This is a genomic window from Thalassotalea ganghwensis (assembly GCF_053485795.1).
This window is the reverse complement of the sequence record NZ_JBQRUM010000002.1, coordinates 173,015-230,685: the sequence shown is the minus strand read 5'-3', so window position 1 is coordinate 230,685 and position 57,671 is coordinate 173,015. Positions and strand designations below refer to the sequence as shown.

Sequence of the window (57,671 nt, the reverse complement as noted above, 5' to 3'; positions counted from 1 at the left end):
ACGTGTAGCGTTTGTTGATGTCGCCCAAGTGGTTGGATGGTAATTAACACTGACATCGCCAGCATCACCAAAGGTTGAAATATATAACAGGCTATTGTCATGTTTTACATCAACGTAGAAAGACTTGCTTGTGCCAGAAAGGCATTCTTGTTGATCGAAACGTAGACGAGAATAATTTGCTATTGTGTTGTCATTATTATCACAATCTTGTGCAAGGTATAATGGCACACCTGTTTCTGTTTTTGCATGCAGAGTTAAGTTGTCAGGTGAAGCTTCATAACGAGAAGGTAACCACGGCGATAGGCACTCTGCGTCTTTAACACAAGGATCGGTAAGTGCTTTAAGGAAAGCCACCATGTCATCAATTTGCTGGTCATCTAGGCCAATAGGCAATAAGATCGGTGCTCCGTTTGCTTGCTCTTCCAGCACTAAATCCATCGCCGCTTGTGAATCTGCTCTTGCGTTAGGAAACAATGATACACAATCAGCTCGATCTTTAAATTGTGGTTGCTCGCACCATTGTTGGTTATCTAAATAGTTATTAACCGTCAGGTGAAAATTATTGTAATGTCGCATGACTTGTTCAAGCGTTTGATAGCTGCCACTATGACCATAAGGAGCAGTTACTTCGATATTCAATAAGCTTGGTGATCTAAACTTAAAGTCATCAATAGCACTGAGCGTTCTCTGGCTGCGACCAAGGTCATTAGTGCCAGTTGCACCAGCGCCTGTACCTGGGCCAATTTGTGGAAAGGCAACTCTGTGTTCATTTGCACCCACTAAATGATCAAAGGTATCACCACTATGACAGGCAACACATTGGGTAATGACTAAGCCAGGAGGTGGCCCTTGAGGATCGGGATCGTTAGGATCGGGTCTCGGTGGTAATGTAAGAAATAAAATAGCACCGCGTTTTTGCGCATCACTCAGCGCATTAACGTCGCCTTTAATGTAGTCAAACCAAGGGTTTTGCGTAAAGTTAAGTGATTGTTCATATTTTGCGATCGCTTTCATGATGTTGGCAAAGGTAACAACTTCTTCACCAGATTGGACTTGTTGTTGATAAACCTGCTCAAATCGTTCTCGCCACTCGTTTTTAAAAAGAGCGCCTTGCCCCATCCCGATATCAGCGATGCGATCGGTTAAATGAGCTCGAATCGCTTCATTATCGAGACCGGCAGCAAAGCTATCGCCGAGCATTTCTACGGTTGAGGTTACGGGAAAGCGTGCTTGCGCCGCAAGCAGTGAATCCCCAGCATTGGGATCGGCTTCGTTAAATGCGACATCAGGTGTCGAAATACCTTTGCTTGGATCTGTTAAGTCGACAAACTCTACTCGAGAGTCGCGAAACATGCTACGCATTGCTGTCCAGCTGTTAAATACAGTCGGAGAGTTACGAGGAACCGTGTATTGACCATCGATTGGTTTGCGTTGTTCGCCTAAAACATCAGGATCTTGCGCGTTCACCCCAATGGTTAATGCTAAATCATCACCTCCTCCAAGGTAAGGATGATGACAGGTTGCACAGGCAACATTTTTATCTCCAGAAAGTGATTTGGAGAAAAACAATTGTTTCCCTAATTCTACTTCTGGATCAGTTGGCGACGGTATATTAACGCCTTTGTCTGGTTCACCAGTTAATTGGTGTTGCTCTATTAGTGCTGCCAGTTGTTGATCTAAAGTCAATTCAACCTCTTGGTATGCAGAAGCTGATAGACTAAAACCTAAGCTTAACCACGCTATCGATTTGAGCCTTTTAAGTCGAATACCTACGTTTTGATTTGTAGACATACATTCCTCCTTAATTATTGTTGTTTTTTTTCCTTTCGCTTGATGACGTCTCTAAAGTTATAGTCATCTGCGGATGGTGATTTTTTAGGCATTTTTAATAGTGCCAAGAGTTTTCATTTAACTACAGGTTAAATGATACGAATGGCAAAATTTGGGGTGTTAATCGTATACATTATGCCACCAATGTGAACAATACATGATATTAATGTTTCTATAAAGTTAATTTAGTGTAAAAAATAAGCGTTATATTCGCAGATAACCAAGGCAGCTTTTAATCGTTTACCTCAGGTTTGTATAAGAAATAGCACTAAACAACAAAATAAAACGCTTAAGCTTACTGTGACTTTTTACTACGCTGCATTTACTTAATCCAAGGCGTGTAGTTGTAGGAATAGCCAGTTGTTTCATGACAATATAACGAAGAAGTTAGTAAAAATAGGTGTTAGAAATGCATTTCTTATACAGAGCTGAGCTTAGTTATGTTTATGATCTTGCGATTTATTGAGCTTTGGATAGAGGGAGGTTAACGGAAGCTCCAAAACAAACAGGAAGCCTTTGTGATAATATAGTGTGGTAGAGCAGGAGAGCCACACGAGTTTGTCAGCAAACTCGTGTGGGATGAAAAATTATTCTTCTATTGAGCGGAGTAGGGCATTAACACCCACTTTTGCTCTAGTCTGCGCATCAACTTTTTTAACAATAATTGCTGCATATAAGCTATATCTGCCGCACTTTGATGGTAAGTTTCCAGGTACGACAACTGAGCCAGCAGGTACTCTGCCGTAATGTGTTTCACCCGTTTCACGGTCAAAGATACGAGTACTTTGACCAATATAAACCCCCATTGAGATAACCGCGCCTTCTTCAACCACTACGCCTTCAACAATTTCTGAACGGGCGCCGATAAAACAATTATCCTCAATAATGGTTGGGCCTGCTTGCAGTGGCTCTAATACGCCACCAATACCAACACCACCTGAAAGGTGCACGTTTTTACCAATTTGAGCACATGAGCCGACAGTTGCCCAGCCATCAACCATACAACCTTCATCGACATAAGCACCAATATTGACAAAACTTGGCATGACCACAACGTTTTTAGCAATGTAACTACCGGTTCTTACCGACGCACCGGGCACAACGCGCACGCCGTCAGCTTCAAAATCTGCTTGGCTATAGTCAGTGTACTTCATTGGCACTTTATCAAAGTATTTACTTTCTGCTCCGTCGATAACGTTGTTATCCCAAATACGGAATGACAGAAGTACTGCTTTTTTAAGCCATTGATGAACAACCCATTCACCGGCAATTTTTTCAGCTACCCTAGCACTACCGTTATTTAACGCAGCAATAGCATCTAAAACGGCTTGTTTGATTTCTGGGCTAACTGTTGAAGGCGTTATGTTCATTCGCTCTTCAAAAGCTTGTTCGATAATTTGTTGAAGTTGTGACATGGTAATATTCCTAATCATGCTAAGTGATGTTTTTAAATAGAGTCATTAAGTTTTTGAGATAAAATCGCTTGTTCATCTAGGGTTAATGCGTGATTGTCGGCAGTCGATACCGTGAACATATCTTCTGCTTTTTCACCAAAAGTGGTAATTTTTGCCGAATGAATATTGATATGACAAGCCAAAAACACCTTGGCTAATCTTGCCAGTAATCCAGGGCTATCGAGGGCGACAATTTCTAATAAGGTTCTGTTGCGACTAGAAGACTCAATAAAACTTACTTGGGTTTTGATAGTAAACTGTTTTAATCTTTTTGGTGTCGTTGGCACGGCCGAGGTAATGATTTGACTAGCCAAGGCATGAGTTAACGACTGAGCAATATCTAATGCGCGATAACTATCAGTGATCGCCTGTCCGCGTTGATCTAGGATGACAAAGGTATTGGCGGTATATTTATCTTTACTGGTAATGATTTTTGCATCATGAATTGATAACCCTTTTGCGCCTAGCAAGGTCACAATAGTGGCAAAAATTTTCGGGTTATCTTTAGTGTAAACAAATACTTCAGTGCCACCACGATAAGGCTTAGGACTGATCAGTACCATAGGTTTGGTTTTATCGTGATGTAAAATATGTTTGCTGTGCCAAACAATTTGCTCTGGCGAATAGCGTAAGAAGTAATCTGCTTTAAAACCTCGCCACAAATTATTTAAATCATCGATAGCTAGTTCGTTACCTAATAACTCACGAGCAATCGATTGGTTTTCTCTGATTTTCGCACGCAGATCAACTGGCTTTTCAAGCCCTCTACGAAAGGCTCGTTTGGTGCTGAAATAGAGCTCCTGTAATAAATTAGCTTTCCAGCTATTCCATAGACTTTCGTTTGTTGCACGCATATCGGCTACAGTAAGACAGTATAAATAATCTAAATGTGCTTCATCGCGCACGATACTGGCAAAGGTTTTAATCACTTCAGGATCGGAAATATCTCGACGTTGAGCGGTTATCGACATTAATAGATGATGCCTGACTAACCACGCGATCATGCGGCCATCATGATCATTTAGCTGATGTATTTTACTAAACTCAAGTGCGTCAACCGCGCCGAGTTTGGCATGATCACCACCCCGGCCTTTGGCAATATCATGGAAAATGCCAGCAATGTATAACACTTCAGGCTTTCTGATCCGTTGCACAATTTTACTGCACAATGGAAATTCATCATCGTATTTTGGTTGGCTAAAGCGATACAGGTTTTTGATCAATCGATAACTATGCTCATCAACCGAATAAGCGTGAAACAGATCAAATTGCATTTGACCAACAATACTGCGCCATTCTGGTAGGTAAGCCCCTAAAATTGAATGTTGGTGCATTAAGGAGAATGTCAGACCAAGTCCTCGCGGATGACGCATTATTTCAATGAATATCCGGCGACAATTGGCATAATCAAGCATGCCTGAGACTAACCTTCTGCGAGCATTTCTTAATAAGCGCAGTGTATCTGGGTGTAAATCTTTAATTTCGTCACGTTCAGCAATGATCAAAAACATTTCCATGATCTTAGTGGAGCGCATGAAGACTCGCTTATTGACCGCCTTTATTAACCCATCGACGATCACGAAATCTTGATTTACAACGATTTGCTTGTCTGTCACGTTATTTTTTAAGATGGCGAATTCAAAATGTTGTAAAAACATTTTATTGAGTTCAGCTACGCGACCAATAATGCGAAAAAAACGTTTCATCATCCGTTCAATTGCATGCTTACCTTGATCGCCAAATCCCATTAAAGTAGCAACATCAGCTTGATAGTCGAATAATAAACGATTTTCACTACGACCAGCGATAAAGTGGAGCGCACAGCGCATTCGCCAAAGGTAATCTTGACACTCTAACAGTTCAAAATACTCATCGTGTGTTAAATAGCGATGTTCTACTAATTCGGCCAATGAATCGGCAAGAAAGTGTCGCTTTGCAACCCAACCTATGGTTTGGATATCTCTCAAACCACCGGGGTTAGCTTTTAAGTTAGGCTCTAAGGTGTAGGCTGCACCATGATATTGTTCATGACGTTTTTGTTGTTCATCACGTTTGGCGATAAAAAATCGTTGAGAGGGCCAAAAGTCTTGCTCATTTAACAGCGGTTGTAGGTGTTCAGCAAGCGCTTGATTACCACAAATTAAACGCATTTCCATGAGGTTGGTTGCAATTGTGATATCGCTTTCAGCTCGCTTGATACATTCCGAAATACTACGAACACTATGACCAACATCGAGCTTTACATCCCATAAATCGGTTATAAAAGTGGCGATTTTTTCTTGTAAATCGTCTTCGAGGTGCTCTTGAGTAAGCAGTAAAATATCAATATCTGAATGAGGATGGAGCTCTCCGCGCCCATAGCCCCCTACCGCAAGCAGGGCGATTTGATATTCATCTAAGTGGTGCTGTGACCAAAGCTTGTTAAGCAAGCTATCAACAAATTGCGCCCTAGCTGCGACAATATTCGTGATGTAATCGTGACTAAATTGGCTTCGTTGCCATTGGTAAAACTCGCGATTTAGGTGAGCTATATCTTTAACGCTGATGTCTGGCTCTGTTAAAGAAAAAGGCGTTAGGAATTGCTCTGGGATAATAACAGTCATCGATAGATTATCGCTCACCTGAAATAACGATTAAATTAATTGTGTAAGATACGAGGTATCGTATCATCACTTCGCAAAGTTAAAATTTCACAGCCTGTTTTGGTGACTAAAATAGTATGTTCCCACTGTGCTGATTTTTTACCGTCGATAGTGTACACCGTCCAGTTGTCTTCTTTATCTAATACAGTATTCGCACGACCAAGGTTGATCATCGGTTCGATAGTGAAACACATGCCTTCTTGCATTTTGGTTTTTTCATTATTTTTATAATGAACAATTTGAGGCTCTTCATGGAATTCTTTACCGATGCCGTGACCGCAGTACTCTTTGACAATACTGTAACGACCGGCTTTTTTGATGAACTTTTGAATCGTTGCACCAATTTCACCAAAAGCAACGCCCGGTTTTACTTTCTTTAACGCTAAATATAAGGCTTCTTGGGTAATCCGGCAAAGGCGTTTGTCTTCTGGCGTTACATCGCCAATCAAAAACATTTTACTGGTATCACCATGGTATCCGTCTTTAATCACGGTAATATCTATATTAACGATATCACCATCTTTTAGCGGGGTATCATCAGGAATGCCATGACAAACGACATGGTTTATTGAAGTACAGATAGACTTTGGGAATCCATGATAATTCAGTGGTGCCGAAATTGCCTGCTGAACCTTTTCGGTGTACTCCGCACAGATTTTATCTAATTCATTCGTGGTAACACCCGCTTTAACGTGGGGTTCGATCATTTCTAATACGTCAGCAGCTAATTTACCTGCTACACGCATTTTTGCTATTTCGTCTTGGTTTTTAATTGGAATTGACATTCAGCCCTCAAAATAAGCGTACTTTATGTAGTGTTTTATGACGTTGCCGATATATTTGCTCGGCACAATAAACAGTGGTGATTCTACATGTTTTTGATGAATTTCCCAATATAGAATTCGTGCAAGCATAAAAAGTTTATTAAGGGTGATAAACCTTTATTTGTGCGTGGGAATACAATACATCGGGAGCGGCGATAACAGGTCTGCAACTATTGATATTTTTAATGCGTTGCTAATTATTCTATCCTTTACTAGCTTTAAACTAATAAACAGTTGGTTTAGATGTGAGATGAAAGATAAAACAATAGAGTCAATTATAGAAATCACTCAAAATACTGATACCGATGCTTTTAGCGTGAGTATTTTATTGAGTTTGACTGAGTTAATATCGGATAGCGAAGTTGTTTTATTTGATTGTCAAAGTCATCAGTTTGGCGAAATTACGCTGGTGACTAATTCTTCACGATTAGTGGGGAATACGATTAATCATATTGAGTTAACGTCACATAGCGTTGATATTGTTAAAACACATTTGTTGGATAACGCCAATTATATTGGTGATATTTTTGTCATGAAACTCGACGAAAATTATCATCTTATTATTCCGATACTCGTCAATCGCTCTTTAATGTATGCTTTTAATATTGTGAGCCAAAAGGCAATTCATTCTGAGTTACCTGAAATTAGCGCTATTATCAAAGTATGCCAAAACTTTTATTCTATCTTATCAGTGAGTGAGCAAGATTCCCTAACAGGTTTGCTTAATCGACGTACTTATGATCAAAAACTTAACGTCCTCATCACGCGCCAAGTCAGAAATCAACAGCAAGACTTATTAAACCCTTCTCGGGAGAATTTTCGCCAAACTAAACAGAATGTAAGGCCATGGTTGGCAATTGTCGATATAGACTTTTTTAAAAGAGTAAATGACACATTTGGACATGTCTACGGTGATGAAGTGTTATTAACGTTATCTCAGTTAATGAAATCAAGCTTTAGACGCAACGACTTATTGTTTCGCTTTGGTGGTGAAGAATTTGTCATCGTCTTCGAACCAATGAAGCAGCATCAGGCGTTTCAATTACTCGAAGCCTTTCGAGTAAAAGTAGAAGCTTACCAGTTTCCGATGGTAAAGCATGTCACGATTAGTTGCGGTTTGACAGAGGTTGTTGAAAGTACTCATCCATCAACAATCTTTGAACGTGCTGATAAAGCGCTATACTACGCCAAGGGGAATGGACGTAATCAAGTGCAGTGCTATGAGGAGTTGCTCGATGACGGTATTTTGGTTGTCAATGACAAGGTCGAAGGAGATATAGAACTATTTTAATACGCGCTAGATTACAACGGATTCAGCTCACTATCTCCTCTTTAAATTGTCAATTACGCGCGCTTAATTTCCATTTTTACGGCATCGACAATTGCTTTAGACTCTTTCAAATACAAGTTATGGTTAAGTAAAACAAGATCGTCCTCTACAGCCAACAGAAGCGCTGGAATTGCTGGAGTACCAATTATCTCTTGAAGCTCTTCTACCATACCTAATGCAAACTCAGCTTCTTTTGCATACTTATCTTGTTTAAAGACTTTATTAGGGGGGGATAATTTAAATTGGCTAATAATAGTAGCAAAATCATCCATCTCCGATAAGGTATTACCTTGTTGAAAATGTTGCTTTTGGATCTCTACTAACACTGCCAATGCTTGTTCAGGGTTTTTATTACCGAGCCAAGCAAGTAAGTTGGCAGCAATGGTGGAATCAGGAGCAACCTGCTTTTGTTGATAATAGGCTTCGCTGAAACGAACCAAACTATCATCACTCACTTGAGTTAAGGTTTTACTGCCAATTTGTTCATCACCTTGATATCGCCCGCAATGAAGCAGGGTTATTGTGATTTCAGGTAACGAAGCTTTAATTTCACTGACCAATGCTGTCGCGGCGTAACTCCACGGGCAATGACTGTCATAAATAAAAAATAGCTCTGTGGTCATGGTCTTGCTTATTGATAAATGATAAAAGCGAATTTTACCTTGCTAACTGCCGAACGACTAGTCTTTAAACAAGTTTTATTTAGTAAATTAGATAAATTACTGGTTAATTTAGATTGTTTGTGGTATAAAATGCGCCGCTAAAATCCCCGTTGGTAACCAACAATTGGGACTTGGTTTAACCGATACTACTCAAGAGGGTAGTATTTTTTAATAATCTCACATACATCTAGTAACAGATATACCGGGGTGCCATGCTTTATTTAAAAGCGAATTGGGTCGTGTGTATCGGATGTATGGACGCTTAACCCCAAAAGGAAAATTATTTATGCCAAACGTATCTATGCGCGATATGCTTAAGGCCGGTGTACATTTCGGTCACAAAACTCGTTACTGGAACCCAAAAATGAAATCATACATTTTTGGTGCACGTGACAAAGTTCATATCATCAACCTAGAGCAAACTGTTCCAATGTTTAACGAAGCGTTAGCTTTCTTATCAGGTGTATCATCTAAGAAAGGTAAAGTATTGTTCGTTGGTACTAAGCGTGCAGCAAGTGATGCAGTTAAAGAAGCTGCTCTTAAGTCTGACCAATTCTTTGTAAACCACCGTTGGTTAGGTGGTATGTTGACTAACTGGAAAACAGTTCGTCAATCTATCAAGCGTTTAAAAGACTTAGAAGCTCAAAGCACTGACGGTACTTTTGAAGCGTTAACTAAAAAAGAAGCGTTAATGCGTACTCGTGAAATGGAAAAGCTTGAAAAGAGCTTAGGCGGTATCAAAAACATGGGTGGTTTACCTGATGCGTTATTTGTTATCGATGCTGATCACGAGCACATTGCGATCAAAGAAGCAAACAACTTAGGTATTCCAGTTGTTGCAGTAGTTGATACTAACTCAAACCCAGATGGTGTTGATTACATCGTACCTGGTAACGATGATGCGATTCGTGCAGTTACTTTGTATTTAGACTCAGCTGCAAATGCTGTTGTTGAAGGTCGTGAAAAGAACATCGTTGTACAAGCTGAAAAAGACGGTTTTGTAGAAGCTGAGTAATTCTCGCTATACATCTGTTTAATTTTGCTATTGCCACATTTGTTTCATACTCATGTGGCATTGTTTTTATACTAAATCTGAATTTGAGGAATTAACTCATGGCAATTACTGCTGCACAAGTTAAAGAATTACGCGAACGCACTGGCGCGGGCATGATGGATTGTAAAAAAGCACTTCAGGAAACTGATGGTGATATGGAACTTGCAATTGAAAACATGCGTAAATCAGGCCAAGCAAAAGCTGCTAAGAAAGCAGGTAACATTGCTGCTGAAGGTCAAATCATCATTAATGGTGGCGCTTTAGTTGAAGTTAACTGTCAAACTGACTTCGTTGCTAAAGATGCTAACTTCTTAGCATTTGCTAACGAAGTAGCTGATGCTGCTGCAGCGTCTAAAGCTTCTATCGAAGAGCTACAAGCACAGTTCGAAGAAAAGCGTATCGCTTTAGTTGCTAAAATTGGTGAGAACATCAATGTTCGTCGTGTTGAGTACATTGAAGGTGCAAACTTAGCTTCATACAAGCACGGCGCTAAAATTGGTGTTGTTGTTGCTGGTGAAGGCGATGCAGAAACACTTAAGCAAGTTGCTATGCACGTAGCTGCTAGTAAGCCTGAATTCATCAACCCAGAAGATGTACCTGCTGATGTTGTTGAAAAAGAAAGAGCTATCCAAGTAGAAATCGCGATGAATGAAGGTAAGCCTCAAGAAATCGCTGAAAAAATGGTTGCTGGTCGTATGAAGAAATTTACCGGTGAAATTTCTTTAACTGGTCAAGCATTCATTATCGAACCAAAAAGAACGGTAGGCGAAGTATTAAAAGAGAAAGGTGTTACTATCTCTGCTTTTTCTCGCTTAGAAGTTGGTGAAGGTATCGAGAGAAAAGAAGAAGATTTTGCTGCTGAAGTTGAAGCACAAATCGCTGCTGCAAAAGGTCAATAATTAAGCACAATGCTGCTTATGCAATGACTTTTTTCAGTTTAGACTTCCGATAGTCTACTAAACGTATTAAAATAGCCGCGGTTAATTTTGACCGCGGCTTTTTTATACCTACAGGAATGTATATTTTATGAGTACCAATCCTAAACCTACATATCGTCGAATATTATTAAAATTAAGTGGTGAAGCCTTAATGGGCTCAGAGGGATTTGGCATAGATCCTAGTATTCTTGATCGCATGGCCCAAGAAATTAAAGAACTTATTGAAATGGGCGTGCAAGTAGGCCTAGTTATCGGTGGTGGTAACTTATTTCGCGGCGCAGGATTAGCTGAAGCGGGTATGAACAGAGTGGTTGGCGATCAAATGGGCATGCTTGCCACTGTGATGAATGGTTTAGCAATGCGAGATGCTTTACATAGAGCCTTTGTTAATGCCAAATTGATGTCAGCGATTGATTTAGCCGGTGTTTGTGATACTTATAACTGGGCAGATGCTATTGGCTTGTTAAAATCAGGTCGAGTGGTTATCTTTAGTGCTGGTACAGGAAATCCGTTTTTCACTACCGATTCAGCTGCATGTCTTCGTGGTATTGAGATTGAAGCTGATGCGGTATTAAAAGCCACTAAAGTTGACGGTATTTATTCTGCCGACCCAGTAGCCAACCCAGATGCAGAACTATATACTCACTTAACATACCAAGCAGTATTAGAAAAAGAATTAAAAGTTATGGACCTTGCTGCATTTACGCTGGCGCGTGACCATAACATGCCAATTAGAGTATTCAATATGAATAAACCTGGCGCATTGAAAGCGGTGATCATGGGAGAAGATGAAGGTACGACCATAGATCATGCAGAGAACTTAGAGTAAACAGCGATAGTTGTAAGGAATTTAAACTGTGATTGATGATATTAAAAAGAACGCAAAAGAACGAATGGCAAAAAGCATTGATGCGTTTAAGGTTAATTTAAATAAAGTAAGAACTGGTCGCGCCCATGTATCTCTACTGGATAACATTACGGTAGAGTATTACGGAACCGATACCCCGTTGAACCAAGTGGGTAATGTTTCGATTCCTGATGCGCGTACTATTGCCGTTACTGTCTTCGATAAAAGTATGATTTCAGCAGTAGAAAAAGCGATTTTAGCTTCAGATCTTGGTTTAAATCCTTCTTCGCAAGGTACGTTGATTCGTATTCCTTTGCCTCCGTTAACGGAAGAGCGACGCAAAGATTTAGTTAAAGTGGTAAAAGGCGAAGGCGAGGGTGCTAAAGTCGCTATTCGTAATATTCGTCGAGATGCGAATTCAGACATTAAGTCACTGAATAAAGACAAAGAAATTAGTGATGATGAAATGCATCAAGCCGAAGATGAAATTCAAAAAATTACTGATACTTTCGTTAAGCAAGTCGATTCGATTCTTGCTGATAAAGAAGCTGAACTAATGGAAATTTAATCAGTAAACTTTATTTAAACGCTGTAGTTTTATACTAACGAACTACAGCGTTTTTGTATGCTGAATCGCTTAAAACGGAGTCATTTTGGAAACAACACAAGCGCCCAATAGTGAATTAGCCAACTTACCTAAGCACGTCGCTATTATTATGGATGGCAACGGACGTTGGGCACAGTTGCGCGGTAAAAAGCGAGTGGTTGGCCATAAGAACGGTGTCGAATCGGTTCGTGCTGTCGTATCTACCGCTCGTAAACAAGGAGTGAAGGCGTTAACACTTTTTGCTTTTAGTAGTGAAAATTGGCAACGACCTGAAAGTGAAGTTAGCGTGCTAATGGATCTTTTTATGTTTGTCTTGACTCGCGAAGTAAAAAAATTACATAAGAATAACATCCGTTTTCAAGTTATTGGCGATGTCAGTCGTTTTTCAGCGAAATTACAAAAAATGATAAGAGAAGCTGAACAACTAACCGCTGACAATAATGCTATGGTGTTATCAATTGCTGCCAATTATGGTGGTCGTTGGGATATCGCTAACGCGGCAAAAACGCTTGCTAAAAAAGTCATTTCTGGTGAAATGGATGTGGATAGTATTGATGAAGAAATCATGGCTGAGCATATTTGCTTAGCGCAACTACCCGAACTCGACTTGTTAATTAGGACAGGTGGCGATTACCGCATCAGTAATTTTTTGTTGTGGCAAGCAGCATATGCTGAACTGTATTTTACTGATACACTTTGGCCAGATTTTAAAGAGAATGAAATTTTAGCAGCATTAGCATGCTATGACAGGCGTGAACGTCGTTTTGGTTTAACAGGCGAACAAATTAAAACGAGTGAATAATAACGAATAGAAAAGGGTCATCGTTTGTTAAAACAAAGAATTTTAACTGCTGTAATACTTGCGCCTTTAGCAATTTCAGCAATATTTTATTTACCACTAGCCAACTTTGCTTCACTTATTATGGCAATAATGGCAATAGGTGCTTGGGAGTGGGGCCCACTGATGGGCTTTGACAATAATCGACGTCGTATCGCATTTGTTGGTGCAACCATTGGGCTCATTAGCTTATTATGGATGCAGTTACCGCTTGAAAAACTATGGCTATCGCCTCATGAATTGCATCAAGAAGCCATTTATGTTTTATGGCTTGCGGTTGGCTGGTGGGTATTATCCGCAACATTGACCTTTTTGTATCCTCGTTGCAGTACATTTTGGTCAAGTCATCGTTCAGTAAGAGGTGTTTTCGGTTGGTTAACATTAGTGCCAACTTGGCTTGCTTTTATGGTGATCCGCACGAATGACTATCAAGCGGACCCTTATCATGGTGCTCAGTTAATCATGTTCTTATTTTTAATGGTTTGGAGTGCTGATATTGGTGCCTATTTCGTCGGTAAAGCTATTGGTAGGCGAAAATTGATGCCCAATGTCAGTCCAGGTAAAACCATTGAAGGGTATTTAGGTGGAGTACTGTTTTCTTGTTGTTTGATCTCCATCGCTGGCTATATGCTTGACTGGCAACAACATCAATTTATTTTAGTGTTATTTGTTACCGTCCTAATCACAACGATTTCGGTGTTAGGGGATTTAAACGAGAGTATGTTTAAACGTCAAGCCGGTATTAAAGACAGCGGTACAATATTGCCAGGTCATGGTGGTATTCTTGATAGGATTGATAGCTTAACGGCAACAGCACCTGTCTTTGCGCTGTGTTACGCATTAATTGGCTGGTAATTGAATGAAGCGTAATTTATGTATTTTAGGTGCAACAGGTTCCATTGGGCTTAATACCTTAGATGTCGTGCGTAGACACCCTGAGCGGTTCAATGTCGTCAGTTTGTCGGCTAACACAAGTGTCGACACTATGCTTGAGCTTTGTCTAGAGTTTCAACCTAAGCAGGTTGTGATGGTATCCCCATCACATGCTGATCAGTTAGCACAAACATTAATTGAAAAAGGTGTTGAAAACATCAACGTGTTATCAGGTGAGCAAGCGTTGATAACATTAGCCGAGGATCATAGTGTTGATACGGTTATGGCGGCGATTGTTGGTGCTTCTGGTTTGTTACCAACACTCGCTGCGGTTAAGCAAGGCAAAAGAGTATTACTAGCCAATAAAGAAGCCTTGGTGACATCAGGCGCTATCTTTATCGAAGCTGTTAAGAGCTCGGGTGCAGAGTTACTACCGATCGATAGTGAGCACAATGCAATTTTTCAATGTTTACCAAGTTCAGCACAACAACGAAGCTCTGAAGCCAATCTGGCGGGTTCGGGTATCAGTAAAATATTATTGACTGGCTCTGGTGGTCCTTTTCGAACATTGCCGCTCGACGAACTCGAGCATGTGACACCGGCACAAGCTTGCGCACACCCTAATTGGGATATGGGAAATAAAATCTCAGTAGACTCAGCAACAATGATGAATAAAGGTCTAGAGTTTATCGAAGCTCGTTGGTTGTTTAACCTTACCCCTCAAGATATTCAGGTAGTATTGCACCCACAAAGTACGATTCATTCCATGGTGCAATATAAAGATGGTTCGGTCATTGCACAAATGGGTAACCCTGATATGCGTACACCAATTGCCCATGCCCTTGCTTACCCAGATAGAATTGATGCTGGTGTTGAACCCCTTGATTTTTTTAATACGAAACCTTTTGAATTTTCAGACGTTGATTATCAACGTTACCCTAACCTTAAACTGGCGATAGAGGCGTGTGAAATAGGTCAATCAGCGTGCACAGCGCTAAATGCCAGTAACGAAGTAGCAGTTGATGCTTTTTTAAACGAATCGATAAAATTTACCGATATTGCAAAAATAAATGAAACTTCTGTGAAAAATTTTGTCTCAGAAAAGGTGAATAATATTGAAGATGTACTTCGGGTTGATAAAAATGCAAGAGAATATGCATTAAAAATAGTCAATCAAATTATTAATGAGAAGGTGGGTAGTAATTAAATGATGGAGTTTTTGTGGAATTTATCCTCATTTATTATCGCGTTGGGCATTCTCATTACCGTTCATGAATATGGACATTATTGGGTTGCCAAGAAAAACGGTGTTAAGGTTGAGCGCTTTTCTATTGGCTTTGGCCAGCCGTTATGGCGTAAAGTAGACCGTCATGGTACAGAGTTTGTCATTGCGCTTATTCCACTCGGTGGCTACGTCAAGATGCTCGATGAACGGATCGACAACGTTTCTGAACAAGATAAGCCAAATGCATTTAATAATAAATCGGTTTACCAACGTATCGCCGTCGTTGCTGCAGGACCCTTAGCGAACTTTATTTTCGCAATACTATGCTTTTATTTGATGTTTTTGTTAGGGGTTCCAAGTGTAAAACCTATTGTTGGTGATATTCTGCCTAATTCAATTGCCGCGCAAACAGCAATGACAGAACAATCAGAAATCATTGCGGTCGGGGAAGAGCCAACTCAAGATTGGAATGAAGTTAATTTGGCGCTGGTGAGATATATAGGTGACCCAGAGATAACCCTGACTTATAAGAGTATTGACAGTGCATCGCCTAGGACGGTGACGTTAGATACAAAAGAGTGGCAGTACCGACCGGATCAAATATCAGCATATGAAAGTCTAGGCTTCATTCCGTTTCAAGCGGCGAGAACGAATGAGGTAGCCCTAGTCGGCAAAGGTTCGGCTGCTGAGCGTTATGATATTCGCGTCGGAGATAAATTAATCGCGATTAATGGACAATCTATCAATAATGACTGGGATATATTTTCAAAGCAAATTAAAACATTTCCTGAACAAGAAGTTTTAGTAACGATAGAAAGAGCAGGACAAGCGTTATCGCTAGCAGTAGTGCCTAACGCGGTAGAACGTGATGGTAAAAAAATAGGCTTTATTGGTATTGCACCGAAAGTAGAACCTTATCCTGAGGAATATTTAATAGACCTTGCTTATGGTCCGATTGCTGCCATTGGAAAAAGTTTGGATAAAACATGGGATCTTATTACCTTAAGTTTTGATATGATCGGCAAATTACTCACAGGCGATGTGTCGGTTAAAAATCTTAGTGGGCCAATAGGAATAGCTCAAGGAGCAGGAGCTCATGCAGGCTTTGGTTTTGTCTATTTTTTAGGCTTTTTAGCGTTAATTAGTATTAATTTAGGCATTATTAATATTTTACCGGTCCCAGTACTTGATGGTGGCCATTTAGTTTATTACCTTATAGAGCTTTTCACCGGTAAGCCGGTACCTGAAAAAGTTCAGGAAATGGGCTTTAAGTTTGGTACAATCCTGCTACTAGGATTGATGGGACTTGCACTAATGAACGACTTTTCTCGTTTATAAAAGAAATAAGAAGTATAAAGTAACTATTATATGATGATTAAAAAATTAGCCCTTGCGGTGTTATTAGGTGCGTTAGGTACTTCGGCTCAAGCTGCCGAAGAGTTTACCGTTGAAGATATTCAAGTTAAAGGCCTACAAAGGGTAGCATTAGGAGCAGCGTTAACCCATATTCCTTTTAATATAGGCGATACGTTAAATGAATTCAGGATTTCTCAAGCGATCAAGACGTTGTATCGTTCAGGACATTTCAATGATATCGTCGTGTCACGTGACGGCAACCGTGTCATATTTCGTGTTAAAGAGCGAGAAACGATTAGTGAGATCACTTTTGAAGGCAATAGCGATTTAAAAGATGAACAATTACAAGAAAGTCTTGATGGCAGTGATATTCGCGTAGGTGAAACTCTCGATAAAACGGTTATCGCTGGACTTGAAGCGGGTCTTGAAGATTTCTACCACAGTGTTGGTAAGTACAACGCCGATGTTAAAGCTGAAATTACCTACTTGCCAAGAAATCGCGTTGATTTGAAATTGGTTTTTAGCGAAGGTGATGCCGCAGCGATTCAGCAAATTAATATTGTTGGTAACGAAGTATTTTCAGATGAAGAGCTTCTTGACAATATCGAGCTCACTTACGATTCGCCGTGGTGGGATTTCATGGCGCAAGACCGCTATCAAAAACAAACTCTTCAAGGGGATATGGAAACCATTGAAAGTTATTACCTTGATCGTGGTTATTTAAAATACAAAGTGGATTCGACACAGGTGTCTATGACGCCGGATAAAAAGTCGGTATATATCACCTTAAATGTCACTGAAGGTGAGCAATACACCATTAGCGATATTGAATTTATCGGCGATATGGCGGGTTTTGAAAAAACCATCAAAGCGATTTCTCCACTTCGAGCTGACACTTTATATAATGGTGCCGTGGTAACTTATACTGAAGAAACCATTAGTAAATTTTTAGGTCGATTTGGTTATGCTTACCCTAAGGTGACCACCATTCCTGAAATTAATGAAGAAGATAAGACTGTTAAGTTATCGGTGTCTATCGACCCGGGCAAACGAATTTATGTTAACCGCATTAACTTTAAAGGACATCATGTCACGTCAGATGAAGTCCTCAGACGTGAAATGCGTCAAATGGAAGGTGCGTGGTTATCGAATAGTCTTGTTGAGGGCTCGAAAGCTTGGTTATCAAGGTTACCTTATTTAGAAACAGTGGAGTTTGAAACCAAACCCGTGGCTGACCAAGATGATTTGGTCGATGTCGAGTTTCAGGTGAAAGAGCAACCATCGGGATCATTTACTGCCGGTATTGGATATGGCTCAACAACTAAGTTAAGTTTAAATGCAGGTATTCAACAGAATAACTTCTTGGGTACGGGTAATCGCTTAGCGTTTAATGTCAACACGATTAGTTATTCTCGTAGTGTCAGTGTTTCCTATACTGACCCTTATTTTACTAAAGATGCTGTTTCTCTTGGCGGGCAAATTTATTACAACGAGTTTGACGCCGGTAGTGCTAACTTAGTTGAGTATAATAATAAAACTTATGGATTAGGCGTTAATTTTGGTTTCCCTATTAATGAGTATTTACGACTTAATTTCGGAATAGGTTATAAGAACAACGGTATTACCCGTTTACAAACCTACGAACAGATTCAACGTTTTTATGAGTTATATTCTGACCCTGATAACCCTGATGGTGGTCTAGAATTTGAAACGTTTGATATCTCTGCGGCGATTTCGAGAACAACGTTGAACCGAGGTACATTCCCGACAGCAGGTTCACAGCAAACTTTCACGTATAAGATGACAACGCCTAATTCTGACGTTAATTACTTTAAAGTGAATTTGGATACCAAATGGTATTTCCCGTTAACCCGAGATATGAAGTGGAGCGTGTTAACGCGCTTACAACTTGGCTATGGTAATGGTTACGGTACTTACAATGATAATGACCAGATTTTACCGTTCTGGGAAAATTTTAGAGCAGGTGGTTCAGATACTTTACGTGGCTTTGAAAACAACACCGTTGGCCCTCGTGCTATTTTTAGAACCCCAACGCTAGTCGGTGAAACCTGTTGTTTAGGACCTGATCATGATGTGATTACGCCGTCACCTCGCTCGGTTGGTGGTAATGCAATCGCATTAGCGGGTATTGAATTAATAGTACCAACACCATTCCTTGACGAAGGATTTGCCAATAGTGTTAGAACCAGCTTATTTGTCGATGCGGGCAATGTTTGGGATACAGAGTTTCAGTTAAGTGACTATCAAGACTTAGCGATTAATCAATTAGATAAAATCGCCGATTATTCTGCTATTGATAGGTATAGAGCTTCAGCTGGCTTATCTGTACAATGGTTATCGCCGATGGGGCCGATGATATTTAGTTTTGCTAAGTCGTTAAAAGAAGAAGAAGGGGATGATACTAAATTCTTTAGTTTTAATATTGGCCAAACCTTTTAATTTAACAACTGATCCCAATATCAACAACAATGATCAGAATGAATACATGTAGGAGAAAACTTTGAAAAAATTAGTTAAATCAATTGCTATAGCAACAATCGCTTCAGGTGCGTTATTATCGAGTGCTGCTATGGCTGCGGACCAAAAGATTGGCGTGGTAAACTTTCAAGAAGTTATGGGTAAAATCCCTCAAACTGCTGCGATTATGCAGGAGTTAGAAGCAGAATTTAAAGACGACAGAGCCGTTGTTGCTCAGTTAGAAAAAGATATTCAGTATTATCAAGAAAAGAAAAAGCGTGATGGCGCGTTAATGAGTGAAAAAGAAAAGCAAGATCTTGATAAGAAAATGGCGGAATTGTTTCAAGAATATCAAGAGAAAGGTAAAGCATTGCAGCAAAAAGCAGGTGCTCGTCAAAACGAAGAGCAAAACAAACTGGTTGCTTTAGTACGTCAAGCGATTGATGGTGTTGCAGCCAAAGGTAAATTTGACCTTATTCTTCAACAACAAGCGGTAGCGTTTTCAAAACCAGATGCCAATATCACTGACCAAGTGATTGAGCAAGTTAGCAAACTTAAGTAATAATTTTCGTTAAGCTACGATTTATTCATTGTAACCTACTTAAGTAGCAGGTGTTGTCTATACTATTAGGCAACACCTGCTTTAAGCATTGTTGAGACAAAGTTGCTAAGAATAATGTGGCTTTGTAAAACAACTTTATATTAATAGGTTATTATGACTCATACTCTTGACGCGATAGCTGATCATATTGGCGCCAAAGTTCATGGTGATGGCTCCATTATAATAGAAGCTCTAGCAACGTTATCTTCAGCCAATGCGCATCAGATCGCATTCTTGTCTAATAAAAAATACCGTAACCAACTTGCTAAAACTAATGCTGGAGCGGTCATCCTCAGTGAAGATTGCTTAGTAGACTGTCCAACTAATGCTTTAGTAATGAACAATCCTTACATTGGTTACGCAATGGTTGCACAATTACTCGACTCAACGCCAAAACCAGCGACAGGTATACATCCTACTGCGGTAATCGCACCGAGCGTTTCGTTGGGCAGTAACGTTAGTGTTGGCGCAAATGCTGTTATTGAAGCTGACGCGACCCTTGCCGATAATGTCACCATAGGGCCGGGATGTTATATCGGTCAAGGAACCACAATAGGCAAAGATACTGCCATGTGGGCTAATGTGAGTGTTTATCATAATGTTGTGATAGGAGAGCGTTGTTTAATTCAGGCTAATACCGTGATTGGCTCCGATGGCTTTGGTTATGCTAACAATCAGGGCAAGTGGGTTAAAATCCCTCAGCTTGGCCGTGTCATTATCGGTAACGATGTGGAAATAGGTGCCAGTACGACTATCGATCGCGGTGCCATTGAAGATACGGTTATTCATGATAATGTTATTTTAGATAATCAAATACAAATTGCTCATAACGTTGAGATCGGAACAGGTACAGCGATGGCGGCGTGTAGCGTAATTGCTGGTAGTAGTAAACTGGGTGAAAACTGTACCGTTGCTGGTTTGGTTGGTATTAATGGTCATATTGATGTCACCGATAACTGTATGTTTACGGGCATGGCAATGGTGACTAAATCGATTACTGAGCCAGGCGTTTATTCTTCGGGCATGCCTTGTGCACCCAACAATGAATGGAATAAAACTAACGCTAGGGTTAGGAAATTAGATAAGGTTAATGGTAAAATAAAGGCGCTTGAACAAGCACTTAATGAAGTCAAAGTGCAATTGGGCAAATAACTATCGATTTATTAAGGAAAGACAATTGGATCAGCAAAAAAATGTTATTGGTGTTGAAGAAATCCAAAAATTGATACCACACCGTTATCCGATGTTGTTGGTTGATCGAGTTTTAGATTATCAACCGGGTAAAACGCTCCACGCGATAAAAAATGTAACGATTAATGAGCCTATTTTTACGGGGCATTTTCCGGAACTAGCGATATTCCCTGGCGTACTAATTTTAGAAAGTTTGGCGCAAGCTACAGGGATTTTGGGCTTTAAAACGGCAGAGGGACGAGAAGAAGATGAGATGTACTTATTTGCTTCGATTGATAATGCCAAATTTAAACAACCTGTAGTGCCAGGAGATACCATGCACCTTCATGTAGAGTTCATAAAAGAACGCAGAAACATGTGGAAGTTTTATGGTGAAGCGAAAGTAGACGGAAAAGTCGTTTGCTCTGCTGATCTTATGTGTGCACGCCGTAAACTATAGTAGAGGTTATTAAATTGATTCACGAGCAAGCGATAATTGAATCTGGTGCCGTCATCGGTAAAAATGTAACAATTGGCCCTTGGACCTATGTAGGCAAAGATGTCACTATCGGTGATGATTGTCACATTAGTTCGCATGTGGTGATTAATGGCCCTACTACCTTAGGAAAAGGTAATCGCATTTTTCAGTTTGCTTCAATTGGTGAAGAGTGTCAGGATTTAAAGTACGCAGGTGAGCCAACAGAGCTGGTTATCGGTGATAATAACACTTTCAGAGAGTGCTGCACTGTTCATCGAGGCACGATTCAAGATAATGGGCTAACACAAATCGGTTCGAATAATTTGTTTATGGCCTATACCCACGTTGCTCATGATTGCGTTGTTGGCAATCATTGCATTATGGCCAACAACGCCTCAATAGCGGGCCATGTTCATGTCGGAGATTATGCGATATTAGGCGGTATGAGTGGCGTACATCAATTCTGTCATATCGGTGCCCATAGCTTTGTTGCCGCAAATAGCCTTGTCCTTAAAGACATTCCTCCTTTTGTCATGGCGTCAGGTGATGGTGCTAAACCATTTGGTTTGAACAGTGAGGGACTCAAACGCCGAGGCTTTACTGCTGAAACTATCAGCGCAATCAAGAAAGCTTACCGATACACATATCGACAAGGGCTAACCGTTGACGAAGCGGTTGCAAAAATTAAACAAGAGTTTTCTGGCGTAGCTGATGCAACGCTGTTTGCTGAATTTATTGAGTCTTCTCGTCGCGGTATAATCCGTTAATATACTCTATGATTAAACAAGAGGTTGGCGTGGAAGATAAGGCCACACGTACTTTTGCTATTGTTGTTGGAGAGCACTCTGGTGATACGCTAGGTGCAGGGCTAATGACTGAGTTAGCCAAAAAATATCCAAGTTGTCGTTTTATAGGCATTGGTGGTCCTAAAATGATTGCTCAGGGATTTGAGAGCCTATTTGCAATGGAAGAACTGGCGGTGATGGGCCTAGTCGAAGTGCTAGGGCGTATTAGGCGCTTATTAGCGGTACGACGCGAGCTAGTTGAATATTTTAGCGACAACCAACCGGATGTTTTTATAGGAATAGATGCACCAGATTTTAATATAGGCTTAGAGCGTCGCTTAAAGGATAACGGCATAAAAACAGTACATTATGTTAGTCCATCCGTTTGGGCGTGGCGTGAAAAACGAGTTTTTAAGATTGCCAAAGCAACGGATATGGTCTTGTCATTACTTCCTTTTGAAAAACAGTTTTATGATAAACATAACATACCTTGTCGATTTGTTGGTCACCCGTTAGCAGATGACATTCCGCTAGAGTCGAGCAAGCAAGAAGCTCGAAAAACACTGACCCTAGATGAAAACAAAAAAATTGTAGCGTTAATGCCTGGCAGTCGCTCAGGTGAACTATCACGGTTAGTAGAGCCATTTTTGCTGTCAGCAAAAATATTGATAGCGCAAGAGCAGAACATTGAATTTGTTGTACCTATGGTCAGTGAGAAAAGAGCGCAGCAATTTAGTCGCTTAGCCGAGCAATGTGCACCGAATCTTCCTTTAAAAATTTTTGTTGGTAAAACGCAAGAAGTCATGGCCGCAAGTGATTGCCTGTTGACCGCATCAGGTACTGTTACGCTTGAGGCTGCCTTGATTAAAAGACCGATGGTAATTTGTTATCGTTTTAATTTACTTACCTATTGGTTAGCAAAATGGTTGGTTAAGTTACAGTGGTTTTCTTTACCTAACTTATTAGCCAATAAAGCGTTGGTTCCAGAGCTATTGCAAGACGAAGTGATTCCAGAGCGCATTGTTCCATTAGTCACTCAGCGCCTTAACCAGCCACAACAGGAACTTATTGATGCGTTTACTAATATTCACCATCAACTTAAACAAAATGCAAGCTATCAAGCCGCTCAAGCGATTGATGAGCTGATAAAATAGTATGAGCAAAACCAATAAAGCATTGCCACCTTTTGAATACCCTATTGCTTACTGCATCGCTGGTGTTGATGAAGTCGGTCGAGGCCCTTTGGTGGGGGATGTCGTGACAGCTGCCGTTGTGCTTGATATTGATAATCCAATAGAAGGCTTAGCGGATTCTAAAAAACTATCAGAAAAAAAACGCCTTGCTTTGTATGATGAGATCACCGAAAAAGCAGTAGCTTATGCGATAGGTAGAGCATCACCTGAAGAGATAGATACTTTAAATATTCTTCACGCAACGATGCTTGCAATGCAACGTGCGGTAGAAGGGTTAACGGTCACGCCTGATTATGTCTTGGTTGATGGTAACAGAAGTCCTACATTTGCCACTCCCCAGGGGATTATACCTAGCCAGTCCGTGGTAAAAGGTGATGGACGTGTAGCAGAAATTAGTGCCGCGTCAATTTTGGCTAAAGTCGTTAGAGATAACGAGATGTTGACGTTAGATCAACAGTATCCTGAATATGGATTTGCCAGTCATAAGGGATATCCAACAAAATTGCATTTGGAAAAGATCTCGGAATATGGTGTACTCGATTGCTATCGTAAAAGTTTTAAACCGGTGGCTTCTATTTTAGTGCAAGAAAAGTGAGCGCAGGCCAAGTGAAAATATCATGACTGAGATGTTGTCCGAATTAGAGAAAGAACAAGAATCAGAGCATTCTAGTCCAGCGCCCAAGTTTATTCATCTTAGAGTCCATAGTGACTTTTCAATGTGCGACGGTTTGAATAAGGTTAAACCGATCATAAGCGCGGCTGCTGATGCCAAAATGCCAGCGATTGCGTTAACAGATCAAACTAACCTTTGCGGCTTAGTAAAATTTTATCATGCAACTCACGGAGAAGGGATAAAGCCGATTATCGGTGCTGACATGTGGGTGAAAAGCGAAGAATTTGGCGATGAGTTATTTCGTCTTGTTTTACTTGCTACAAATAATGTTGGTTATAAAAATCTCACTGAACTCATTTCTAAGGCTTATTTGCGCGGACACCTTAAAGGCCGAGCGGTTATGGATAAGGCATGGTTGGTTGAACATGCCGAAGGTATTATCATTTTATCTGGTGGGCGTGAAGGGGATGTCGGTAAAGCGCTCCTTAAAGGTAATCAAGCTATAGTCGAACAATGCATTTCGTTTTATCAACATCACTTTGCTGATCATTATTATCTTGAATTAATTCGTACCGGCCGTGAGGATGAAGAACGCTATCTTCATCAAGCCGTTGCTCTGGCAGGACGAGCAGACCTTCCAGTCGTTGCTACAAACGAGGTCGTCTTCTTAACCGAAGAGTTATTTGAAGCGCATGAAATTCGTGTTGCTATCCATGATGGTTATACCTTGGATGATAAACGTCGCCCTAAAAAATACAGCCCGCAACAGTATCTGCGCAGTGAAGCTGAGATGGTTGAGTTATTTGCTGATATACCAGAGGCCTTAGCTAACAGTGTCGAAATAGCCAAACGTTGTAATGTCACGGTTCGTTTGGGGGAATATGTATTACCAGACTTTCCAACTGATGGGATGCCGATTGAAGATTACCTCGTTAAGGTTTCAAAAGAAGGTTTGGAAGAGCGTCTTGCCTTTTTATTTGATACTGAAGCCCCCGATTTTGAGGAAAAGCGCAAAGAATATGACGACCGCTTAATGGTTGAGCTTGAAGTTATTAATAACATGGGCTTTCCAGGCTACTTCCTTATCGTCATGGAGTTTATCCAGTGGAGTAAAGATAATAATATCCCTGTGGGACCAGGACGTGGGTCAGGGGCAGGTTCGCTGGTAGCATACGCATTAAAAATTACCGATCTCGATCCGCTCGAATATGATCTGCTTTTTGAACGTTTTCTTAATCCAGAGCGCGTTTCAATGCCAGATTTTGATATCGACTTTTGTATGGATCGTCGTGATGAAGTTATTGATCATGTTGCTGAGCTGTATGGGCGAGATGCGGTATCGCAAATTATTACTTTTGGTACCATGGCTGCGAAAGCGGTTATTCGAGATGTTGGAAGGGTATTAGGTCATCCTTATGGTTTTGTTGATCGGATTTCTAAATTAGTTCCAGGTGATCCAGGGATGACCTTGGCAAAAGCGTTTGAAGCTGAACCTAAACTGCCTGAGGTCTACGCCCAAGACAGTGAAGTGCGCGATTTAATTGATATGTGTCGTATCCTCGAAGGTACAACTCGAAATGCCGGTAAACATGCAGGTGGGGTTGTAATTTCTCCAACAACGATTACTGATTTTGCCCCGCTTTATTGTGATGATGAAGGTAAAAACCCAGTCACTCAGTTTGATAAAAATGATGTTGAAGATGCAGGTTTAGTTAAATTTGACTTCTTGGGGCTTAGAACGCTAACCATATTGCAATGGGCTATAGAGATGGCCGATGCAAAACTGCTAAAAGAAGGTAAAGAGCCGATAAATATTGCGGCAATTTCACTTGAAGATAAAAAATCTTTTTCTTTGCTACTTAAATCGCAAACTACGGCGGTATTCCAGTTAGAATCCAGTGGCATGAAGTCATTGATTGATAAACTAAAACCTGACTGCTTTGAAGATATCATCGCTTTAGTAGCGCTATTTCGACCTGGTCCATTGCAGTCAGGCATGGTTGATAACTTTATCGAACGAAAGCATGGTCGAGAAGAAATATCTTACCCAGATTCAACCTGGCAACATGAAGACCTCAAGCCCATATTAGAACCTACTTACGGTATTATTTTATATCAAGAGCAGGTTATGCAGATTGCTCAGGTACTTGCCGGTTACACCCTTGGTGGCGCTGATATGTTGCGTCGTGCAATGGGTAAAAAGAAACCTGAAGAAATGGCCAAACAACGTGCGGGCTTTGAAGCTGGGGCGGTAAATCGCGGTGTAGATGGCGAACTCGCGATGAAAATCTTCGACTTGGTAGAAAAATTCGCAGGTTACGGTTTTAACAAATCACATTCTGCCGCTTATGCGTTAGTTTCGTACCAAACGTTATGGATGAAAGCCCATTATCCAGCACCATTTATGGCAGCAGTTATGTCTGCTGATATGGATAATACCGATAAAATCGTTACCTTAGTCGATGAATGTAAAAACATGGGCATCGACTTATTACCGCCGGATGTAAATAGTGGCCAGTATAAGTTTACGGTAAACGATAAAGATCAGATAGTTTATGGTATTGGGGCGGTAAAAGGGGTAGGTGAAGGGCCAATTGAAGCGATTATTAAGGCCCGAGAAACTGGCGGTCCATTCGTTGATTTATTTGATTTTTGCGCGCGTATTGATTTAAAGAAAACCAATAAACGCGTCTTAGAACGTTTAGTTAAATCTGGCGCAATGGATGCCCTAGGTCCCAAGACAGCAGATGGCCCCCATCGCGCTGCATTATTTGAAACCTTGCCTGAAGCTATTAAAGCTGCTGAGCAGCACGCTAAAGCACAAGCTATTGGTCAAGATGATCTGTTTGGGTTAATTAATGAAGAACCCGCGGATAACCGACAAGCGTTTAAAGAGGTTGCTCCTTGGCCTGAAGAGGAGTGGCTGCAAGGTGAAAAAGAAACGTTGGGACTTTATTTAACGGGTCACCCCATCGATCGTTACTTGAAAGAAATTAAAAAATATTCGACCGGACGCTTGGTGAATATGCAACCAACAGGTAAAGACCGAACGGCTACCGCGGTTGGGTTAGTCATTGGTGTTCGAGTATTGACCAATAAACGTGGCAGAAGATGGGCGTTGGTGACCTTAGATGATCGTAGTGCTAGAATGGACGTTAGGTTATTTCCTGATGACTATGATAACTTCGCTGAGTTGTTAGTCACAGATGCTATTTTAGTCTGTAGTGGACAGGTCAGCTTTGATGATTACTCAGGTGGTAATACAATGACCGCCCGAGATATTATGACAATTGCAGATGCGAGGGAAAATTATCTATCCTCTATTGATTTAAGTGTAGATAAGTCGTTAATATCGACAGAATTTACCACAAAGCTGGCGCAGGTATTAACACCCTATAAAGATGGTACCTGTCCTGTTCGTGTGTTTTATCAAACCGAAGAAGCGCAGGCGATGCTAGAGTTAGGTGTGCAATGGCGAGTGACGCCAGAAGATAAACTACTTTACCAAGTTAAAGCGCTGTTAGGTGATGAAAACGTTGCACTGCAGTTTAAGTAGATAACAAGAATTTTAATTGATGATGCAGCGGCGTCATCAAGACATTGATAAATGAAAAAGAACCTAGGTAATAAATACATATGTCATTAAGTTTTTTAGATTTCGAGCAGCCAATTGCTGAGCTTGAAGCAAAGATTGAAGAGTTACGTTTGGTAAATGATGGCCAAGAGCTTAACTTAGATCTTGAAGAGCAAATCACGCAACTGCGCGAAAAAAACAATGAACTCACCAAGAAAATTTTTTCTGGTTTAGATCCGTGGCAAACGGCGCGAGTGGCTCGTCACCCTCAACGCCCTTATACCTTTGATTATGTTTCACGCATGTTTACTGAGTTTGATGAGCTAGCCGGTGATAGAGCGTATGCTGATGACAAAGCGATTGTTGGCGGTACCGCTCGATTAGATGGTATTCCAGTGGTTGTGATTGGTCATCAAAAAGGACGTTCAACCAATGAAAAAGTCAAACGTAACTTCGGTATGCCAAGACCTGAAGGGTATCGTAAAGCGCTTCGTTTAATGAAGATGGCTGAGCGTTTTAATATGCCGATTGTCACTTTTATTGATACCCCAGGCGCTTATCCTGGTATTGGCGCAGAAGAGCGTGGGCAAAGTGAAGCAATCGCGACTAACTTAAAAGAAATGGCGAGACTAAACGTACCTATCGTATGTACCGTTATTGGTGAAGGTGGCTCTGGTGGCGCCTTGGCAATAGGTGTCGGAGATAGGGTCAATATGCTTGAATATTCAACGTATTCGGTTATTTCTCCTGAAGGTTGTGCATCCATTTTATGGAAAACCGCTGAGAAAGCGTCAACAGCCGCAGAGGCAATGGGGATCACCGCACGTCGAATTAAAGAGCTTGGTTTAATTGATAGAGTGATTGATGAGCCATTAGGTGGCGCTCATCGTGATATGGATACCATGGCTGCTATGTTAAAAGAAGCAATAAAAGCCGATATCAATGAACTTGCTAAGCTATCGAAAGAAGAGTTGATAGAGCAACGTTATCAGCGCCTAATGTCTTACGGTTATTGCTAGAGTTATCAGGTGGTTAATATGTGCTATATTAACCACCTATAATTTTTACAGACAGCAATCGTTAGCTCACTCGCGTCATGCCTCACGTTCCACGTCACCCCATTCAACAACAATTAATCGACCAATGTCGTCAGTTATCTTGTCAAACCATTATCATAGCCTGTAGCGGTGGTGTTGATTCTATGGTGTTGCTAGATGAACTAGCCCGCTTAAAATGTGCAGGTGAGATCACACAAGCATTATCGGTCATCTATATCAATCATGGAATTAGTGAAAATGCTTCACATTGGCAAGCATTTGTTAAGCAACAGTGTTTGCAACGTGATTTAGCGTACCAGGCCATTAGCGTATTTTTGCCAGACGGAAAGGGTCTCGAAGATAGCGCGAGACAAGCGAGATATGCGGCATTTGCTCAACATAGTCCTCAAGGAAGTGTCGTATTTACAGCGCATCACCAAGATGACCAGGTTGAAACATTGTTGTTAGCGTTAAAGCGCGGAGCTGGAGTAAAAGGCCTAGGAGCCATGCAAGCTCGCAGCAGGCTATCAACAGTCGATGGAGAGGTTGACATCGTACGACCATTATTGTCTATCTCTCGACAGCAAATTGAGCTTCGAGCTCAAGCACTTGGCTTGTCATGGATTGAAGACGAATCCAATGCTGATAATCGTTTCGATCGTAACTTTATTCGTAACCAAGTGTTGCCTTCCATCAATCAACGTTGGCCAAGTTTCTCTCAAACCGCTACTCGTAGCATTGAACATTGCCAGCAGGCTCAGCAATTGATTGAAGAAGTGGCTGAGCAAGATTTAGCACAATGTCGTGAGAATGATGTTCAATTAAATATTGAAACATTATTAACTTTAAGTGACGCTAGAAGAAACTTTGTATTACGTCAGTTTCTGGCTTCACATCAATTACCGGCGCCGAGTAGCCGTATTTTAATGCAAATCTCTAAGCAGTTATTGGCGGGTAAAGATAAGTCTCCTCAAGTAAAGGTTGGTAGTCATTGGTTAAGGCGTTATCGCAACCGTTTGGTATTGACTAAGGATTATGCGGACTTATCGAATTGGCAGTGCACCGTCGAGCTAAAACAGTTAAAGGAACATTCGGTTGAGGTGCAATTACCTGATAACTTAGGGCGATTACGTTTTAAGCTCAGTCAAGATAAGCTGTCAACATGCCAAGAAAAACACGTGAGTGAGGCTAGAAAGGTAAAGGGGAAAACACCTTTATCAAGTCAAGCGATGACATTGTCGATACCTGATTCAACTGAGCAAATGACGCTCTCTTTTGTCCATAACAATCCCAGCGTTTTACCGGACTATCGTCAGCATAGTCGGCCGCTTAAAAAAGTCTTACAGGAATTATCGCTCGCACCATGGCAGCGACAACGTATTCCATTTGTTTATCAGCAACCAACCAACGCTTTGATTTGTGCACTTGGTTTATTTGTTTGCCAATCATTTATCACAGGTAAGAATGACATTGAAATTGAGGTGGTATGGAGTCAAGACGGTGAGTTACCTGATTAGCACTAGACAAGCTCTAGCTATCAATGATAAAAAGCCTTTACATAACAAGAATAACACATAGTATTTTATGACAACTCAATCTCTCTCTTTTTTTGAAAAATTAAACCGTGTAAATATCGTTAATCAAATCATTGTGGCGATAGTGCTTGGTATTGTTTTGGCTATGGTTTCGCCTGAGCTGGCAAAATCGTTATCATTATTAGGTTCGTTGTTTGTTAATGCACTAAAAGCTGTTGCGCCTATTTTGGTGTTCGTATTAGTGGCCTCGTCAATAGCCAATCAAAAAGTAAACACCGATGCTGACTTAAAGCCAATAGTCGGTTTGTATTTGATCGGAACGTTAAGTGCTGCGGTGATCGCGGTATTGATCAGTTTTTTGTTTCCAACGACATTAACACTTGATTTAGCTGGAGCTTCGGCAAATCCACCGCAAGGCTTAAGTGAAGTATTACAAACATTAGCGTTTAAAATTGTTGATAACCCAATCAATGCGATTGCAACAGGCAATTTTATCGGTATTCTCGCATGGGGCTTAGGTTTAGGATTTGCGCTTAAACGCGCTAATCAAGCAAGTAAAGATATGGTACATGATGTTGCTGAAGCGATCTCTAGTATTGTAAAAATTGTTATTCGCTTTGCGCCGTTAGGTATCCTAGGTTTGGTTGCCAATACTGTAGCAACAACAGGTTTTGATACCATGGCGGAGTTTAGCCATCTCGTGATTGTCTTACTTAGCTGTATGGCGATCATTGCGCTAATCGTCAATCCGCTTATTGTCTTTTTAATTACTAAGAAAAACCCGTACCCTTTAGTGTTTACCTGCTTGAAGGGCTCTGGCATCACAGCTTTCTTTACGCGAAGCTCAGCAGCCAATATTCCAGTGAATATGGAGTTATGTCGAAAGTTAGATTTGCATGAAGATACCTACTCTGTCTCAATACCGCTTGGTGCAACGATTAATATGGCGGGAGCGGCGATAACGATCACGGTATTAACCTTAGCAACGGCAAATACACTAGGCATTGAGGTGGATTTTGCCACAGCAATCTTATTGAGTGTTATTGCCTCAGTTTCAGCATGTGGCGCATCGGGGGTTGCTGGAGGGTCGTTATTATTGATCCCACTCGCTTGTGGTCTATTTGGCATTAATAATGATATTGCCATGCAAGTGGTTGCAATTGGTTTTATTATTGGGGTTATCCAAGATTCGGCCGAAACGGCACTTAACAGTTCAACTGATGTTGTTTTTACTGCTGCCGCATCTCACCATATTACCAAAAACCTCTCTTAAGAATGTCGTAGGTAATGCAATTAGAAAAGCACGCTTGAAGCGTGCTTTTTAGTGATAAGCAAATGATACTTATTACTCATAGGCATTTAGGCTAATAAAAGGCATAATAGCCGCAAAAATTTTAGGGACACTATATATGCCAATTGAAAATGCATTAAAAGCGAGAAGTGAAGATAAATGTGAACTTTGTCGTGCTGATGAAAACTTATCCGTATACCCAGTGCCGCCGACAAGTGATGGCAGTGCGCAACAGTGTATATATATTTGCAATACGTGTTTAGCGCAAATGTCAGGGGAAGAAGAGCTTGATAATAATCATTGGCGTTGTCTTAATGACAGCATGTGGAATCAAGAGCCCGCTGTGCAAGTGGTTTCATACCGTATGCTGCATAAATTATCGAGTGAAGCATGGGCTCAAGATGCGCTTGATATGATTTATTTAGAAGATGATGTTAAAACATGGGCAGAGCAGGGGATTGCAGCAGAGCAAAGCAATGGGCCAACTCGTGATAGCAACGGAGCCGAGCTACAAAATGGCGATAACGTCACCTTGATTAAAGATTTAAAAGTTAAAGGAGCTAATTTTACCGCAAAACAAGGTACTATGGTGCGAGGTATAAGTTTAACCGATAACCCTGAGCATATCGAAGGCAAAGTCAACGGTACAAGAATCGTTCTTGTTGCAGCTTATTTGAAAAAGGCCTAACAATTCATATAACACCCTCATTGTAATGGCACTCATCACAATGAGGATGCAAATACATTGTTTTATAGCGATAGTTACTTTATTTTATGCTTTTTCCATTTTCCAAATTAATTACGCATTCTCCGTTTGCATTAAGGTTAAATGATAAGCTATCAGCAATAAACTCTCTGTTTGAGAATCGAATCGTTATTTTACTTTTTAGATTGTTGTTTAAAGAATAAACATTAACATTACAAGTTTCTAGGGTCAGTTCATCGATAAAGCTCCCTTTTGAAATTTCGACGCCACTTTCCTTTATTTCTGACACTTGCTTTGCTTTTCCATTTAGCACTCGATTTTCTATTGCTGATGAACTGAGGGCGTATAGGTATAGGATAAATAGTAAGTATTTCATGATGCTCCTTGCTTAAAATAAAAGTAAACGCTTCCTTAAGAAGCTTTAATAAACGATTAATAAATGGGTTATAGAGAGAAAATAAGCCGAGTTTTAGCTATTGACATCGTTATTTCAACTATGCCTCAAAACTGCATTAGCTATCGCCCATGCGACAAAGCAAATACCAAAAGTTGCCTTAGCTATTTTTAATTTCTTATTTGACTGCTTTGCTGCTGACCAAAAGAACATACCAGTTGGTAATATTACACCTAAATAGTATGTGCCTGGCGCGATTGTCCCTACAGGATGTTGGTTTGCGTAAATAAGGAAGCATAAGGCAGCGATCAAAGCTATAAAAAATACTCCTACTGCAGATTCTGCGAATGCTATAAATCGATCTACTTTACTTAATAATACTGAACTCAAAATGTTCTCCTTTACTGAGTTTTAATGATAGAAATACGTATAAAGCAATAATTACCCTTGCTTCTTGCTTAAATCAACCAATCTTTTTTTATGTTTGGCTAACTGAGGTGAAACCTTTTCACTAAATTTAATCGCATTATCGATTTGTTCAATTGCTTCATTTATCTTTCCTGACTGTTCATAAACATTCGCTAAGTCGGTATAACATTGGATACATGACGGGTAGTTTTTAGTGTTGAACTTAAATAATGCAATTGCTTCGATGAAGTCATTGTTTATACTTAAATGGTAATCAGCTGCTTCATTTATGATGTCTCTCGGTGGTTTAACTTCGTAACCATATCGTTGTGATAGCATCTGATAATATTTTTCAATGGCTTGCAAACCATCTTTTAATGGCTCAAAAGGTATATACCAAGGTTCATATAAATCTCGAAACGCATTGAATTGACCGACAACAGGGGTTGTTCCATGTTTTTCACGATCAAAATAATCTGTTCTGAATAAAAAATTGTTGGGTTTATTAAGTTTTAGCGTGGCTTCTAATGCTAGGACAGCACTTCGCATAGCGAGTCCTCTAGGGCTGTCACTTATTAGCCCTTCATTACCAATATTCATGTAAAGATAATTAGAAAACTGTTTTGTATTAGTCAAGAAATCAATAGCCTTCTTAACCGTTGCTTTGTTGTTCCAATACAAAGAAGGACTATGCGCAAAATGCGCTTGGAACAAACTTGGTCGAGAATGAAGGGTATGAATAACTAAAAGGCCACCAAGTGAATGCCCTGAAAATAACCTGAAGTTTTCAGTACTATATTTTTCATTTATAAAAGGAATTAGCTCTTGTTCAATAAAATCGAGAAACTTTTCACCACCGCCTGACGACTTTCTTGTTTCAATTTTTGTCGGTGTATAATCTCTCATTCTATTTTTACTTGAGATACCTACAACGATCATGTCAGGCATCATCTTGCCTGATGTTAAGTAACTTAATGAGCCTACCGTATGAGAGAAATTACGCTTTCCATCTAATAAATACAAAACGGGATATTTTTTTGAGTCACTATAGCTTTTCGGCAGGTGAATCCATAATTCGTAATTTTCTTGTAAAACAGTTGATGTTATCTCAGTTTTAAACCCTATATTTATATTATGGTTTGCAACAGCGACGGAATCGAAAGAAGCGAGGAAAAAGCAAATAATTGTATATAGCCAATAGCTAATTGATAGCCTTTCTTTCATGAATTAATTCCCTTTATTTTGTTCTAACTTAGATGTTTTATTAAAGGACCAGAGTGACCTGACTCTCTTTGCTACAAAACGCTTTATTAGGAGGAGTTATTCTTAGTAATAACGTTAATACCTCACCACTTCCATGTTTTCATTAATCCGAAAGCTAGCAGTTATTTTAGTTCAAATCAATAACATATTATTAACAAGTGTCATTAACCATGTGAGAACGAGAAAAATGCGCACTAAAACATAACAACAATGATCAGATGACTTTAAAAGTAAAACGTGTTGTTCTGCCCGGCTGCCTTACTTTAAGCGCGTGCTATCTGCTTTGATCTTTATGATGTGCTAAGCGAAAGGATGAAACGGTTTAATCTTTTTTTCGTATTGAAATCAATAAACCTAAAAAGATTTAAGAAAAACTTAGTTTTCTTGCCACTCTAATTCATCCAACACTCGGCGCGCTTGAGCTAATGTACAGTTTGTTACGTGCATTAACTCAGTGACGGTTATCGTAGGTCGCTTTTGTGCAATCGCGAGAAGTTGCTGATGTGAGAAGCTTTCCTGATGTGTGCGCAATAACTTGCCTAACCATAGCCAACTGTCTTCATTGGCGGTTTCGATGATATCAATAATTGCGATTAGTTGTTCGTTGGTTGCCTTTAACAACCAATTTCGAGACCTGCCAATTCGTTGTAGTTCACAACCTTGTGCTCTGATCTCTGCTTTCAAGGCGTAGGCTTTGAGAATTCGGCGAAGAAATGATGGGAGTACTATTTGCGTTACTTTGGGCATAATAAAATCGCAATCATTACATTGAAAAGCCAGCGTTTTGCTGGCTTTGTATGTGCAATTGTTGGTTTTCTACCACTTTTTCTTTGGTTGGAATAATAAATCCAAATCATCTTCTTCAGCTTTGGCTTTCTTCGCTGCATCTGAAGCATTGCTGCTTTTAAGTGCTTGAGTAATTTCCTCAAGTTGACCTTCAATTTCAGCTTTTTTCGCCATGGTATAGTCGTTCTGAATTGAATGATCATTTAATGTTTGCAGTGCTTTTTCATAATACTGGCGAGCAGAGCCTAACATTTCTTTCTGGAAAGCTTGGTTCCCGCGCTTATGTAAGCTTTCTATATTTATCTTGAGTTGCATTGCATCGAGTTTTAAGTCTTCTTGCATAAAGTTTTGCGCATCTAAGACACCTTTTGATTGCTCTGAGCGCAATACAGCTCTGAGCTTTTTAATGGTCTGCAAAATAACAACTAGCTGTTGTTCATTATCTGGCAGTACAAACATTTCCGAACTTTGAGCAGCAGAGGCCATATCTTTTGCTGCTTCTAAACGAGATTTCATTTCCTGAACGTTTGACTTAAACGTTTTGTTTTCTGGAATGATAGCAGCCATGGCTTTGGCGGCATTAAAATTACGACGATTTAAAATTTCATTAACGCGAGGGTTTGGCGGTAAATGGGCTAGATTGAGTAGTAACTCTTCAGTTTCGTCAATAATGGCTTTTTGCTTAGCGGCTTTTGCCCGCTTTTCTTGTTCGATTTTTTGTCGATGTTGTTGTATCGCATTTACTACGACAACAATCACAACTAATGCGATAACCAAGCCAATTATGATACCCATATATTATTCCAATTCAGAAATTTTAACTAAGTAATTATCAGTCTACAAAAAATGTCTCTTAAAGCATAGTGTTAAGTTGGTAATATCGAGATATTCTTATGGTGTTATTTTATTACAGTATAATGCGTTGTTAGCGCTTCGTTAATCAATTATTACGGCTGAGCATGTAATTAAACTACAAAGCAAGCATTATTTTCATCAAAATGCATCATTTTAGTGAAATAATTAAAATTATTATGGAATATATGTTCAATTAAGTATATATTTTTGGCATAAGTCATCCTTTGAATACATTATGAAACTGCAACAACTGCGCTATATTGTCGAAGTACAAAATAATAATCTTAATGTTTCTGCCACAGCAGAAAGTTTGTTCACCTCCCAACCTGGTATTAGTAAACAGGTAAGAATGCTCGAAGATGAGTTAGGGATCCAAATATTTGGACGCAGTGGCAAACATCTAACGCATGTTACCTCAGCAGGTAAAGAAGTTATTAATATAGCGACAGAGATCTTATCGAAAGTTGAGGCGATAAAGTCGGTGGCCCGTGAGCACACTCAGCCAGATGAAGGTAAGTTGAGAATTGCCACTACTCATACCCAAGCTCGTTATGCTTTGCCTGAAGTTATTCAAGGCTTTATGAAGAAGTATTCAAAAGTTTCGATGCATATGTATCAAGGGACTCCTGCTCAAATAAGTGATGCGGCGTCAAAAGGTGAAGCAGATTTTGCTATTGCCACAGAGTCTTTTCATTTATATAACGATCTGATCATGCTGCCTTGCTACCACTGGAATCGTAGTATTATTGTTCGTAAAGATCATCCATTGGCCACCAAGCAAAACATCACCATTGAAGATATCGCCAAATACTCGTTGGTGACTTATGTTTTCGGATTTACTGGTCGCTCAGAGCTTGATGCAGCGTTTTCTAATGCCGGGGTTAAACCAAAGATAGCGTTTACTGCTACTGACGCAGATGTTATCAAAACCTATGTCAGACTTGGTGTTGGTATCGGCGTTATTGCAACGATGGCAATGGATAAAGAGCTTGATAAAGATTTGGTTACCATAGATGCAAGCCATTTATTTAAAGCGAGTACCACGAAAATAGGCTTTAGACGCGGTACATTCTTAAGAGGCTACATGTTTGACTTTATTGAGCGCTTCGCACCACATTTAAATAGAGATTTAGTCACTCGTGCGGTGCTGTTAAAAAACAATGCCGAAATTGAAGAGATGTTCGCTAATATTGAGCTACCAACACGTTAATCTTGTTTGACTACTTAACGTAAAGCCATAAAAAAACGCCAATAATCATTGGCGTTTTTTAGTTGCTAAGTGAGAAAGTCTATTCCTATTAGCATTCGATAATATTGACTGCTAAACCACCGCGAGATGTTTCTTTGTATTTGGTTTTCATGTCGTTACCAGTTTCCCACATGGTTTTTATGACCTTATCTAGAGAAACTTTCTGTGTGCCCGTGCCGCGAAGCGCTAATCTCGCCGCATTGATCGCTTTTACTGCACCCATAGCGTTACGTTCTATACAAGGCACTTGCACCAATCCACCGACTGGGTCGCATGTAAGCCCTAAATTGTGCTCCATACCTATTTCAGCGGCGTTTTCAACTTGCTTAGGACTTGCGCCCATCAGTTCTGCTAAAGCGCCCGCAGCCATCGAACAGGCAACACCTACCTCAGCTTGGCAACCACCTTCGGCGCCAGAAATAGTGGCATTGGTTTTATATAATATTCCGATGGCGGCAGCGGTGAGTAAATAACGAATGCAATCATCATCCGTCACTTTTTTAACAAACTTATCGTAATAACAAAGTACGGCTGGGATGATACCAGCGGCGCCATTTGTTGGTGCAGTAACCACACGGCTGCCTGCGGCGTTTTCTTCATTAACTGCCAAGGCAAAAAGATTAACCCAATCCATTGCACGCAGCGGATCATTACTTTTTTCTACGGATAGCGTTCGATAAAGCGCCGGTGCGCGGCGACTGACTTTTAAGCCCCCAGGAAGAATACCTTCCGTTTTAATACCTCGGGTAACACTGGCATACATTGCTTTCCAGATGTCTACTAGTTGTTTTCTAATTGTCGCCTCATCATTTAAACATTTTTCATTGTCCATCATAATGGTACTAATGCTTAACCCTTTTTCTTGTGCGATGCTGAGTAATTCATCGGCACTTGAAAAGGTGTGAGGTCGTTTGATGTTAGTGTGTAAAGATAGCGCTTTGTCTTTCTCTTTTTCAAAATCACAATCTCTTACGATAAAGCCACCACCGATGCTGTAATAGGTTTCCTCTAGCAATAAAGTCTCATCTTGGTAGGCGAAGAGTGTCATCGCATTTGCATGAGCTGGCAAGGTTTTGCGTCGGTGATAAACAATGGCATTGTTTTTCGGAAAGCTTATAGGCTTTTGAGCCATTAAGTGGACACTTTCTTGGCTGATGACATCCGCTAAAATACTATCAATTTTTTCTACCGCAATGGTTTCAGGGGCTTCACCATGAAGGCCTAAAATCACCGCTTTTCCTGTGCCATGGCCAATCCCCGTCTGTCCGAGTGAACCAAATAGTTCACAACGTACCGTGGTAACCTTGTCTATTAGCTTTTGCTCAATGAGATGTTCGCCAAATAGTTTGGCTGCTTTCATAGGCCCAACCGTGTGAGAACTCGATGGACCAATGCCAATAGAGAACATATCAAATACACTTATCATGCGTTAATTCCGAATTATTGCCAGTTAATGGTTGTTTGTTAAAATTATTTTCGAATATATTACCCGAAACTTAATCAACAGTTAACCATAATGTTGTTATATTATAGTCTTTAATTGCCGCGCTGGAGAGGGTTTTCGCTTAGCTGATGCACGAGACCTTTAATGATGGCTGCTGTTGCCCCCCAAATGTTGTATTGTTTATAGGGCAGGTAATGCACGTGCTGGTATTTGTTGCGGTGAAACACTTCTACACTGAAGTGATTTTCATTATTCATAAAATGGCTTAAAGGAACTTGGAACACTTCAGCCACTTCATTGGGATCTAGCTTGTAATCTACCGCTTGATTGATAAACGCGAGCACAGGCGTTATCTTAAAACCGGTTAACGTTTGGTAAAATGGCAATGTGCCTAGTACGTTAATATCTTTTGACGATATGCCAATTTCTTCTTCAGTTTCTCTCAACGCCGTTTCAATGATGTTGCGGTCACTTTGTTCCACCTTACCGCCTGGAAAACTTATTTGACCTGCATGATGTTTTAAATGTGATGCTCTTTTCGTTAGTACAAATTGCAGTTGGTTATCAAGTTCTATTATCGGCACTAACACAGCAGAAGGTTTCAGGTTGATGAGTTCGACGTTGAAACTAACCGAGTTGGTTAGCGCATTACTCAGCGTAAATTGTCTGATAAAACTGGCTTTATCAATCGAACTATTCATGCGTCAATCCTAAGGCTAAATGCGTCAGCCACCTCGTCGTTTGCCTGTCAGATAACACTTTGTTAGACATTAAAGTTTTTCTAGCACAGGTAAAATCTTATTCACTTTATCATAGCTTTCTTGATACTCAGCATCAACGACTGAATCAGCAACAATGCCTCCTCCTGCCCAACAATAAATTTTCTGATCGATAGCGACTAGGGTTCTTATCGTTATGCTAGTGTCCATATTGCCACAAATAGACAGGTAACCGATGGAGCCACAATATAATGCTCTACGGTGAGGTTCTATTTCATCAATTATTTCCATTGCTCTTATTTTTGGGGCGCCGGTAATTGACCCACCTGGAAAAGAAGCACGTAACAAATCGGTAGCACCATATTGAGGTGCGAGTTTTCCGACCACGGTACTGACTAAATGATGAACCGCAGGAAAACTTTCGATAGCAAATAACTGTGGCACTTTTACGGTACCTGCTTGGCAAACTCGGCTGATGTCATTGCGCAGTAAGTCAACAATCATTAAGTTTTCAGCGCGGTCTTTTTCTGAATTTTGTAGTAGGGCTTTATTATGGTTGTCTTGCTCAATAGCGTCGCTTCTCGGTTGCGTGCCTTTTATCGGCTTGCTTTGAACATCATCGCCAATAACACGCAGAAAACGCTCAGGTGAAACACTTGCTATTGCGCATTGGTCAGTGCGAATAAAGGCAGAAAATGGTGCTTGGTTTTTCTTTCTAAGGGCAAGGTAAGCTTGGTATTCATTGCCTTGATAATCGGCACTAAAACGTTGGGTTAAGTTAATTTGATAACAGTCGCCATCAAGCAAATATTGTTGAATTTTATTAAACTTCTCAATGTACTGTGCTTTGGTTATCTGTGCTTGCCAATTGCTTGTTAGCTTAAATGGTGCCTGCGCTGTAGCTTTGTTAATAGCGTTGTCAATTTCTAAGGAAAGCTTCACTCTTTTCGAATCATCGCAAAGTAAATAGTATGTTTGGTTAAGTCGATCAAAGATAATGCCGTGACGATAAATTCCCACCGCCATTTCTGGCATATTAATATCCCGCTTTGCATGACGAGGCAAGGATTCAAAGCGTCGACCTAAATCATAAGAAAAATAACCCACACAGCCACCATTAAAGGGCAGAGGTGATGAAGTTATGCGATAATGCTCAAATAGCAATTTTTGTTGCTGCTCAACCAATAAAAGCGGATCTTCTTTAGACTGTGAGCTAATGCCAGTCGTTTTTTCAGTGATCGTTGTCACCGCACCATTGGTAACCAGCGTAACCTCGGGCTGCCACACCATTATATCAAAGCGACTGTCTTGATGGTTGTTGTGGCATGAGTCTAACCACATCGCCCACGGCGTGTCTGAAAACGCTAAAAATAATTCAGAAGGCTTAATTATTTGACTAAACTGTAAAGGCGTTGCCTTAAGCTCAAATTTTATCTGGTTTGACAATGGTTTTACCTTTAGCTAAAAACTGGCAGGCTTGCTACAAGCAAGGTATCATATCGGCAAAATTTTAACTTTCAACAAGAGATTGTTGAATCTATCAAATTATACAAGAAACAAAGGATAGTCATGGCTATTATCAAACAACAAGACTTGATTGAGAGTATTGCTGATGCTTTGCAGTATATCTCATATTATCATCCATTAGACTTTGTTCAGGCGCTAGAAAAGGCTTATCACAAAGAAGAAAGTACTGCAGCGAAAGACGCCATCGCGCAAATTCTTATCAATTCTCGAATGTCAGCAATGGGTAAACGTCCGATTTGTCAAGACACCGGTATTGTCACTTGTTTTGTTAAAATTGGTATGGCGGTGCAGTGGGATAAAACCGACATGACTGTCCAACAAATGGTAGATGAAGGTACTCGCCGCGCGTATTTAAATCCTAGCAACCCATTACGAGCATCCATTGTCGCAGACCCAACCGGCAAGCGCCTTAACACCAAAGACAATACGCCGTCGGTTGTTCATATTGAGATGGTTGAAGGCGACCAAATAGAAGTGCTTATTGCTGCTAAAGGTGGTGGTAGTGAAAATAAAACCAAAATGGTTATGCTCAACCCGAGTGATTCGATAGCAGATTGGGTTGTTAAAACATTACCTACAATGGGTGCTGGCTGGTGTCCACCAGGTATTTTGGGTATCGGTGTTGGTGGTACAGCTGAAAAAGCAGGTGTACTTGCTAAAGAAAGCTTAATGGAGCCTGTCGATATGCAAGAATTAATCGAGCGTGGGCCACAAAATGCAGAAGAAGAATTACGTTTAGAGATTTACGAGCGTGTTAATAAATTGGGTATTGGTGCTCAAGGTTTAGGCGGCTTAACCACAGTCGTAGATGTTAAAATCAATTCAGCGCCAACGCATGCAGCGTCTAAACCTGTGGTAATGATCCCTAATTGTGCGGCAACGCGCCATGTGCATTTCCACCTCGATGGCTCAGGGCCAGCACAGTTAACGCCACCTAAACTAGAAGATTGGCCAGACATCACATGGGAAGTGGGTGAAAATGTTCGACGAGTTAACGTTGATAACTTAACAAAAGCTGATATCGCCGATTGGAAAACAGGTGAAACGGTTTTACTAAGCGGAACCATTTTAACTGGTCGTGATGCCGCCCATAAGCGTATTCAAGATATGTTGGCAGCAGGTGAAGAATTACCAGTTGATTTTACCAATAAATTTATTTACTACGTTGGCCCAGTAGATGCCATTGGTGATGAGGCGGTAGGGCCTGCGGGTCCAACGACTGCGACTCGCATGGATAAATTTAGTGAGATGATGTTATCCCAAACAGGGTTACTCGGTTCAATTGGTAAATCTGAACGTGGTCAAGAAACATGTGAAAACATTAAAAAGCATAAATCAATTTACTTGATGGCAGTTGGTGGCGCGGCTTATTTAGTCTCTAAAGCAATTAAAAAAGCCAAAGTAGTCGCTTTTGAAGATTTGGGAATGGAAGCGATTTATGAATTTGAAGTAGAAGATATGCCAGTTACGGTAGCGGTTGATTCAACGGGAGAGTCTGCTCACGTCACCGGCCCACAAATATGGCAAAAGAAAATAGAAGTTCAACAAGCTTAACTTGTTAGTCGTTAGCAAATAAAGCTAACTGAAATCACTGAACTTAAAAAGAGCTATTGGCGAATACCAGTAGCTCTTTTTTATTTAGTTTTATTGAGGAGGAGAATTACTGAGCGCTTGATGTACTTACTAAGTTATGCTCTAATGCTGTAAATAAAAACAGTGTTTTTTTGGCGAGATTGTTAAATGAAGAATGCAATGACATTTTTGGAACATGTTGCACTAGAGTATTGGCTAGTGGCTTTTGTGGCAATTAGTATCGTCTTCACACTGATATTATTGTTGCTGCTTCGCCATATCAAAAGTACGGCAATTTTAATTCAAGACTTTTCTCAACAACAAAGTATCGAGACACAGATCGAACAACAAAAGTACGCACAATTACAACAAGGTGTGCTCGGCCATTATCAAGAGCTTTCAAAGCAGCAGTTTGAATTAAGAGCTCAATTGGAGCAACAAATAGCTGATTTAAAAATAAAAACGTTGCGCCAGCAAGCTGATTTAAGTGAAAAACAGTTAGCCACTTTGCACCAGCACCAACAAGCATTTTTAGAAAAGCAAAACCAGTCAATTAGTGAGTTATTTAAACACTTAAACGAAAATCATCAGAGTAATCGCCAAGAACAAGCGAAGTCGATGCAAGCGGCAAGCGAGCAGATGTCGAAGAAAATCGCAGAGTTAACTCAGTCTACCGACAGTCGTTTGAAAGAGATTAGTGCACAAGTGGAGAAACGCTTAGCGGAAGGGTTTGAGAAAACAACCAAGACCTTTAATGATATTGTTAAACGATTGGCACTGATTGATGATGCGCAAAAGAAAATTACTGAATTGTCCACAAACGTAGTCAGCTTGCAAGAAGTGTTAGCCGATAAACGTTCGCGAGGTGCTTTTGGTGAAGTTCAACTCAATGGTTTGATTCGTAATGTCTTGCCTGAACAAAGTTTTAGTTTACAGCATACGCTGTCGAATGGAAAAGTTGCTGATTGTGCGTTATTTTTACCACCACCAACGGGAACTGTGATCATTGATGCTAAGTTTCCCTTAGAAAGCTATCGGAAGATGACTGATGTCAACGTTGCTGACAGTGATCGCAAAGCGGCAGAGCGGCAATTTAAAAACGATATCAAAAAGCATATCAATGACATACATGATAAATATTTGATTCATAATGAAACATCAGACGGCGCTATTATGTTTATTCCAGCAGAAGCGATATTTGCTGAAATCCACGGTCATCACAGTGATTTAGTCGAATATGCTAATAGCAAACGTATCTGGCTAACCTCGCCAACGACATTAATGGCAATATTAACTACCGCGCGCTCGGTGTTGAAAGATGAAGCCACCAAAGAGCAAATTCATATCATTCAAGCGCATTTATCTGGTCTTGCTGCCGATTTTAACCGCTTCAAAGTTCGCTTTGACAATTTAGCAAAGCATATCGATCAAGCAGCAAGTGATGTTAAACAAATACATACTTCAGCACACAAGATTACCTCCCGTTTTGAAAAAATTGAGCAGGTTGAGCTTAGCCATCCCAAAGAAGACAACACGCTGTTATCTTCTTAAGAGCTGCTTATCGTTGTTAGTCTTTAATTGATGACGTGTAAAAATATCGATAATCACTCAACATCCGCTAGTGTCCAACTGTAATTTATAGTTAAATATCAACAGAGAAGACCGATAAACGCTTGCTTGATACGGATACAAGGAAAAATCATTGGATTTACTGACCGAATATATTCATCAATTTGAACAACACTTCGCTGAAGAAATGCCGCTGGAGCAATTGATCCAACAAGCCGAGCAGCAGTTAGCAGCAGAGCAAGTGGCTATTTTACTCGAAGCGTTCCCAATCAGCGAACGTATGAAACTTTGGGGATTGTTAAAACCTGAGCTGCAACAAGATGTTTTCCTTGAAATGAAAACAGAGTCGCGGCAAATGTTACTTAATGCCTTAGATGATCAAGATTGTTTACCACTCTTTGAAAAGCTTGATGCGGTTGATTTACTTGAACTTAGCGAAGAGTTAAGCGATCGATTTATTGATTATGCTGTTACAAAAATGACAGCAAAACAACGGGCTAACCTTAAAAAAGCTCAAGATTATAGTGATGCTGAAGTAGGGCATTGGCAAAGCTTTGATGAAAAACAAATTCCGATCACATTAAAGGTTTCAGCGGCTAAAAAGTTATGCGCTAAAACCTTGCCTTCACTGACGGATACGCTTTACCTAACCGACGAAGATTCAAAATTAGTGGGCGAAATCAACATTAACCAATTAATAACGCTAGATGGTAATGAGTTATTAAAGAATGTTACTTACAGTCAACCTCAATCAATAGCAGCATCAACGTCAATTGATGATGCTGCCGATGAGGTCGTCATTTCAGGGCGTGCAGCATTACCTGTAGTTGATGAAGACGGCCGTTTAACCGGACGACTAGATATACACTCAGCGTTTAAGCATTTAGAAGAAGAGCGCGACAACCAGTTAATGAAGTCAGCAGGTCTTGTCGAAGAAGAGGATTTATTCGCCAGTGTTTGGCTCAGTAGTAAAAACCGAGCGATATGGCTTGGGATTAATCTAGCAACTGCGTTTTTAGCGTCATGGTTTATTGGCCTGTTTGAAGCGACTCTCCAACAAGTCGTCGCTTTGGCTGTGCTAATGCCGGTTGTCGCCTCTATGGGCGGTATTTCAGGTAGTCAGACCTTAACCCTAATAATACGTGGCTTGGCGTTGGGTCAAATAACGGATGCCAACAAGCAAGCGATTGTTAAGAAAGAATTGAAAGTTGGCGCCATTAATGGGCTTTTATGGGCAATGGTCATCGGCGTAATCACCTATTATTGGTTTGAATCACCTTTGCTTGCCATAACGATTTGTATTGCCATACTCGGTAATATATTGGTGGCGTCCTTGTCGGGGGTTTGGGTACCTTGGTTGTTAAATAAGCTCAATATCGACCCAGCTTTGTCTGGTGCTGTCATATTGACAACGGTTACGGATGTTTTTGGATTCATTGCCTTTTTAGGTTGTGGTACCTTACTTTTAACCTAGACTTAGACTGGTAATGTCTTGATATTGGAATTTACACATATGCGCAGTGATTTCATTTATGGCTACTATTTTAGTGATCGACAACAAGCTGAATCTATTGATTCTCTAAGCACATTGGATAGCCAGCGTCCTTACTGGCTGCATTTTGATTATACCGCTGAAAAAACTAAGCAATGGCTGAAGGAATGTAGTCAACTGAATCCCGTTGTCATCAGTGCGTTGTTAAATGAAGAAACACGTCCAAGAGCTACCTCGGTCGATGATGGCGTACTCATTTCCTTTAGAGGGGTTAACCTAGCACCGGGTAGTGATCCTGAAGATATGGTTTCTATTCGAGTATGGTTGGCGAGCGATAGGGTTGTTAGTACTCGTCGGCGCACCTTGTTGTCAGCTCGAGATATTGCCAATGATTTTGAGTCGGGTCACGGACCGACAACTCCGAGTGAGCTAGTTACCATATTAGCTGATCGCCTAATTAATCGTATGGCGAATACAATTGTTGAAATTGAAGATAAAGTCAGTGAAATTGAAGAAAGTATGTTAACGTCGAGTAGCTATTCCCTAAGAAATGAAATTGCTGACTTACGTCGTCAAATTATTTCATTACGTCGTTATTTAGCACCACAAAAAGAAGCAATGACGCAATTGTTAAGTGATCGATCCACCTTGTTTACTAGTGAGCAGAAAGTACAATTACGAGAAACTACCGATCACCTAACGCGTTTTATCGAGGAACTCGATTCGATTAAAGATCGTGCAGCGGTCACTCAAGAAGAACTTAATAATCGTATAGCCGAGCAAATGAATAATCGTATGTATGTTTTATCGATTGTTGCGGCTGTGTTTTTACCTTTAGGTTTTTTAACTGGCTTGCTGGGTATCAATGTTGGCGGCATTCCAGGTGCAGAAAACCCTTATGCCTTTGGTATTTTTATATTTATTCTGATCGTGGTAGTGGTTGCCCAGGTCGTTGTATTTAAAAAGCAAAAATGGTTTTAGTTGATTGAGCGTTAAGAATTTATACAACGATCACTTGTTGTCAGTGAATCGTTGGTTTAATTATTGATGAGTTTATTTTAATGCTTTGATTTTATTGTGTTATTGTTGAAAAAAGCCAGCTTGTTCGAGCTGGCTTTTTTATTTTTATCAATCAAAAGTTTTGATTGATATCCCTAAAATATTTAGCTTTTCTTATCAGATATTTGGGCACATTATTCAGCCAAACATAGCTTCTATGTTTAATTGTACAGAGGGTGGTAGCCCAGTGGAATTTTTTAGAAGGTAAAGCCAATGATCATTGATGACTATGAAGACGATGTAGATGTTGATGAAGAGTTACTTAATGGTATTAGTGGTTATGAGATTGCATATAGCAACCCTCAGAAAACCAATATAAGGAAAACAGCAAAGCAAAAATATCGCATTAAACAAAGAATAGAATCGCTTTACGAAGAAAGGCGTTTTGACAAAGAGACCAATACGCTCAGCGATTATTGGGATATGTAACCAAACCTCAAATAAGAGATAGTTAAATGAAAAATTTATTAGTTATTGCTGCAACACTCACTGTGTTTTCTTTTACCGCCTATAGTGAAGAACAGACTCCACAGGAAGCGCCAGAAGAGTACGTCTTAAGTTTATTAAGTACTTGTCAAGAATATGCTCAGGAAGATGAAGTAGCTGAAAAAGATATGACGGCTTATTTACTCAGTTGTATTAATGATGAGTTAGTTGCTAGTGACTACCTACCAATTAAAAAGTTACCGACGGCTTAAAACTCATTAATAGTAAAAACTTTTAGCACAAAAAATGAAAAAGAGCAGTACAGCCGTACTGCTTTTTTTATTCGTTTATTTGTTCATTTCGTGATTCTTTCCTAAGCTTATACCGTTGTATATGGATGATAAGTTTAGCGATGAGCCGAAAGAAAAATTACTTACAGGAAGAGTTATATCAACTGATAAGATCAGATGATAAAGTGTTTGACTTCATTCAAGATGCAAGCCTAGATGGGTTGTGGTATTGGGATTTGGATAATCCTGAAAACGAATGGATGAATGAAAAATTTTGGACCGTCCTAGGCTATGATCCTCAAGACAAAAAACACCTAGCAAGTGAATGGCAAAATATTATTTATGAAGATGATTTAGCCATCGCTATCACTAATTTTAAACGTCATTACAAAGACCCTAGTTATCCATACGATCAAACCGTTCGTTATCGCCACAAAAACGGTTCAACGGTTTGGATTCGTTGTAGAGGAATAGCGATACGAGATGAAAATAATGTCGCTCATCGTATGTTGGGTGCACATAGCGACATTACTAAATTAAAAGAAATTGAAGCGAAGTATCGTCGCAATTTAAAAGAAATGGATAAAGCATATGCGGTTACCAAACTTGCGCTTGAAGAAAGTGAAAAATTGTTTGAGATGGCCCCTGATGCAAATTTAAAAGTTGACGATAGAGGCAATATTGTCAAAGCAAACGAACGCGCATGTCAGTTGTTTGGCTACAATAAATTACAATTGGAACAAATGAATGTTTCAGAGTTGATGCATAGCGAACATAGTGGCGACCATCATCATCATATGACCCGTTATTTCGAAACTGGTGGTATTCGTCGAATGGGAAAGGATCGCGGTAAACTCATTGCAGTAAACAGCATAGGGGAACCAATATTTGTTGAAATTACCCTTAACTTAATCGATGGGCCATATGGTAAGAATGCGTTGGCAACGATTAGAGATGTTTCCGCGCGAGAAGCTTTGATCAGTTCGTTAGAGCAACAGCTAGAAGAAAATAAAACACTGGTTGAATTGACACTTATCGACCCATTAACCAAAGTGTACAATAATCGCCATTTTCAACAGGCCATCGAAAAAGAACTCGCATACAGTGTTCGACATAGTCTACCCTTGACCTTAGTTATCATTGATATTGATTATTTTAAAGAGGTTAATGATCACTATGGTCATGCTGTTGGTAACCAGATCCTTATTCAGTTAACAACCTTGATCGGACATTTAATTCGCTTAAACGATACCTTTGCTCGCGTTGGCGGAGAAGAATTTGCGATTATTTTACCGCGCTCGGATATTGATACGGGTTTAGCAATCGCCGACCGTATTGTTTTTGAAGTGGCCAATCACTCTTTTGTTATCAATGAACAAACAGCGTTAAACATCACCATAAGTGCTGGCGTTTCGCAGGCGTTATTGAATCAAGATACCACTGAAACGTTATTTGAACGAACCGACGACGCCTTATATCAATCCAAGCACCAAGGACGAAATCGCGTGTGTAAGTGTTAATTAAAATTATCAGCTCAACTAGTATTACATTTGGCAGTGGTTAAACTTTTACATAGGGAAATAAGTTAAGCGCTTGTTCTATCACTTCTACTTTTTGGCTTTTAGCCAAATAAATGGCATAAATATCCCGTGAAAATACCGGCGCTTCTTCGATTAAGTGCAGTCGTTCATTTTGAATAAATTCAAAGGTCATCTGTCTTGGAAGATAAGCGCTTCCGCCAGCATTAAGAATAAAGTTCAGTGCAATGCGGGGCTGGCTCATGTGATGTTTAATTTTTGCATGATCTTGAAACGCCCTAGAGTGTTGTACGTTAATTGATTCTCCATAATCCACCATCACGTATTGGTTTTGTTCAAATATCTCATTTAGTGAAAGTGGTTCAGTCGATACTAAGTGCAGTGGAACGGACGCAACTTTTTCAGAGATCATATCTTCAATGTAGGGGGGCTCAAAAAGAAAAGCGATATCGACAATGCGGTTAAGGATGTTCTTTCTTAATTCAAGCGAAGAGTGGGTATTGGTTAACAGACTGACATCATCAATGTTTCGATCGATTTTTTGTAACCAGTTTTGCAAGATAATGTCCCATATCGAGTTCATGGCACCAATAACAAGCTGTTGTGAATCGTTCTTAGCAATACCGACATCTTGTTTGGTTTTTTGCCACAGAAATAACAATTCATTGGCATGTTTGACTAAGCGATGGCCTTCGGGTGTGAGTTTTAAGTGCTTTTGACTGCGATCAAATAATAGTACACCTAAATCGTCTTCAAGTAGCTTAATTCGGGCACTCACTGCTGACTGTGTAATAAATAATGCTTCTGAGGCTAGTCTGAAGTGCAATGTTCTGCTGACTTCAAGAAAGGTTTTTAACAGTTCAATTTTCATAGTACCGTATGCTTTTCGTTAAAAGCGCCGAGTAATGGTTATCAATTTATTCTATCAAGACATTAGTTTAATCAAAAATTTTTATCAAACTAAGCAAAATTTAGCGTTTTAATGATGCTAAACTAAACTATAAACTGCGCAACTTATTTTCCTCACCCTGAACATAATATATTGATAATAATTAGGATTTATTCTTATGAAAATAGCAATTCTATCGAGAAATGAAAACTTATACTCCACACGCCGTTTAAAAGAGGCGGGCGAAGCAAAAGGGCATGAGGTAGATGTTATAGACACGTTGCATTGCTACATGGATATTACCAGTAGTCGGCCGACAGTGCGTTATCACGGTGCACAACTCCCTAAATATGATGCCATTATTCCACGTATCGGCGCTTCGGTAACATTTTATGGGACAGCGGTGGCTCGTCAATTTGAAATGATGGGCACGTTTAATATCAATGAATCTGTCGCGATTAGTCGTTCAAGAGATAAATTAAGATCATTACAGCTATTGTCTCGAAAAGGAATTGGCTTGCCAAGAACAGGGTTTGCTCGTAAGCCCGATAATATTAAGGATTTGATTAAAAATGTTGGTGGCGCTCCAGTTGTAATTAAACTGCTTGAGGGAACACAAGGCATTGGTGTTGTATTGGCGGAAACTTCTAAAGCGGCTGAAGCGATCATTGAAGCTTTTATGGGGCTTAAAGCTAATATTTTGGTGCAAGAGTTTATTAAAGAAGCCGGTGGCGCAGATATTCGTTGTCTTGTTGTTGGCGACCGTGTTGTTGCAGCGATGAAACGTCAAGGAGCAGAAGGTGAGTTTCGTTCGAATTTACACCGTGGTGGTTCAGCCGAAGTGGTTAAATTAACTAAACAAGAAAGAGAAACCGCGGTAAATGCTGCCAAAGTGATGGGATTAAGTTTTTGTGGTGTTGATTTATTGCGCTCTCAAAACGGTCCTATGGTTATGGAAGTTAATTCTTCGCCTGGTTTGGAAGGGATCGAAACAGCAACAGGTAAAGACGTTGCAGGTATGGTGTTTGATTTTATTGAAAAGAAAGCCAAGCCGCATAACACCAGAACGCGCGGTAAAGGCTAAGAGGATACAAGATGAGCGCATTGCGTATTGGTGAATACGAAATTTTGCCGGGTGAGCAACGTAAAATAGAATTGCCTGTAGCGAAACTGTATACCGATGCTGATGTATCGATACCTGTTCATATTACTCGTGCAAAAAAGCCTGGTCCTACTGTCTTTATTAGTGCAGCAGTTCACGGCGATGAGCTTAATGGTTTAGAAATTATTCGCCGTCTTATTGGTCAAAAACAATTTAAGTTGACTCATGGGACACTTATATGTGTCGCGATGGTAAATGTTTATGGTGTTATTAACCAGAGTCGCTATATGCCGGACAGACGTGATTTAAATCGCTGTTTCCCTGGGTCGCCCAAAGGGTCACTAGCGGGGCGAGTAGCGCATATATTTTTGCAAGAAATCGTCAGTCATTGTGATTATGGTATTGATTTGCATACCGGTGCGATTCATCGCTCAAACTTACCCCAGATCAGAGCAAATATGACTGATGAGCAAACTAAAGAATTAGCCGAGGTCTTTGGTGCTCCGGTGATCCTCAATTCAAATTTAGTCGATGGCTCATTGCGAGAGTCAGCGGTAAAGCGAGGAACAAAAGTTTTGCTTTATGAAGCTGGTGAAGCGCTGAGGTTTGATGAATTCTCGATCAGAGTTGGCATTCGAGGTATTCATCATGTACTACAGTATTTAGGTATGGTGAGAAAATCACGAACCAAGCGAAAAGTGCAAGAACCCTTCGTAGCTAACGGCAGTCAATGGTTAAGAGCTACGGCCAGTGGTATTTTTCACAGTCGCGTACAATTGGGCGACCAGATAAGCAAAGGACAAGTTTTAGCAGAAATAGGAAGCCCCTATGGTGATATTATTGATGTCGTTAAGGCTTCTCGCCCGGGGATCTTAATTGGCAAACAGAATATCCCGTTGGTACAAGAAGGAGAGGCAATGTTCCATGTCGCCTATTTCACTGAAGATGAAGAAAATATTGCCGAACATATCGAAACGGTGCAAGAATTATTATTGCCAGAAGGCAGTCTTTAGGAGTATTTATGAGTGCATCTAAAAAAACCATTATTGGTAAACTTGAGAGTATCGCATTACCTGAGTTAGGCATAGAGGATATGCAAATTCGTGTTGATACTGGTGCGAAGACATCGTCTTTACATGTAGACAATATTACCAAAATAACCCAAAAGGGTAAGCCTTGGGTTAGTTTTGATATTCACCCTGATGTTCACAATGTTCATAAAATTGTTCATTGTCAGTCGCCAATTACCGACATACGAAAAATAAAGTCTTCAAATGGTAAGTCAGAGCAACGTTATGTTATTACCACTGATGCACGTTTAGGCGACAATGAATGGAACATTGAAATTACCTTAACTGATCGCTCTGATATGAGTTATCTAATGCTATTGGGGAGAGAGGCGATGGGAAAGAGATTTCTTGTTGACCCATCTAAAGTGTTTCTTGCCTCCGGTGAAAATAACGAAGAGTAGCTATGTTCTCAAAAATCAAAAATGCCTTAGAACTACAGGTTTTTAGTGTTCAAGAACAGCCAATAACTGTCGGGGATATATTGTTTATCCCTGTTTTGCTCATTATCGGTATTCTGTTAACCAAATGGTTAGTGAAAACAGTCACCAAGCGGTTAACGTCTAACAATACCGATCCGAATGTCATTTTATTAATTCAACGTGTGTTGTATGTGCTTGCCATCATTGTTTTGGTGATCACAACCTTAGATTTTATCAATGTTCCGATCACCGCTTTTGCGTTTTTATCAGGTGCTATTGCCATAGGCTTTGGGTTTGGTGCGCAAAATATTATTAATAACTTTATTAGCGGCTGGATTTTAATTTGGGAGAAGCCTATTCGCATTGGTGATTTTCTCGAAGTAGAAGAGGCAAAAGGTACCGTTGAAAAAATTAATACACGTTCGACTAGGATCCGCAGAGTCGATGGGGTACACCTATTAATCCCTAATAGCAAATTGCTTGAAAATACGGTAATTAACTGGACCTTGGTTGACCGCTTAGTAAGAACGACGGTTAGAGTTGGCGTTGCTTATGGTTCACCAGCGAGGAAAGTTGCTGATTTAATCATGGAGGCAACCGTGGCGCAATCAGAAGTACTATCCGACCCTAAGCCCATGGTGAGTTTCGAGGATTTTGGAGATAATGCCTTAATTTTTGAAGTGAACTTTTGGATACACTCTAGTGTTGAAGGTGGCCTTCGTTTAGTAAGAAGTAATATTCGTTTTAAGATAGATGAATTATTTGAACGAGAAAATATCGTCATCGCTTTTCCTCAGCGTGACGTTCATTTGGATGGTACGTTAAAAATTACCCGTCAATAATGTGTTAATCGTTGGATAAGATGCACCCGAAGAGTTTTGGTGCATCTTATTTCTCCTCAGGTTTGTATAAGAAATCGCTCGAATACAATAAAACAAAATCTTAAGCTCACTGTCACGTTCTAGCGCGCTACTTTTTACTTAATTCACGACAATATAACGCAGAAGTTAGTAAAAATAGGCGTTAGAAATGCATTTCTTATGTAGAGCTGAGATTATTTATCATTTGTTATGCTTTTTCGACCTTTCGTTCAAACCACAGTTTCATAAAGTCACGCGTTAGTTTTTGTTCAATATCCATTGCTCTGTCAGTTGGACAGAATATGGTAAATAACACTCTCGTATCACCTAAGTCGGTTGTTTCAATTTGAATGTCTGGCTCAGGCCCCGCAATTTTAACGTCTAAGCGATTTTCAATTAATTGGTTATAGCGGATAGCAACATCATAAAAATCTGCACAATATTCTTTTGCTTTTTCCATTAATTCATCGACGAACTCAAAAGGATTAATGCTGGCATCGCGTACAATAGTAAAGTGATGCATGGCGTAACGCTTTAAAAAGTTGAAGTTTTTTACGGGCAAGGTGATTAACTGACTGTTAGGCAGGTATAAGGTTTTACCGGTATATTGATATATATCTTTGTCAACTTCTAATAAGGTAAGTTTAGCCCAATCGCTCGAGTGTACTTCGCCAAAATGCGTCCCAACTTGGATCCAATCACCAATGCGAAAAGGGCGGTTTGAAATAATATAGATAAAACCAATAAAGCATTGAATAAACTCTCGTGTCGCTAAAACAATGGCGACAACAAATGCTGCAATTGAAAAGGCAAACTTTTGAATTTCTTCTGACCAAATATTAAAAACCAATAAAATTAATATCAAGGTAAAAATATTATTAACGATATTAATTTTTAAGCGCCGCTCCTGCTTGGATTTGCGCTTGATCATTTTGACCAATAAGTACTTCAAAAACCAAACAATAATAAAGCACAGCAGTGTCATAATCGCTTTATTATCTGAAAGCCATTGGAGGGTGTGCGCAGTGTTTTCATAAGCAGCGGCGAAAGAAGACATCAGTTATTTTGTTACCTCTCGTATAATTTAGTTAATTTTTGAGTTTGCTATTTTTAGCTGTGCAAGGGTAGCATCAACGCCGACTTTACTAAAGCTTGAATTTATTTCTTGTTGCTTGGTTTGCAATAAACTTATGCCTTCGACAGTAATATCAAAAAATTGCCACGAATCATGCTCAAAGATCAAACTCACTGACGCTCTATAACGCTTACCTTGTCCATTTAATTCAATTGGAACTACCGCTATTTTCCCACTTTTAGATAGACTCGCTTGACCAATCGTTAATGTTTCGTTGTCATACTTTACTAACAACGTACTATAACTATTGATAAGTTGAATAGATAATTCCTCAATAAATTCAGGCTTCAACTCGCCAGGTACTTTGGTGAGGTTTTTTCCTAATACTTTAAAGGTGAAGTAGCGGGTGTTGATGTTAGGGAGCAACTTCTCGCTAAGTACTGCCTTCACAGCTGAAGTGGTCAAACTATTTTTCGCTTTTAGCTGTTTTAATGAACGCTCTATCTCTTGAAATGACGACGATACCGTCGCTTCAATCGTTTTCGTCGTTGAGGCCATCGCAAGTGACGAAATCAGCAAAGTTAATAATACGAAAACAATAACTAAAAGGTTAACGTTGAAATTAGAAGAGTTTTTCATGTTATATCAGGTTGTAAAACAGGAGAGATGGGCGCATCTTACTGGTATTCGACGGCTTTACCAACGCAAAATATTAAAGATAGCGACAAATTATTTTAATGGTTGTTAGCTTAATAACTAAGCGGTATTTTTATCAAAAAGTACCATAGTTTCAATATGTTTTGTGTGAGGGAACATATTCATTAAACTAATTTTACTCAAGTTAAATCCGCTGTTTAAAATAAGTTTGCTATCTCTTGCAAGCGTCACCGGATCGCATGAAACATAAAGTATGCGATTAAAGCGATTTAGCGGTAATTGCTCAAGCACTGCATACGCCCCTGTTCGTGATGGATCGAGTACAAGTATTTGGTAATTTGCCTTAAACCACGTTAGGTTTTTTAATTGTTGCGTTAAGTCTTGGCAGTAAAACTCGCAGTTGCTGATATCGTTTTGCTTGGCGTTGTACTTTGCCATTGCTATTGCTGAATCAACGCCTTCAACTCCTACGACATGCTGAGCTTTTTTGGCAATGGCGAGACTAAAGTTACCTATGCCACAAAACAGATCTAATACGTTGTCTTTACGGGATATATTTAACCAATCAAGAGACTGAGCAATCATTTGTTGATTAACTTGATCGTTAACTTGAATAAAGTTATCAAAGTTAAAAGAGAGTTTCAGCTCAGAATTAATTTGATAATAAGGTTTTTCATTATCAATATTATCCAATGACTTAAAGATACCCCGCTCAGGAGACATCACCATTTTCCATTGGTTATCGATGCCGACCTGGTTAATTAAGTCAATATCTTGCTTTGGCAATGGTTTTATATGGCGAACGATAACATAAGCTTTATCTACCCCATAAATCTGCAGATGTGTGATGGCTTGACCGTTTTTTAAGCAGGGTAACAACTCGCTAAATACTGAAAATATCTGTTTAAATCGGCTATCTAAAACATGACATTGACTAATGTTGATAATTTTCTTTGAATTGTGCTGACGAAACCCAAGGGCATACTGACTTTTTTGACGATCAAAATAAACCGCAATTCGAGCAGTTCTACGATAATATTGATGAGAAGAGGCAATTGCGTCTTGCCATTCTTGAATGTCGACTTTTGCAAATTTTTTAAAAAGCTGCCCGACCGCCTCTTGTTTTGATACAACCTGTTGGCTGGCATCGAAGTGCTGCAGTTGGCATCCTCCACAGAACTTATAGTGTGGGCAAGAAGGGTCAATTCGGTATTCGCTAGCGGACAAAACTCGTTTGGTATGTAATCGAAGATAATTCTTTTTTTCTTCAACAACATTAGCCAATACGGTTTCACCAAGCAGCGCTCCTTCGACAAAACACACTTTTGATTGCTCGCGAGCAATACCAACACCTTCATGATTCATCGCGGTTATTGTTAATTCTTTGACGTCCTTTTTTAATGAGGAGGACTGTTTTTTTGGGGCTTTGAATATTTTAACCACGAAATCTTCCCAGCAGCGTTGTTAACTAGTGTTATATTTACTTGAATATCAATTGAGTGCTAGTGATAGGCTACCACGCGTTAGGCAAATTGAAGGCCAAATAGTTTAACACGGTTACGTCCTTCTTCTTTTGCTTTATAAAGCGCAGCATCAGCTTGCCCCAACAGTTTTTGAATGTCATCTTGATGTTGTTCATTACTGCTAATACCAATACTTGCAGTGCATTTTATTGGTATATCCCCTTTAATGGTTATAACGTGTTCGGCAATAGACTGTCTGATCCTATCAGCGATTTTCTCTGCCTCAGTAAGGGTGGTTTCAGGTAATGCTAAGACAAACTCTTCACCGCCTAAGCGAGCAAATACATCATTAGAGCGACAATGCCCTTTAATTACTTTACAGATCTCTTTTAAGCAAATATCGCCAGCGAAATGGCCATACTTATCGTTGATGGATTTAAAGTAATCAAAATCTATTAACACCACGGAAAGGGGGCGTTTGCCTCTGTTTGCGAGGTTGGTAAGGTACTCGCCTTTTTCAAAAAAACAACGTCGATTATAAATTTTGGTTAGTTCATCAGTCGTAGCTTGAATACTAAGCTGTTGTTCGTTGCACTCGATTTGATTGATAAAAATGGTCATCACTAAAACAACTTCTACCATGTTTACAAAGATAACCGATTGAAAAAGCATATGATTAATCTCATCAGACAAAACGATCATTGGTGAGGTATTTATGGTATTTTCACAATAGAAAAATAAAATCACCGCTGCCATACTAAGCAGGAATTTTTCACGCTTCTCTTCAATATTAAACAGTAAGAAAGCCCCAGTTGGTACTAAGAAAAAATAGAGGTGAAAGCCAGACTCTTTGGTTAAATATAAATTTGTACAAATAACTAGATGAAACATTAGAATAACGAAAAACCAAACCTTTGCGCTACGAGTCAGTTCAAAGCGGTTCAGGACAATTGTACCCAAATAAGACAAGGTAAAAGCTGTATTTATTAAGGCCATCGTTATTGTATCTAGCGCGAAAAAATAATAACTTGTGTAAGTAGCAGAAATAAAAGTGGTAATTAGCGCGACTATATTGGTAATGCGAACTTTATTGGCTTGATTAAAAGGTAAGTGATTACTGCCTATGTTCACAATATCGTTAAGTTTAATCATTATCTATCTTTCTTAATAGGTTAATAAACTATCACGGCGTTCCATCACAACAATAACAGTGATTTTGTTTGCTTCGTTGGTCGCTACTTTACGTGAAAATGACAGGAGAAGAAATACTTGATTAAAAAATTAGAAGGATTAAAAGCTACGGTTTGGAGTGCATTATTAGTCTCTATTGCTTTTATCCTTGTAAATTCGACGAAAGATTATTGGATATCCTTTGAACCATTAATCGCACAAATCCTCGTAGTACTCTTTACCATGGTTATTCTTTTTTCACTTCAGTTTGGGCGAAGTCGAATTACACTTTTGAGTATTTTGTGGTTAGCTTATTATGCGATTACAGAGTTTGGGGTACTCGATAGTATGCCGTTTTCTGGTAATAAACAATGGATGTTTATTGCGGGCACATTTTGTTTAACAATTTTAGCTTTTATTCAAGATAGGGGAAT

At 39.9% G+C, this 57,671-nt stretch carries 52 protein-coding genes (2 of these 52 running past the window's edge); 34 read left to right on the top strand and 18 right to left on the bottom strand.

Translation table 11 applies throughout. The features are described 5' to 3' along the window. From ACSLUH_RS02960 to map, 4 genes are all read right to left on the bottom strand, one after another. Positions 1 to 1,791, bottom strand: the 5' portion of a protein-coding gene (locus ACSLUH_RS02960) for a cytochrome c peroxidase (protein WP_448564427.1). The gene continues 489 nt to the left of window position 1, outside the view; 1,791 of the gene's 2,280 nt are visible here — the first part of the coding sequence; it begins with the start codon at positions 1,789 to 1,791; its stop codon lies beyond the left edge, outside the window. 626 nt (positions 1,792 to 2,417) lie between these two features. Then, complete coding sequence (dapD, locus tag ACSLUH_RS02955) at positions 2,418 to 3,245, bottom strand: 2,3,4,5-tetrahydropyridine-2,6-dicarboxylate N-succinyltransferase (RefSeq protein WP_448564425.1); 828 nt, start codon at positions 3,243 to 3,245, stop codon at positions 2,418 to 2,420. Positions 3,246 to 3,277: 32 nt separating this feature from the next. Next, positions 3,278 to 5,887 (bottom strand): [protein-PII] uridylyltransferase, encoded by a 2,610-nt coding sequence (glnD, locus tag ACSLUH_RS02950; protein ID WP_448564423.1) that lies wholly within the window; start codon positions 5,885 to 5,887, stop codon positions 3,278 to 3,280. Positions 5,888 to 5,922: 35 nt separating this feature from the next. Then, positions 5,923 to 6,711, bottom strand: a complete 789-nt coding sequence (gene map / locus ACSLUH_RS02945; protein ID WP_448564421.1) for a type I methionyl aminopeptidase — start codon at positions 6,709 to 6,711, stop codon at positions 5,923 to 5,925. A 289-nt stretch (positions 6,712 to 7,000) separates the two neighbouring features. Here map and ACSLUH_RS02940 point away from each other — a divergent pair, with 289 nt between their 5' ends. Further along, entirely contained in the window at positions 7,001 to 8,041 is a 1,041-nt protein-coding gene (locus tag ACSLUH_RS02940) for a GGDEF domain-containing protein (protein WP_448564419.1), read from the top strand. 53 nt (positions 8,042 to 8,094) lie between these two features. Here the strand turns inward: ACSLUH_RS02940 and ACSLUH_RS02935 are convergent, their stop codons facing one another. Next, positions 8,095 to 8,703, bottom strand: a complete 609-nt coding sequence (locus ACSLUH_RS02935) for a hypothetical protein (RefSeq protein ID WP_448564417.1) — start codon at positions 8,701 to 8,703, stop codon at positions 8,095 to 8,097. A 325-nt stretch (positions 8,704 to 9,028) separates the two neighbouring features. On the opposite strand from ACSLUH_RS02935, the gene rpsB reads away from it, so the two are divergent. From rpsB to ACSLUH_RS02835, 20 genes are all read left to right on the top strand, one after another. Beyond that, entirely contained in the window at positions 9,029 to 9,757 is a 729-nt protein-coding gene (rpsB, locus tag ACSLUH_RS02930; RefSeq protein WP_448564415.1) for a 30S ribosomal protein S2, read from the top strand. Positions 9,758 to 9,855: 98 nt separating this feature from the next. Continuing rightward, positions 9,856 to 10,695, top strand: coding sequence for a translation elongation factor Ts (gene tsf / locus ACSLUH_RS02925; RefSeq protein WP_448564413.1), 840 nt, complete (start codon positions 9,856 to 9,858; stop codon positions 10,693 to 10,695). 127 nt (positions 10,696 to 10,822) lie between these two features. Next, positions 10,823 to 11,563, top strand: a complete 741-nt coding sequence (gene pyrH / locus ACSLUH_RS02920; protein ID WP_448564411.1) for a UMP kinase — start codon at positions 10,823 to 10,825, stop codon at positions 11,561 to 11,563. Between the two features lie 64 nt (positions 11,564 to 11,627). After that, positions 11,628 to 12,149, top strand: a complete 522-nt coding sequence (gene frr / locus ACSLUH_RS02915) for a ribosome recycling factor (protein ID WP_448564676.1) — start codon at positions 11,628 to 11,630, stop codon at positions 12,147 to 12,149. An 85-nt stretch (positions 12,150 to 12,234) separates the two neighbouring features. Then, the gene (uppS, locus tag ACSLUH_RS02910) at positions 12,235 to 12,990 is read left to right on the top strand and encodes a polyprenyl diphosphate synthase (RefSeq protein WP_448564409.1); all 756 of its coding nucleotides are present in this window, start codon (positions 12,235 to 12,237) and stop codon (positions 12,988 to 12,990) included. Between the two features lie 24 nt (positions 12,991 to 13,014). Continuing rightward, positions 13,015 to 13,881: a phosphatidate cytidylyltransferase gene (locus ACSLUH_RS02905; protein ID WP_448564407.1), complete on the top strand. Its 867-nt coding sequence runs from the start codon at positions 13,015 to 13,017 to the stop codon at positions 13,879 to 13,881. A 4-nt stretch (positions 13,882 to 13,885) separates the two neighbouring features. Continuing rightward, on the top strand, positions 13,886 to 15,106 hold the full coding sequence (gene ispC, locus ACSLUH_RS02900) for a 1-deoxy-D-xylulose-5-phosphate reductoisomerase (protein WP_448564405.1): 1,221 nt from the start codon (positions 13,886 to 13,888) through the stop codon (positions 15,104 to 15,106). Beyond that, a complete protein-coding gene (gene rseP, locus ACSLUH_RS02895) occupies positions 15,107 to 16,462 on the top strand; it encodes a sigma E protease regulator RseP (protein WP_448564403.1) in 1,356 nt (451 codons plus the stop codon). It abuts the gene before it with no gap. Positions 16,463 to 16,492: 30 nt separating this feature from the next. Beyond that, positions 16,493 to 18,940, top strand: coding sequence for an outer membrane protein assembly factor BamA (bamA, locus tag ACSLUH_RS02890; protein ID WP_448564401.1), 2,448 nt, complete (start codon positions 16,493 to 16,495; stop codon positions 18,938 to 18,940). Positions 18,941 to 19,001: 61 nt separating this feature from the next. Then, positions 19,002 to 19,520, top strand: a complete 519-nt coding sequence (locus ACSLUH_RS02885; protein ID WP_448564399.1) for an OmpH/Skp family outer membrane protein — start codon at positions 19,002 to 19,004, stop codon at positions 19,518 to 19,520. Between the two features lie 153 nt (positions 19,521 to 19,673). After that, a complete protein-coding gene (gene lpxD, locus ACSLUH_RS02880) occupies positions 19,674 to 20,711 on the top strand; it encodes a UDP-3-O-(3-hydroxymyristoyl)glucosamine N-acyltransferase (RefSeq protein WP_448564397.1) in 1,038 nt (345 codons plus the stop codon). 25 nt (positions 20,712 to 20,736) lie between these two features. Beyond that, positions 20,737 to 21,189 carry a 3-hydroxyacyl-ACP dehydratase FabZ gene (fabZ, locus tag ACSLUH_RS02875; RefSeq protein WP_448564395.1) on the top strand — a complete coding sequence of 151 codons (453 nt, stop codon included), beginning with the start codon at positions 20,737 to 20,739 and terminating at the stop codon, positions 21,187 to 21,189. A 14-nt stretch (positions 21,190 to 21,203) separates the two neighbouring features. Continuing rightward, positions 21,204 to 21,974 (top strand): acyl-ACP--UDP-N-acetylglucosamine O-acyltransferase, encoded by a 771-nt coding sequence (gene lpxA, locus ACSLUH_RS02870; protein ID WP_448564393.1) that lies wholly within the window; start codon positions 21,204 to 21,206, stop codon positions 21,972 to 21,974. Positions 21,975 to 22,003: 29 nt separating this feature from the next. Then, positions 22,004 to 23,146 carry a lipid-A-disaccharide synthase gene (gene lpxB / locus ACSLUH_RS02865; RefSeq protein ID WP_448564674.1) on the top strand — a complete coding sequence of 381 codons (1,143 nt, stop codon included), beginning with the start codon at positions 22,004 to 22,006 and terminating at the stop codon, positions 23,144 to 23,146. Position 23,147: 1 nt separating this feature from the next. Next, entirely contained in the window at positions 23,148 to 23,780 is a 633-nt protein-coding gene (gene rnhB, locus ACSLUH_RS02860; RefSeq protein WP_448564391.1) for a ribonuclease HII, read from the top strand. 31 nt (positions 23,781 to 23,811) lie between these two features. Beyond that, positions 23,812 to 27,354 carry a DNA polymerase III subunit alpha gene (dnaE, locus tag ACSLUH_RS02855; RefSeq protein WP_448564672.1) on the top strand — a complete coding sequence of 1,181 codons (3,543 nt, stop codon included), beginning with the start codon at positions 23,812 to 23,814 and terminating at the stop codon, positions 27,352 to 27,354. Positions 27,355 to 27,434: 80 nt separating this feature from the next. Beyond that, entirely contained in the window at positions 27,435 to 28,391 is a 957-nt protein-coding gene (accA, locus tag ACSLUH_RS02850; RefSeq protein WP_448564389.1) for an acetyl-CoA carboxylase carboxyl transferase subunit alpha, read from the top strand. A gap of 77 nt (positions 28,392 to 28,468) precedes the next feature. Further along, positions 28,469 to 29,926 carry a tRNA lysidine(34) synthetase TilS gene (gene tilS, locus ACSLUH_RS02845; protein ID WP_448564387.1) on the top strand — a complete coding sequence of 486 codons (1,458 nt, stop codon included), beginning with the start codon at positions 28,469 to 28,471 and terminating at the stop codon, positions 29,924 to 29,926. A 67-nt stretch (positions 29,927 to 29,993) separates the two neighbouring features. After that, positions 29,994 to 31,217, top strand: a complete 1,224-nt coding sequence (sstT, locus tag ACSLUH_RS02840; RefSeq protein ID WP_448564385.1) for a serine/threonine transporter SstT — start codon at positions 29,994 to 29,996, stop codon at positions 31,215 to 31,217. A 136-nt stretch (positions 31,218 to 31,353) separates the two neighbouring features. Next, a complete protein-coding gene (locus ACSLUH_RS02835) occupies positions 31,354 to 31,923 on the top strand; it encodes a PhnA domain-containing protein (protein ID WP_448564383.1) in 570 nt (189 codons plus the stop codon). A 79-nt stretch (positions 31,924 to 32,002) separates the two neighbouring features. Here ACSLUH_RS02835 and ACSLUH_RS02830 read toward each other — a convergent pair whose 3' ends face one another. The 5 genes from ACSLUH_RS02830 to ACSLUH_RS02810 form a co-directional block, all read right to left on the bottom strand. After that, complete coding sequence (locus ACSLUH_RS02830) at positions 32,003 to 32,317, bottom strand: hypothetical protein (RefSeq protein ID WP_448564381.1); 315 nt, start codon at positions 32,315 to 32,317, stop codon at positions 32,003 to 32,005. Positions 32,318 to 32,431: 114 nt separating this feature from the next. Then, entirely contained in the window at positions 32,432 to 32,725 is a 294-nt protein-coding gene (locus tag ACSLUH_RS02825) for a hypothetical protein (protein ID WP_448564379.1), read from the bottom strand. 51 nt (positions 32,726 to 32,776) lie between these two features. Further along, positions 32,777 to 33,967 (bottom strand): alpha/beta hydrolase-fold protein, encoded by a 1,191-nt coding sequence (locus ACSLUH_RS02820; RefSeq protein ID WP_448564377.1) that lies wholly within the window; start codon positions 33,965 to 33,967, stop codon positions 32,777 to 32,779. A gap of 414 nt (positions 33,968 to 34,381) precedes the next feature. Continuing rightward, positions 34,382 to 34,753: a ribosome recycling factor family protein gene (locus ACSLUH_RS02815; RefSeq protein ID WP_448564375.1), complete on the bottom strand. Its 372-nt coding sequence runs from the start codon at positions 34,751 to 34,753 to the stop codon at positions 34,382 to 34,384. A gap of 69 nt (positions 34,754 to 34,822) precedes the next feature. Then, a complete protein-coding gene (locus ACSLUH_RS02810; protein ID WP_448564373.1) occupies positions 34,823 to 35,587 on the bottom strand; it encodes a hypothetical protein in 765 nt (254 codons plus the stop codon). Between the two features lie 295 nt (positions 35,588 to 35,882). Between ACSLUH_RS02810 and cysB the strand changes: the two genes are divergently transcribed. Next, positions 35,883 to 36,857, top strand: a complete 975-nt coding sequence (cysB, locus tag ACSLUH_RS02805) for an HTH-type transcriptional regulator CysB (protein ID WP_448564371.1) — start codon at positions 35,883 to 35,885, stop codon at positions 36,855 to 36,857. 88 nt (positions 36,858 to 36,945) lie between these two features. On the opposite strand, the gene ACSLUH_RS02800 is transcribed toward cysB, so the two are convergent. From ACSLUH_RS02800 to pabB, 3 genes are all read right to left on the bottom strand, one after another. After that, entirely contained in the window at positions 36,946 to 38,322 is a 1,377-nt protein-coding gene (locus ACSLUH_RS02800) for an L-serine ammonia-lyase (RefSeq protein WP_448564369.1), read from the bottom strand. A 110-nt stretch (positions 38,323 to 38,432) separates the two neighbouring features. Next, positions 38,433 to 39,041 carry a CoA pyrophosphatase gene (locus tag ACSLUH_RS02795; RefSeq protein ID WP_448564367.1) on the bottom strand — a complete coding sequence of 203 codons (609 nt, stop codon included), beginning with the start codon at positions 39,039 to 39,041 and terminating at the stop codon, positions 38,433 to 38,435. A gap of 69 nt (positions 39,042 to 39,110) precedes the next feature. Further along, positions 39,111 to 40,505, bottom strand: a complete 1,395-nt coding sequence (gene pabB / locus ACSLUH_RS02790; RefSeq protein WP_448564365.1) for an aminodeoxychorismate synthase component I — start codon at positions 40,503 to 40,505, stop codon at positions 39,111 to 39,113. A 123-nt stretch (positions 40,506 to 40,628) separates the two neighbouring features. On the opposite strand from pabB, the gene ACSLUH_RS02785 reads away from it, so the two are divergent. The 7 genes from ACSLUH_RS02785 (at position 40,629) to ACSLUH_RS02755 (ending at position 48,514) form a co-directional block, all read left to right on the top strand. Beyond that, on the top strand, positions 40,629 to 42,140 hold the full coding sequence (locus ACSLUH_RS02785; RefSeq protein WP_448564363.1) for a fumarate hydratase: 1,512 nt from the start codon (positions 40,629 to 40,631) through the stop codon (positions 42,138 to 42,140). A gap of 198 nt (positions 42,141 to 42,338) precedes the next feature. Next, on the top strand, positions 42,339 to 43,709 hold the full coding sequence (locus ACSLUH_RS02780) for a DNA recombination protein RmuC (protein ID WP_448564361.1): 1,371 nt from the start codon (positions 42,339 to 42,341) through the stop codon (positions 43,707 to 43,709). A 151-nt stretch (positions 43,710 to 43,860) separates the two neighbouring features. Further along, positions 43,861 to 45,201 (top strand): magnesium transporter, encoded by a 1,341-nt coding sequence (locus ACSLUH_RS02775; protein WP_448564359.1) that lies wholly within the window; start codon positions 43,861 to 43,863, stop codon positions 45,199 to 45,201. A gap of 39 nt (positions 45,202 to 45,240) precedes the next feature. Beyond that, complete coding sequence (locus ACSLUH_RS02770) at positions 45,241 to 46,200, top strand: zinc transporter ZntB (RefSeq protein WP_448564357.1); 960 nt, start codon at positions 45,241 to 45,243, stop codon at positions 46,198 to 46,200. 291 nt (positions 46,201 to 46,491) lie between these two features. Beyond that, complete coding sequence (locus ACSLUH_RS02765; RefSeq protein ID WP_448564355.1) at positions 46,492 to 46,707, top strand: hypothetical protein; 216 nt, start codon at positions 46,492 to 46,494, stop codon at positions 46,705 to 46,707. Between the two features lie 26 nt (positions 46,708 to 46,733). Beyond that, positions 46,734 to 46,976 carry a hypothetical protein gene (locus tag ACSLUH_RS02760; RefSeq protein ID WP_448564354.1) on the top strand — a complete coding sequence of 81 codons (243 nt, stop codon included), beginning with the start codon at positions 46,734 to 46,736 and terminating at the stop codon, positions 46,974 to 46,976. A gap of 140 nt (positions 46,977 to 47,116) precedes the next feature. Continuing rightward, on the top strand, positions 47,117 to 48,514 hold the full coding sequence (locus ACSLUH_RS02755; protein WP_448564352.1) for a GGDEF domain-containing protein: 1,398 nt from the start codon (positions 47,117 to 47,119) through the stop codon (positions 48,512 to 48,514). Positions 48,515 to 48,554: 40 nt separating this feature from the next. Here the strand turns inward: ACSLUH_RS02755 and ACSLUH_RS02750 are convergent, their stop codons facing one another. Further along, complete coding sequence (locus ACSLUH_RS02750; RefSeq protein WP_448564350.1) at positions 48,555 to 49,403, bottom strand: LysR family transcriptional regulator; 849 nt, start codon at positions 49,401 to 49,403, stop codon at positions 48,555 to 48,557. A 196-nt stretch (positions 49,404 to 49,599) separates the two neighbouring features. On the opposite strand from ACSLUH_RS02750, the gene rimK reads away from it, so the two are divergent. The 4 genes from rimK to ACSLUH_RS02730 are packed head-to-tail and all read left to right on the top strand — an operon-like array spanning position 49,600 to position 52,854. Then, positions 49,600 to 50,505 (top strand): 30S ribosomal protein S6--L-glutamate ligase, encoded by a 906-nt coding sequence (gene rimK / locus ACSLUH_RS02745; RefSeq protein WP_448564348.1) that lies wholly within the window; start codon positions 49,600 to 49,602, stop codon positions 50,503 to 50,505. Between the two features lie 11 nt (positions 50,506 to 50,516). Further along, on the top strand, positions 50,517 to 51,536 hold the full coding sequence (locus ACSLUH_RS02740) for a succinylglutamate desuccinylase/aspartoacylase family protein (protein WP_448564346.1): 1,020 nt from the start codon (positions 50,517 to 50,519) through the stop codon (positions 51,534 to 51,536). Positions 51,537 to 51,544: 8 nt separating this feature from the next. After that, on the top strand, positions 51,545 to 51,994 hold the full coding sequence (locus ACSLUH_RS02735) for an ATP-dependent zinc protease family protein (RefSeq protein ID WP_448564344.1): 450 nt from the start codon (positions 51,545 to 51,547) through the stop codon (positions 51,992 to 51,994). 2 nt (positions 51,995 to 51,996) lie between these two features. Further along, positions 51,997 to 52,854 (top strand): mechanosensitive ion channel family protein, encoded by an 858-nt coding sequence (locus tag ACSLUH_RS02730; RefSeq protein ID WP_448564342.1) that lies wholly within the window; start codon positions 51,997 to 51,999, stop codon positions 52,852 to 52,854. Positions 52,855 to 53,080: 226 nt separating this feature from the next. Here the strand turns inward: ACSLUH_RS02730 and ACSLUH_RS02725 are convergent, their stop codons facing one another. The 4 genes from ACSLUH_RS02725 to ACSLUH_RS02710 form a co-directional block, all read right to left on the bottom strand. After that, positions 53,081 to 53,929 (bottom strand): mechanosensitive ion channel family protein, encoded by an 849-nt coding sequence (locus ACSLUH_RS02725; RefSeq protein WP_448564340.1) that lies wholly within the window; start codon positions 53,927 to 53,929, stop codon positions 53,081 to 53,083. A 27-nt stretch (positions 53,930 to 53,956) separates the two neighbouring features. Then, a complete protein-coding gene (locus tag ACSLUH_RS02720; protein ID WP_448564338.1) occupies positions 53,957 to 54,586 on the bottom strand; it encodes an MlaC/ttg2D family ABC transporter substrate-binding protein in 630 nt (209 codons plus the stop codon). 117 nt (positions 54,587 to 54,703) lie between these two features. Beyond that, positions 54,704 to 56,047: a 23S rRNA (uracil(1939)-C(5))-methyltransferase RlmD gene (rlmD, locus tag ACSLUH_RS02715; protein WP_448564336.1), complete on the bottom strand. Its 1,344-nt coding sequence runs from the start codon at positions 56,045 to 56,047 to the stop codon at positions 54,704 to 54,706. 80 nt (positions 56,048 to 56,127) lie between these two features. Further along, positions 56,128 to 57,219, bottom strand: coding sequence for a GGDEF domain-containing protein (locus tag ACSLUH_RS02710; protein WP_448564334.1), 1,092 nt, complete (start codon positions 57,217 to 57,219; stop codon positions 56,128 to 56,130). Between the two features lie 117 nt (positions 57,220 to 57,336). Here ACSLUH_RS02710 and ACSLUH_RS02705 point away from each other — a divergent pair, with 117 nt between their 5' ends. Next, positions 57,337 to 57,671 carry the 5' end (the start) of a GGDEF domain-containing protein gene (locus ACSLUH_RS02705; RefSeq protein ID WP_448564332.1) on the top strand. Its footprint extends 859 nt past the window's final position, so only the first 335 of its 1,194 coding nucleotides appear in the window; it begins with the start codon at positions 57,337 to 57,339; its stop codon lies beyond the right edge, outside the window.

Bases quoted from the DNA above. Each gene is read 5' to 3' on its own strand.
- dapD (WP_448564425.1), bottom strand. From the start codon at position 3,245: ATGTCACAACTTCAACAAATTATCGAACAAGCTTTTGAAGAGCGAATG.
- glnD (WP_448564423.1), bottom strand. From the start codon at position 5,887: ATGACTGTTATTATCCCAGAGCAATTCCTAACGCCTTTTTCTTTAACA.
- map (WP_448564421.1), bottom strand. From the start codon at position 6,711: ATGTCAATTCCAATTAAAAACCAAGACGAAATAGCAAAAATGCGTGTA.
- ACSLUH_RS02940 (WP_448564419.1), top strand. From the start codon at position 7,001: ATGAAAGATAAAACAATAGAGTCAATTATAGAAATCACTCAAAATACT.
- ACSLUH_RS02935 (WP_448564417.1), bottom strand. From the start codon at position 8,703: ATGACCACAGAGCTATTTTTTATTTATGACAGTCATTGCCCGTGGAGT.
- rpsB (WP_448564415.1), top strand. From the start codon at position 9,029: ATGCCAAACGTATCTATGCGCGATATGCTTAAGGCCGGTGTACATTTC.
- tsf (WP_448564413.1), top strand. From the start codon at position 9,856: ATGGCAATTACTGCTGCACAAGTTAAAGAATTACGCGAACGCACTGGC.
- pyrH (WP_448564411.1), top strand. From the start codon at position 10,823: ATGAGTACCAATCCTAAACCTACATATCGTCGAATATTATTAAAATTA.
- frr (WP_448564676.1), top strand. From the start codon at position 11,628: ATGGCAAAAAGCATTGATGCGTTTAAGGTTAATTTAAATAAAGTAAGA.
- ispC (WP_448564405.1), top strand. From the start codon at position 13,886: ATGAAGCGTAATTTATGTATTTTAGGTGCAACAGGTTCCATTGGGCTT.
- rseP (WP_448564403.1), top strand. From the start codon at position 15,107: ATGATGGAGTTTTTGTGGAATTTATCCTCATTTATTATCGCGTTGGGC.
- bamA (WP_448564401.1), top strand. From the start codon at position 16,493: ATGATGATTAAAAAATTAGCCCTTGCGGTGTTATTAGGTGCGTTAGGT.
- lpxD (WP_448564397.1), top strand. From the start codon at position 19,674: ATGACTCATACTCTTGACGCGATAGCTGATCATATTGGCGCCAAAGTT.
- rnhB (WP_448564391.1), top strand. From the start codon at position 23,148: ATGAGCAAAACCAATAAAGCATTGCCACCTTTTGAATACCCTATTGCT.
- dnaE (WP_448564672.1), top strand. From the start codon at position 23,812: ATGTTGTCCGAATTAGAGAAAGAACAAGAATCAGAGCATTCTAGTCCA.
- accA (WP_448564389.1), top strand. From the start codon at position 27,435: ATGTCATTAAGTTTTTTAGATTTCGAGCAGCCAATTGCTGAGCTTGAA.
- tilS (WP_448564387.1), top strand. From the start codon at position 28,469: ATGCCTCACGTTCCACGTCACCCCATTCAACAACAATTAATCGACCAA.
- sstT (WP_448564385.1), top strand. From the start codon at position 29,994: ATGACAACTCAATCTCTCTCTTTTTTTGAAAAATTAAACCGTGTAAAT.
- ACSLUH_RS02835 (WP_448564383.1), top strand. From the start codon at position 31,354: ATGCCAATTGAAAATGCATTAAAAGCGAGAAGTGAAGATAAATGTGAA.
- ACSLUH_RS02830 (WP_448564381.1), bottom strand. From the start codon at position 32,317: ATGAAATACTTACTATTTATCCTATACCTATACGCCCTCAGTTCATCA.
- ACSLUH_RS02820 (WP_448564377.1), bottom strand. From the start codon at position 33,967: ATGAAAGAAAGGCTATCAATTAGCTATTGGCTATATACAATTATTTGC.
- ACSLUH_RS02815 (WP_448564375.1), bottom strand. From the start codon at position 34,753: ATGCCCAAAGTAACGCAAATAGTACTCCCATCATTTCTTCGCCGAATT.
- ACSLUH_RS02810 (WP_448564373.1), bottom strand. From the start codon at position 35,587: ATGGGTATCATAATTGGCTTGGTTATCGCATTAGTTGTGATTGTTGTC.
- cysB (WP_448564371.1), top strand. From the start codon at position 35,883: ATGAAACTGCAACAACTGCGCTATATTGTCGAAGTACAAAATAATAAT.
- ACSLUH_RS02800 (WP_448564369.1), bottom strand. From the start codon at position 38,322: ATGATAAGTGTATTTGATATGTTCTCTATTGGCATTGGTCCATCGAGT.
- ACSLUH_RS02795 (WP_448564367.1), bottom strand. From the start codon at position 39,041: ATGAATAGTTCGATTGATAAAGCCAGTTTTATCAGACAATTTACGCTG.
- ACSLUH_RS02785 (WP_448564363.1), top strand. From the start codon at position 40,629: ATGGCTATTATCAAACAACAAGACTTGATTGAGAGTATTGCTGATGCT.
- ACSLUH_RS02780 (WP_448564361.1), top strand. From the start codon at position 42,339: ATGACATTTTTGGAACATGTTGCACTAGAGTATTGGCTAGTGGCTTTT.
- ACSLUH_RS02770 (WP_448564357.1), top strand. From the start codon at position 45,241: ATGCGCAGTGATTTCATTTATGGCTACTATTTTAGTGATCGACAACAA.
- ACSLUH_RS02765 (WP_448564355.1), top strand. From the start codon at position 46,492: ATGATCATTGATGACTATGAAGACGATGTAGATGTTGATGAAGAGTTA.
- ACSLUH_RS02760 (WP_448564354.1), top strand. From the start codon at position 46,734: ATGAAAAATTTATTAGTTATTGCTGCAACACTCACTGTGTTTTCTTTT.
- ACSLUH_RS02755 (WP_448564352.1), top strand. From the start codon at position 47,117: ATGAGCCGAAAGAAAAATTACTTACAGGAAGAGTTATATCAACTGATA.
- ACSLUH_RS02750 (WP_448564350.1), bottom strand. From the start codon at position 49,403: ATGAAAATTGAACTGTTAAAAACCTTTCTTGAAGTCAGCAGAACATTG.
- rimK (WP_448564348.1), top strand. From the start codon at position 49,600: ATGAAAATAGCAATTCTATCGAGAAATGAAAACTTATACTCCACACGC.
- ACSLUH_RS02740 (WP_448564346.1), top strand. From the start codon at position 50,517: ATGAGCGCATTGCGTATTGGTGAATACGAAATTTTGCCGGGTGAGCAA.
- ACSLUH_RS02735 (WP_448564344.1), top strand. From the start codon at position 51,545: ATGAGTGCATCTAAAAAAACCATTATTGGTAAACTTGAGAGTATCGCA.
- ACSLUH_RS02730 (WP_448564342.1), top strand. From the start codon at position 51,997: ATGTTCTCAAAAATCAAAAATGCCTTAGAACTACAGGTTTTTAGTGTT.
- ACSLUH_RS02725 (WP_448564340.1), bottom strand. From the start codon at position 53,929: ATGTCTTCTTTCGCCGCTGCTTATGAAAACACTGCGCACACCCTCCAA.
- ACSLUH_RS02720 (WP_448564338.1), bottom strand. From the start codon at position 54,586: ATGAAAAACTCTTCTAATTTCAACGTTAACCTTTTAGTTATTGTTTTC.
- ACSLUH_RS02710 (WP_448564334.1), bottom strand. From the start codon at position 57,219: ATGATTAAACTTAACGATATTGTGAACATAGGCAGTAATCACTTACCT.